Annotated in this window: 53 protein-coding genes, 3 pseudogenes and 1 riboswitch (1 of these 57 cut by a window edge); of the genes and pseudogenes, 26 read left to right on the forward strand and 30 right to left on the reverse strand. The window is 70.5% G+C overall.

The genetic code is table 11. From position 1 onward, the window contains the following. The first annotated feature begins 668 nt into the window (after nt 1-668). The 5 genes from A5700_RS22385 (at nt 669) to A5700_RS22405 (ending at nt 5921) form a co-directional block, all read left to right on the forward strand. On the forward strand, nt 669-923 hold the full coding sequence (locus A5700_RS22385) for a CD225/dispanin family protein (protein WP_082966242.1): 255 nt from the start codon (nt 669-671) through the stop codon (nt 921-923). A 14-nt stretch (nt 924-937) separates the two neighbouring features. Beyond that, a complete protein-coding gene (locus A5700_RS22390) occupies nt 938-1363 on the forward strand; it encodes a DUF2752 domain-containing protein (RefSeq protein ID WP_068070988.1) in 426 nt (141 codons plus the stop codon). Nucleotides 1364-1417: 54 nt separating this feature from the next. Continuing rightward, a complete protein-coding gene (locus A5700_RS22395) occupies nt 1418-2917 on the forward strand; it encodes a M28 family metallopeptidase (protein ID WP_068070990.1) in 1500 nt (499 codons plus the stop codon). Continuing rightward, nucleotides 2914-4383, forward strand: a complete 1470-nt coding sequence (locus A5700_RS22400; RefSeq protein ID WP_068070992.1) for a M28 family peptidase — start codon at nt 2914-2916, stop codon at nt 4381-4383. The genes A5700_RS22395 and A5700_RS22400 overlap by 4 nt, the downstream gene beginning before the upstream one ends. A 92-nt stretch (nt 4384-4475) precedes the next feature. Next, nucleotides 4476-5921, forward strand: coding sequence for a peptidase (locus A5700_RS22405; RefSeq protein ID WP_068070994.1), 1446 nt, complete (start codon nt 4476-4478; stop codon nt 5919-5921). A gap of 22 nt (nt 5922-5943) precedes the next feature. Here the strand turns inward: A5700_RS22405 and A5700_RS22410 are convergent, their stop codons facing one another. From A5700_RS22410 to thiC, 5 genes are all read right to left on the reverse strand, one after another. Beyond that, a complete protein-coding gene (locus A5700_RS22410; protein WP_068070996.1) occupies nt 5944-6813 on the reverse strand; it encodes an LLM class F420-dependent oxidoreductase in 870 nt (289 codons plus the stop codon). Nucleotides 6814-6837: 24 nt separating this feature from the next. Beyond that, the gene (locus tag A5700_RS22415) at nt 6838-7272 is read right to left on the reverse strand and encodes a MarR family winged helix-turn-helix transcriptional regulator (protein WP_068070998.1); all 435 of its coding nucleotides are present in this window, start codon (nt 7270-7272) and stop codon (nt 6838-6840) included. Nucleotides 7273-7318: 46 nt separating this feature from the next. Next, on the reverse strand, nt 7319-7954 hold the full coding sequence (locus A5700_RS22420; RefSeq protein ID WP_068071000.1) for an alpha/beta family hydrolase: 636 nt from the start codon (nt 7952-7954) through the stop codon (nt 7319-7321). After that, nucleotides 7951-8778 (reverse strand): bifunctional hydroxymethylpyrimidine kinase/phosphomethylpyrimidine kinase, encoded by an 828-nt coding sequence (gene thiD, locus A5700_RS22425; protein ID WP_068071002.1) that lies wholly within the window; start codon nt 8776-8778, stop codon nt 7951-7953. Before thiD ends, A5700_RS22420 begins: the two co-directional genes overlap by 4 nt. After that, nucleotides 8775-10424 carry a phosphomethylpyrimidine synthase ThiC gene (thiC, locus tag A5700_RS22430; protein ID WP_068071004.1) on the reverse strand — a complete coding sequence of 550 codons (1650 nt, stop codon included), beginning with the start codon at nt 10422-10424 and terminating at the stop codon, nt 8775-8777. Before thiC ends, thiD begins: the two co-directional genes overlap by 4 nt. Then, nucleotides 10417-10527: riboswitch (TPP riboswitch) on the reverse strand. (Overlaps the previous gene by 8 nt.) 163 nt (nt 10528-10690) lie before the next feature. Here thiC and A5700_RS22435 point away from each other — a divergent pair. From A5700_RS22435 to A5700_RS22445, 3 genes are all read left to right on the forward strand, one after another. Beyond that, nucleotides 10691-11332: a PAS and ANTAR domain-containing protein gene (locus A5700_RS22435; RefSeq protein WP_068071008.1), complete on the forward strand. Its 642-nt coding sequence runs from the start codon at nt 10691-10693 to the stop codon at nt 11330-11332. A 141-nt stretch (nt 11333-11473) separates the two neighbouring features. Continuing rightward, nucleotides 11474-11833, forward strand: coding sequence for an STAS domain-containing protein (locus A5700_RS22440; protein ID WP_068071010.1), 360 nt, complete (start codon nt 11474-11476; stop codon nt 11831-11833). Continuing rightward, entirely contained in the window at nt 11830-15687 is a 3858-nt protein-coding gene (locus A5700_RS22445) for a SpoIIE family protein phosphatase (protein ID WP_068071012.1), read from the forward strand. Before A5700_RS22440 ends, A5700_RS22445 begins: the two co-directional genes overlap by 4 nt. A 20-nt stretch (nt 15688-15707) precedes the next feature. Here A5700_RS22445 and A5700_RS22450 read toward each other — a convergent pair whose 3' ends face one another. After that, entirely contained in the window at nt 15708-15983 is a 276-nt protein-coding gene (locus A5700_RS22450; RefSeq protein ID WP_156671386.1) for a hypothetical protein, read from the reverse strand. Nucleotides 15984-16055: 72 nt separating this feature from the next. On the opposite strand from A5700_RS22450, the gene A5700_RS27250 reads away from it, so the two are divergent. After that, a complete protein-coding gene (locus tag A5700_RS27250; RefSeq protein ID WP_255377978.1) occupies nt 16056-16349 on the forward strand; it encodes an Rv1535 domain-containing protein in 294 nt (97 codons plus the stop codon). Here the strand turns inward: A5700_RS27250 and A5700_RS27480 are convergent. From A5700_RS27480 to A5700_RS22475, 5 genes and pseudogenes are all read right to left on the reverse strand, one after another. Next, nucleotides 16324-20025 (reverse strand): annotated as a pseudogene (locus A5700_RS27480) (HAD-IC family P-type ATPase); the annotation flags it as partial. The gene A5700_RS27250 and the pseudogene A5700_RS27480 overlap by 26 nt on opposite strands. A 557-nt stretch (nt 20026-20582) precedes the next feature. Next, nucleotides 20583-21059: a hypothetical protein gene (locus A5700_RS22460; protein ID WP_068071018.1), complete on the reverse strand. Its 477-nt coding sequence runs from the start codon at nt 21057-21059 to the stop codon at nt 20583-20585. Nucleotides 21060-21267: 208 nt separating this feature from the next. Next, on the reverse strand, nt 21268-22074 hold the full coding sequence (locus A5700_RS22465; protein ID WP_068071053.1) for an exodeoxyribonuclease III: 807 nt from the start codon (nt 22072-22074) through the stop codon (nt 21268-21270). Nucleotides 22075-22121: 47 nt separating this feature from the next. Next, entirely contained in the window at nt 22122-23021 is a 900-nt protein-coding gene (locus tag A5700_RS22470) for a GCN5 family acetyltransferase (protein ID WP_068205032.1), read from the reverse strand. Beyond that, entirely contained in the window at nt 23021-23614 is a 594-nt protein-coding gene (locus A5700_RS22475; RefSeq protein WP_068071022.1) for a peptide deformylase, read from the reverse strand. The genes A5700_RS22470 and A5700_RS22475 overlap by 1 nt, the downstream gene beginning before the upstream one ends. A gap of 202 nt (nt 23615-23816) precedes the next feature. Here A5700_RS22475 and A5700_RS22480 point away from each other — a divergent pair, with 202 nt between their 5' ends. From A5700_RS22480 to A5700_RS22505, 6 genes are all read left to right on the forward strand, one after another. Beyond that, nucleotides 23817-24125 carry a DUF3263 domain-containing protein gene (locus tag A5700_RS22480; RefSeq protein ID WP_003873790.1) on the forward strand — a complete coding sequence of 103 codons (309 nt, stop codon included), beginning with the start codon at nt 23817-23819 and terminating at the stop codon, nt 24123-24125. A 19-nt stretch (nt 24126-24144) separates the two neighbouring features. Next, nucleotides 24145-24624, forward strand: coding sequence for a LytR C-terminal domain-containing protein (locus A5700_RS22485; protein ID WP_068071024.1), 480 nt, complete (start codon nt 24145-24147; stop codon nt 24622-24624). Nucleotides 24625-24751: 127 nt separating this feature from the next. Continuing rightward, on the forward strand, nt 24752-25465 hold the full coding sequence (locus A5700_RS22490) for a superoxide dismutase family protein (protein WP_068071026.1): 714 nt from the start codon (nt 24752-24754) through the stop codon (nt 25463-25465). Beyond that, complete coding sequence (locus A5700_RS22495) at nt 25446-26609, forward strand: glutamate--cysteine ligase (protein WP_068071028.1); 1164 nt, start codon at nt 25446-25448, stop codon at nt 26607-26609. Before A5700_RS22490 ends, A5700_RS22495 begins: the two co-directional genes overlap by 20 nt. Beyond that, complete coding sequence (locus A5700_RS22500) at nt 26609-27253, forward strand: LON peptidase substrate-binding domain-containing protein (RefSeq protein ID WP_068071030.1); 645 nt, start codon at nt 26609-26611, stop codon at nt 27251-27253. The genes A5700_RS22495 and A5700_RS22500 overlap by 1 nt, the downstream gene beginning before the upstream one ends. A gap of 27 nt (nt 27254-27280) precedes the next feature. Beyond that, the gene (locus A5700_RS22505; RefSeq protein ID WP_068071031.1) at nt 27281-28321 is read left to right on the forward strand and encodes a TIGR03617 family F420-dependent LLM class oxidoreductase; all 1041 of its coding nucleotides are present in this window, start codon (nt 27281-27283) and stop codon (nt 28319-28321) included. 6 nt (nt 28322-28327) lie between these two features. On the opposite strand, the gene A5700_RS22510 is transcribed toward A5700_RS22505, so the two are convergent. The 5 genes from A5700_RS22510 to A5700_RS22530 form a co-directional block, all read right to left on the reverse strand. Further along, the gene (locus A5700_RS22510; RefSeq protein WP_068071033.1) at nt 28328-28906 is read right to left on the reverse strand and encodes a hypothetical protein; all 579 of its coding nucleotides are present in this window, start codon (nt 28904-28906) and stop codon (nt 28328-28330) included. Nucleotide 28907: 1 nt separating this feature from the next. After that, a complete protein-coding gene (locus A5700_RS22515; protein WP_082960530.1) occupies nt 28908-30227 on the reverse strand; it encodes a molybdopterin-dependent oxidoreductase in 1320 nt (439 codons plus the stop codon). A gap of 105 nt (nt 30228-30332) precedes the next feature. Then, nucleotides 30333-32513, reverse strand: a complete 2181-nt coding sequence (locus A5700_RS22520) for an AAA family ATPase (RefSeq protein WP_068071037.1) — start codon at nt 32511-32513, stop codon at nt 30333-30335. Further along, nucleotides 32510-33376, reverse strand: coding sequence for a CDP-diacylglycerol--serine O-phosphatidyltransferase (gene pssA / locus A5700_RS22525; protein ID WP_068071039.1), 867 nt, complete (start codon nt 33374-33376; stop codon nt 32510-32512). Before pssA ends, A5700_RS22520 begins: the two co-directional genes overlap by 4 nt. Next, nucleotides 33373-34095, reverse strand: coding sequence for a phosphatidylserine decarboxylase (locus tag A5700_RS22530; RefSeq protein WP_082960531.1), 723 nt, complete (start codon nt 34093-34095; stop codon nt 33373-33375). The genes pssA and A5700_RS22530 overlap by 4 nt, the downstream gene beginning before the upstream one ends. Before the next feature lie 66 nt (nt 34096-34161). Between A5700_RS22530 and A5700_RS26330 the strand changes: the two genes are divergently transcribed. Further along, complete coding sequence (locus A5700_RS26330; protein WP_068205035.1) at nt 34162-34368, forward strand: hypothetical protein; 207 nt, start codon at nt 34162-34164, stop codon at nt 34366-34368. 24 nt (nt 34369-34392) lie between these two features. Here the strand turns inward: A5700_RS26330 and A5700_RS27115 are convergent. After that, nucleotides 34393-34644, reverse strand: a pseudogene (locus tag A5700_RS27115) (hypothetical protein); the annotation flags it as partial. On the opposite strand from A5700_RS27115, the gene A5700_RS22540 reads away from it, so the two are divergent. Continuing rightward, on the forward strand, nt 34594-35337 hold the full coding sequence (locus A5700_RS22540; protein ID WP_082966243.1) for an MFS transporter: 744 nt from the start codon (nt 34594-34596) through the stop codon (nt 35335-35337). The pseudogene A5700_RS27115 and the gene A5700_RS22540 sit on opposite strands and share 51 nt — an antisense overlap. Nucleotides 35338-35343: 6 nt before the next feature. Here the strand turns inward: A5700_RS22540 and glp are convergent, their stop codons facing one another. From glp to A5700_RS22555, 3 genes are read right to left on the reverse strand one after another with little or no spacing between them, the layout of a single operon-like run. Next, entirely contained in the window at nt 35344-36549 is a 1206-nt protein-coding gene (gene glp, locus A5700_RS22545; RefSeq protein ID WP_068073515.1) for a gephyrin-like molybdotransferase Glp, read from the reverse strand. Nucleotides 36550-36567: 18 nt separating this feature from the next. After that, nucleotides 36568-37503, reverse strand: coding sequence for an SDR family NAD(P)-dependent oxidoreductase (locus tag A5700_RS22550; RefSeq protein ID WP_068073690.1), 936 nt, complete (start codon nt 37501-37503; stop codon nt 36568-36570). Nucleotides 37504-37563: 60 nt separating this feature from the next. Beyond that, complete coding sequence (locus A5700_RS22555; protein WP_068073519.1) at nt 37564-38067, reverse strand: cupin domain-containing protein; 504 nt, start codon at nt 38065-38067, stop codon at nt 37564-37566. Between the two features lie 30 nt (nt 38068-38097). Here A5700_RS22555 and A5700_RS22560 point away from each other — a divergent pair, with 30 nt between their 5' ends. Then, nucleotides 38098-38790 (forward strand): M24 family metallopeptidase, encoded by a 693-nt coding sequence (locus tag A5700_RS22560; protein ID WP_068073521.1) that lies wholly within the window; start codon nt 38098-38100, stop codon nt 38788-38790. Here A5700_RS22560 and A5700_RS22565 read toward each other — a convergent pair. Then, nucleotides 38787-39701 carry an SDR family NAD(P)-dependent oxidoreductase gene (locus A5700_RS22565; RefSeq protein WP_068073526.1) on the reverse strand — a complete coding sequence of 305 codons (915 nt, stop codon included), beginning with the start codon at nt 39699-39701 and terminating at the stop codon, nt 38787-38789. The two genes, A5700_RS22560 and A5700_RS22565, sit on opposite strands and share 4 nt — an antisense overlap. 105 nt (nt 39702-39806) lie before the next feature. Here A5700_RS22565 and A5700_RS22570 point away from each other — a divergent pair, with 105 nt between their 5' ends. The 3 genes from A5700_RS22570 (at nt 39807) to A5700_RS22580 (ending at nt 43167) form a co-directional block, all read left to right on the forward strand. Next, a complete protein-coding gene (locus A5700_RS22570; protein ID WP_068073528.1) occupies nt 39807-40370 on the forward strand; it encodes a TetR/AcrR family transcriptional regulator in 564 nt (187 codons plus the stop codon). A gap of 176 nt (nt 40371-40546) precedes the next feature. Next, nucleotides 40547-42172 (forward strand): chaperonin GroEL, encoded by a 1626-nt coding sequence (gene groL / locus A5700_RS22575; RefSeq protein WP_068073530.1) that lies wholly within the window; start codon nt 40547-40549, stop codon nt 42170-42172. 170 nt (nt 42173-42342) lie between these two features. Continuing rightward, nucleotides 42343-43167, forward strand: coding sequence for an SDR family oxidoreductase (locus A5700_RS22580; RefSeq protein WP_068073532.1), 825 nt, complete (start codon nt 42343-42345; stop codon nt 43165-43167). On the opposite strand, the gene A5700_RS22585 is transcribed toward A5700_RS22580, so the two are convergent. From A5700_RS22585 to A5700_RS22600, 4 genes and pseudogenes are all read right to left on the reverse strand, one after another. Next, complete coding sequence (locus A5700_RS22585) at nt 43156-43716, reverse strand: carboxymuconolactone decarboxylase family protein (protein WP_068073534.1); 561 nt, start codon at nt 43714-43716, stop codon at nt 43156-43158. The genes A5700_RS22580 and A5700_RS22585 overlap by 12 nt on opposite strands. A gap of 48 nt (nt 43717-43764) precedes the next feature. Further along, nucleotides 43765-44160, reverse strand: coding sequence for a hypothetical protein (locus A5700_RS22590; RefSeq protein ID WP_068073537.1), 396 nt, complete (start codon nt 44158-44160; stop codon nt 43765-43767). Between the two features lie 127 nt (nt 44161-44287). Continuing rightward, nucleotides 44288-44824 (reverse strand): annotated as a pseudogene (locus A5700_RS22595) (PPE family protein); the annotation flags it as partial. A gap of 39 nt (nt 44825-44863) precedes the next feature. Continuing rightward, complete coding sequence (locus tag A5700_RS22600) at nt 44864-46594, reverse strand: amidohydrolase family protein (RefSeq protein ID WP_068073539.1); 1731 nt, start codon at nt 46592-46594, stop codon at nt 44864-44866. 47 nt (nt 46595-46641) lie between these two features. Here A5700_RS22600 and A5700_RS22605 point away from each other — a divergent pair, with 47 nt between their 5' ends. Together A5700_RS22605 and A5700_RS22610 are read left to right on the forward strand one after the other, a co-directional pair. Further along, a complete protein-coding gene (locus A5700_RS22605) occupies nt 46642-47154 on the forward strand; it encodes a mycothiol transferase (protein WP_068073541.1) in 513 nt (170 codons plus the stop codon). A gap of 9 nt (nt 47155-47163) precedes the next feature. Further along, on the forward strand, nt 47164-48024 hold the full coding sequence (locus tag A5700_RS22610) for a hypothetical protein (RefSeq protein WP_068073542.1): 861 nt from the start codon (nt 47164-47166) through the stop codon (nt 48022-48024). Here A5700_RS22610 and A5700_RS22615 read toward each other — a convergent pair. Beyond that, entirely contained in the window at nt 48021-49754 is a 1734-nt protein-coding gene (locus tag A5700_RS22615; RefSeq protein ID WP_068073544.1) for a cytochrome c biogenesis protein DipZ, read from the reverse strand. The genes A5700_RS22610 and A5700_RS22615 overlap by 4 nt on opposite strands. Before the next feature lie 107 nt (nt 49755-49861). Between A5700_RS22615 and A5700_RS22620 the strand changes: the two genes are divergently transcribed. The 3 genes from A5700_RS22620 to A5700_RS22630 are packed head-to-tail and all read left to right on the forward strand — an operon-like array spanning nt 49862 to nt 54058. Beyond that, the gene (locus A5700_RS22620; protein WP_156671382.1) at nt 49862-50548 is read left to right on the forward strand and encodes a TetR family transcriptional regulator; all 687 of its coding nucleotides are present in this window, start codon (nt 49862-49864) and stop codon (nt 50546-50548) included. Between the two features lie 34 nt (nt 50549-50582). Next, the gene (locus A5700_RS22625; RefSeq protein WP_068073547.1) at nt 50583-51131 is read left to right on the forward strand and encodes an MmpS family transport accessory protein; all 549 of its coding nucleotides are present in this window, start codon (nt 50583-50585) and stop codon (nt 51129-51131) included. Continuing rightward, a complete protein-coding gene (locus tag A5700_RS22630; RefSeq protein WP_068073548.1) occupies nt 51128-54058 on the forward strand; it encodes an RND family transporter in 2931 nt (976 codons plus the stop codon). The genes A5700_RS22625 and A5700_RS22630 overlap by 4 nt, the downstream gene beginning before the upstream one ends. A 146-nt stretch (nt 54059-54204) precedes the next feature. Here A5700_RS22630 and A5700_RS22635 read toward each other — a convergent pair whose 3' ends face one another. The 4 genes in view from A5700_RS22635 to A5700_RS22650 are tightly spaced (at most 57 nt apart) and all read right to left on the reverse strand, a layout consistent with a single transcriptional unit that may run on beyond the window. After that, the gene (locus tag A5700_RS22635; protein WP_068073550.1) at nt 54205-54651 is read right to left on the reverse strand and encodes a DUF5078 domain-containing protein; all 447 of its coding nucleotides are present in this window, start codon (nt 54649-54651) and stop codon (nt 54205-54207) included. Nucleotides 54652-54708: 57 nt separating this feature from the next. Further along, complete coding sequence (locus A5700_RS22640; protein WP_068073552.1) at nt 54709-55632, reverse strand: crotonase/enoyl-CoA hydratase family protein; 924 nt, start codon at nt 55630-55632, stop codon at nt 54709-54711. Between the two features lie 41 nt (nt 55633-55673). Continuing rightward, nucleotides 55674-55985, reverse strand: coding sequence for a hypothetical protein (locus A5700_RS22645; RefSeq protein WP_068073553.1), 312 nt, complete (start codon nt 55983-55985; stop codon nt 55674-55676). Between the two features lie 9 nt (nt 55986-55994). Then, nucleotides 55995-56479 carry the end of a prolyl oligopeptidase family protein gene (locus A5700_RS22650; RefSeq protein ID WP_068073555.1) on the reverse strand. The gene runs 1621 nt beyond the window's last position, so 485 of the gene's 2106 nt are visible here — the last part of the coding sequence; its start codon lies off the right edge, out of view; it ends in the stop codon at nt 55995-55997.

Below are 56479 nucleotides of genomic sequence, written 5' to 3' on the forward strand. Positions count from 1 at the left end.
CGGCGGTGCCGGGCGCAGGCCGCCGCCGACCGTCACGCCGGCCAGCAGCGCGGCAACCACCCAGCCACGTGACGCGTTGGTCATCGATTCTCCAGTCAAGAGAGTTAGCTGGCGTCAAGCGGTGCTAACCATACCCGAGCGGAGTCGTCACGGCACTAGCAATGTGAAATCGGTTTGGGCGGCGCCCGCGGCCGTGCGCGGCTGGCCGGCCCGCTTCGGCTGCGAGCCGTTGTCGCGGCCGCCCCGAGGCGGGGTCGGCGCGCCGGCAAAATCGCAGGACGAGCGCCTGCGGTAAATCGGCGACGACGGGCCTGCCCGCACCGCGGCACCGACGCGGGGTGCGCCGCGACGAGTGGCCCGGCACGGCGGTCGGGCTCCGGTGCCGCCGCTGCGGGCGGTGCCATCGGCACGCCCCGCCAAGGGTCGGAATGCCGCCGTGCGGCGTTTGCCGAGGCGCCCACCGGCCGCGGGCGAGCGCGTCGGGGCCCCACCGGGCTGGCCGGCGGCGCGGCAGCTGAGCGAGTATGGGTCGGTGATGACCAACGCGTCACGTGGCTGGGTGGTTGCCGCGCTGCTGGCCGGCGTGACGGTCGGCCCCGGCCTCGCGCCCGGCACCGCCGCCCGGATACCCCCCGCAGCAACCCGCCGGGCAGGCGCCGAACAACTACCTGGTGTGGTCCATCCTGGCGACGATCTTCTGCTGCTTGCCCTTCGGCATCGTGGCCATCGTCAAGTCCAGCCAGGTCAACGGTCTGTGGGCACAGGGCAATTACCCCGGGGCGCAGGCCGCCGCCGACAGCGCCAAGAAGTGGGTGATCTGGTCGGTCGTCGCGGGCGTCATCGTGGCCATCATCTACGGCGTCCTGATCGCGGCGGGCGCACTCAACACGGACACCAACGCGGCGCTCGCCGCCATGGTCTGAGCCCGGTCGCAATCATGGTGACCCACCCAGGGTCGGCGCGGCTGCGGTGGGGCGCCCCACTGGTGGTGGCCGCGTCGTCGACGGCGGTCTGCGCCGCCATCTGGGTGGGTGACCCGACCACTCCGCACGGCCCGCTGCCGGTGTGCCCCACCAAGGCGCTTCTGGGCATCGACTGTCCCGGCTGCGGCAGCCTGCGCATGCTGTATTCGCTCATGCACGGCGACGTGGCGGCGGCCGCCAGATTCAATGCGCTGGGTCTGGTGGCCGTCGTGCTGCTGGTGTGGGCCTACTTCGCGTGGACCTACGCCCGCGTGGGCGGGCGACGGTTGCGCAGTTGGCAGCACCAGCGCTGGGCCCCGCTGATCACCATGGCCCTGGTGCTGGCCTGGTTCGTCGTGCGCAACATCCCCGTCGCGCCGTTCACCGCCCTGTACGTCTGATTCGGGGAGTGTTGTCCCCGCATCACTTGCGGCCGCGGTCTAACCTGGGGCGCGATGGTCGAGACAGTCAAGGTGATCCCCGCGTTGCTCGCCGTCCTCGCCGTGGGGGCAGCCGCCGCCGGGTGTTCCGATCGGTCGAACGACGCCCAGGAGTCGAGCGGTGATCCCGCCGCCGGCCGGTTCGCCGCCGCCCTGCACGACAAGGTCACCACGGACGCGATGATGCGCCACCTGTCCAAGCTGCAAGACATCGCCGACGCCAACAACGGGACTCGTGCCGTCGGGACACCCGGCTTCGACGCCACCGTCGACTACGTAGCAACGACGTTGCGCGACAACGGGTTCGACGTGCAAACACCGGAATTCTCGGCGCGGGTCTTCCACGGCGACAAGCCGGTGGTGACCGTCGGCGGCAGACCGGTCGAGTCGCATGCGCTGGACTTCAGCCTCGGCACGCCGCCGGACGGTGTCAGCGGCCCCCTGGTCGTCGGACCGGGCGGTGACCACCCGGGCTGCGCGCCGTCGGACTACGGCGACCTGCCGGTGCGGGGCGCCGTCGTGCTGCTCGACCGCGGCAACTGCCCGTTCGCGCAGAAAGAGGACGCCGCGGCCACGCGCGGCGCCGTCGCCCTGATCATCGCCGACAACGTCGACGAACAGCAGATGGGCGGCACGCTCGGCGCCAACACCGAGGTCAAGATCCCGGTCGTCAGCGTCACCAAATCCGCCGGCGTCCAGTTGCGCGGCCAGCCGGGACCCACCACGATCAAGCTGAACGCCAGCGTGCAGAACTTCAAGGCCCGCAACGTGATCGCGCAGACCAAGACGGGTTCGCCCGACGATGTCGTGATGGCGGGCGCGCACCTGGACAGCGTCCCCGACGGCCCGGGCATCAACGACGACGGATCCGGGGTGGCCGCGGTGCTGGAAACCGCCGTGCAGCTGGGCAGTTCACCGCAGGTGCACAACGCGGTCCGGTTCGGCTTCTGGGGCGCCGAGGAACTCGGCCTGATCGGTTCGCGTGACTACGTGCAATCCCTGGACCTAAACGCGCTGAAAAGCCTTGCGCTGTATCTGAATTTCGACATGCTGGCCTCGCCGAATCCGGGCTACTTCACCTACGACGGCGACCAATCGCTACCGCCGGAGACCCGCGGGCAACCGGTGGTGCCCGAGGGCTCGGCCGGCATCGAACGCACGCTGGTGAACTACCTGAAGTCGGCCGGCAAGGCCGCGCGCGACACCTCGTTCGACGGTCGCTCGGATTACGACGGCTTCACGCTGGCGGGTGTGCCCGCCGGTGGCCTGTTCTCCGGAGCGGAGGGCAAGATGTCCGGCGTGGAAGCCAAGATGTGGGGCGGTAGCGCCGATCAACCCTTCGACCCCAACTATCACCAGAAGACCGACACCCTCGACCACATCAACCGCGTCGCGCTGGGCATCAACGGGGGCGGTGTCGCCTACGCCATCGGGTTGTATGCGCAGGATCTGGGCGGGCACAACGGAGTCCCCGCCGCGGCGGACCGCACGCGCCACGTGCTCGCCAAGCCATGACCCGCAGAACCGGCTTTGCACTGATCGTCGTCGTCGCGCTGCTGGCGGCCTGTTCGTCGCCCAAGCCGCCGCCCGCGGCCGCACCGGATCTCGGGCACGGCCTGGCGAAAAGGATCACCGCCGACCGGATGCTGGTCCACCTGCGCGCCTTGCAAGACATCGCGAACGCCAACAGGGGCACCCGGGCGGACGGCACCCCAGGCTATGACGCCAGCGTCGACTACGTCGCGAAAGCCCTGCGCGCCAGGGGGTTCGACGTCGCGACGCCGCAATTCGACCGGCTGTTCAACGTCGCGCTGGGTAAGCCGACGCTGACCGTGGCAGGCCAGAATTACACCGTCGACCAGGCCTCGCTGCTGGTGCAGACCCCACCCGGCGGCCTGACGGGCCAGCCGGTCCGGCCGCTGCGACCCTCCGGGTGTGCGGCCGCGGACTACCCGGCGACGGTGCCCGCGGGGTCGATCGCGATCGTCGACGACTCGCACTGCTCGGTGGTCGACAAGCAAAACAGCGCGGTGGCCAAGGGCGCGGCCGCCCTGATCGTGCTCAGCGCGCCCGACGGGCGCGGCGCCCCGCCGACGTTGTTCAACCCCGGCTACTTCAAACAGCTCACCGTGCCGGTAGCCGTCGTCGGCGCCTACGGGGCGGCCGCGCTGGCCTACGCCAGCGGGCCGATGCGCCTGGTGCTGGATGCCCGCAATGTCATGATCAGTTCGCGAAACGTGTTGGCGCAGACCAAGACCGGCTCGCCGCATGACGTGATCGTGGTCGGCGCCCACCTCGACGGGCCGCGAGTGGGCCCGGGCGTCAACGACAACGGGTCCGGGGTGGCCGCGGTGCTGGAGACGGCGCTGCAGCTGGGCCCCTTGGCGCCGGTAAGCAACGCGGTGCGGTTCGTCTTCTGGGGCGCCGACGAGGACGGCATCAACGGCGCTATGGATTACGTGTTCGGCATGACCCGTGAGCAACTCAACGACATCGCGATGTACCTCGACTTCACCATGCTGGCGTCGCCGAACGCGGGATTCTTCACCGACGACGGCGATCAATCGGGCCCGCCCGCACCGGGAATCACGCCGGGCGACGTGCCGGACGGCTCGGCCGGCATCGAGCGCACCCTGACCGGTTATTTGAGCCTGGCCGGCAAGCGGGCCGCGGACATGCCGCTGAACACCAGAACCGATTACCACCCCTTCATGGTCGCGGGCGTGCCGGTCGGGGGCATGACCACGGGCGCGGCGCAGCCGAAAACCGCGGTGCAGGCCCGCCTTTGGGGTGGCCAGGCGGGCGTCCCGTTCGACCCGAATTTCCAGACGCCACGCGACACCGTCGACAACGTCAACGCCGACGCGCTGGCCATCATGGGTGCCGGCGTCGGGTTCGCGGTGGGCACGTACGCCGAGTCCATCGGCGGTGTCAACGGTGTAGCGCCGCACGACAAGCGGCACCGGAGCCGGGTGCCCTAGCGCGGTTTGCTGGTTCTCAAGGGGTTCGCCCCCTCGCGGGCGCCCGCCCCTTTAGAATGAGTCCCTTGCTGCCCGGTCGGACGAGGACGGTCATGAACAGCCATGCGCTCAGGGCGACATTCGGTTGGTTGGCGACGGTCCTGTTGGTGGCGGGCTGCACCACTTTCGCCGACGGCCGCGCACTGTCGATGCTCAACGACCCCTTCATGGTCGCCGGCCTGCCCGCGGCCAACGGGCCCAGCGGGATCCGCCCCAACGGGCCCGCCCCGAACGGTCAGGTGCTCAACACCGACAACGGCGCGATCGACAAGCTCTCGCTGCTGTCGATCAACGACATCGAGGACTACTGGCAGTCGGTGTACGGCCAATCGCTGAAGGGCACCTTCCACCCGGTCAGAAAGTTCGTGTCGTACGACGCGACCAACCCCGACAGCCCGATCGTCTGCCATGCCCAGACCTACGACCTGGTCAACGCCTTCTTCACCGGCCGCTGCAATCTGATCGCCTGGGACCGCGGCGTGTTCATGCCCATCGCGCAGCAGTACTTCGGCGACATGGCCGTCACCGGGGTGCTGGCCCACGAATTCGGGCACGCCCTGCAGCAGATGGCGAAGCTGGTGACCAGACGGGACCCGACGTTGGTTCGCGAGCAGCAGGCCGACTGCTTCGCCGGCGTGTACCTGTTCTGGGTCGCCGATGGAAAATCGCCGCGCTTCACGTTGAGCACCGCCGACGGGCTCGACCATGTGCTGGCGGGACTCATCACGCTGCGTGACCCGGTCATGGACAGCGATACCGAAAGCGACGACGCGCACGGGTCGGCGATGGACCGGATCAGCGCCTTCCAGCAGGGCTTCATCAGCGGCGCGCCGGCCTGCGTCGCGATCAACAAACAAGAGATCGAGCAGCGGCGCGGCGACCTGCCGACCACGCTGCGCACCGACACCCGTGGGGCGCATGAAAGCGGTGAGGTCCCGATCAACAAGGACACCTTGTCGACCCTGATGGAACTGCTGGGCGTCATCTTCGCGCCGAAGAACCCGCCGACGTTGTCCTATCAGGGCGCCGCGTGCCCCGACGCCAAGCCCAGCCCGCCGGCGTCGTACTGCCCGGGCACCAACACCATCGCCGTCGACCTGCCCGCCCTCGCCGTCCTGGGCAAGGTGTCCGCCGAGAAGCAGCACACCCTGCCGCAGGGCGACGACACGGCCCTGTCGGTGGTGATGTCGCGGTACGCGTTGGCGGTGCAGCACGAGCGCGACCTGCCCATGCAAAGCCCGTGGACCGCGTTGCGGACGGCGTGCCTGACCGGTGTGGTGCACCGCAAGATGGCCGAACCGATCAGCCTGCCCTCCCACAATCAGCTGCAGCTGACCGCCGGTGACTTGGACAAGGCGGTCGCCGGGCTGCTGATCAATCATCTGGTGGCCAGCGACGCCGACGGCACCAGCGTGCCCGCCGGATTCACCCGGATCGCCGCGTTTCGGGGAGGCGTGACCGGCAACATGGACGCCTGTTACTCGCGCTATCCCGGCTGAGTGTCGGCAATACCTAACTCCCTCAACCGATTTCGGCGAGCCGGGGGATGAGCTCGTCGCCGATGCGGCGGATGAAGCCGACCGGGTCCGGGTTGCCCGGGAACGGGCCGGCGTTGACCATGTCGAAGCCCAGTTCCGCGAACCGTGCCACGGTCGCGAGGTAGCCGTCGAGATCCTCGAACGGGTCGACGAAATGCCCGACGGTCTTGCGGATCTCGGCGGGATCGCGGCCAACGGACTCGCAGTGCCGGTGCAACACCTCGACCTTGTGCTTGAGCTGGTCGACGTCGCCGACGGTGCTGTTCCAGACGTCGGCGTACTGCGCGACGAGGCGCAGCGTCTTCTTCTCGCCATCACCGCCAATCAGGATCGGCGGGCGCCGGATCGGTTGGGGTTCGCAGATCGTCTCGGCCAACGCGTAGTGCTTGCCGTCGTAGGGGCCGTTGTCGTCGCTCCACATCTGCCGGCAGATCTGCAGCGTTTCCTCGAGCAGCTCGAAACGCTGGCTCACCGGCGGATACGGGAAACCCAGCGCGTGGTGTTCGCGTTCATACCAGGCCGCCCCGATGCCGAAAATGGCACGCCCAGTGGACAATACGTCCAGGGTGGTGAGCGCCTTGGCCAGCAGGCCCGGCTGGCGATAGGTCACGCCGGTCACCAGCAGCCCGAGCTCGATCGTGCTCGTCCGGCCGGCCAGGAAACCCAACGAGGTGTAACCCTCGAGGAAGGGGTCCTCCGCGCGTCCCATGCCCTCCATCTGGAAGAAGTGGTCGGCCAGCGTGAACAGCGTCGCACCGCCCTGCTCGGCCGCAATTGCGGCATCGGCCAGCGTCGGACCCAATGTGGCCGGATCGCCGGGTAGAAAGTCGATGAAGTGCAATCCGAGTTCCATTGTCCGTGAGTACCTTTCGTATCGCTACTGATCGGTCAGGCGCTCCAGCAGCGCGAGCGCCTCCAGGATGGTGCGGCGCTCGGACTCGGTGTAGCCGTCCTGCAACGTCCGTGCCAACCATTCCTCGCGCGCACGGCGGTCGCTCTCCGCGCGCTTGCGGCCGGCCTCGGTCAACGAGACCACCTGCCGCCGGCGGTCATCAGGGTCCGGCGTGCGTTCGATGAGCCCACGCTGCCTCAGTGCGGCCAGAATGGTCGCCATCGACTGCGGACGCACCTGCTCGGCCCCGGCCAACGCGCTGGCCGACGACGGACCGTCCTTCCACAGCCGTGTCAACACCGCCGTCTGCGACGGCGACAAGCCCTCGACCGCAACATCTTTCAAGCGGCGCCGCAACCGGCTGAACACCACCCGGATCTCGCGGGCCGCGGCCGCGGCGGAGTCCCCAATACCCTCCACGCCACCACCCTAAAGTAGACAGCTAAAACTGTCCAGTTTTAGCTGTCTAAATTCGGCCGAGCAGCCCCAGAGCCGCGTCGACCGCCAGCGCCGCCACATTCAGCGTGCGCGACCGCAGGTCATGGCGGGCGCCGGTGATCTCGACCAGCGCGGTCGACGCGGGGATCCGCGCCGCCGCGTCGGCGACCTCGGCCGGCGTGCCGAAGGGATCGGAGGTGCCGTGCGTGAACACCGTGGGCACCGCGATGTCGGGAAGATGCTCGACGCGCAGACGCTCCGGCTTGCCGGGCGGGTGCACCGGGTAGGAGAACAGCGTCAGCACGTCGACGGTCGGGGCCGCGCCGTCCTGTTGCTCGGCCACCACCATCGACGTTTGGCGGCCCCCATAGGAATGTCCGCCCGCGATCAGCGGGCCGTCGGCGAGGCCGCGACACAGTGTGACCGCTTCGACGATGCCGGCGCGGTCGGCGGCGGCGGAGCCCGACGGCGGCCCGGTGGGGCGGCGGCGACGATACGGCAGGTTGTAGCGCACCGCCAGCCAGCCCCGCCGGGCCCACTCGTCGCAAACCTGTTGCAGCAGCGGCGCGTCGCGATTGCCGCCCGCGCCATGGGTCAGGACCACGACGCCCTGAGGCGACCCGTCGGGCTCGTGCGCGACCCCCGCGATCGGCTCGAGGTTCATGACAGCCGGAACAGCGGGGAGACGGGACCGTGGCCGTGGCCCAACGGGTAAGAGGCGCGCAGACACTCGGTGACCCAGCGTTTCGCGAACCCGACCGCGTCCGGGACGGACGCGCCGTGGGCCAGCGCCGCCGCCGCGGCGGCCGCCAGCGTGTCACCGCCACCGTGGTCGTTGCCCGTGGACAGGCGCTCGGAATCGAACTCGACGAAGTTAGCGCCGTCGTAGAGCAGGTCGCAGCTGCGGTCGGACGAACGCAGGTGGCCGCCCTTGACCAGCACCCAGCGCGGCCCCAACGCGTGCAGCGCCTCGGCCGCAGCCCGCTGCGAGGCCGCGTCGACGACGTCGATGTCGACCAGCAGTCGCACCTCGTCGAGGTTCGGCGTCACCAACGTGGCCAACGGAAACAGCTGACGCCGAAAGGAATCGAGGGCTGACGAGGCGAGCAGCGGATCCCCGTGCATCGACGCGCAGACCGGATCCACCACCAGGGGCGCCGACAGCCCGAGCCCGCGCCACGCCGCGGCGACCGCGTCGATGATGTCCGACGACGCAAGCATCCCGGTCTTGGCGGCGTGGATGCCGATGTCGTCGACCACCGCGTCGATCTGGCCGGCCACCACCTCGGCGGGCACCTCGTGAAAGCCCCGCACCCCCACCGTGTTCTGCACCGTGACGGCGGACACCGCGACGCACGCGTGCACACCCAACAGGGCGAGCGTGCGCAGGTCGGCCTGGATGCCCGCGCCGCCCCCGGAATCCGATCCGGCGATCGTCAGCACCCGCAGCGGGGTGGTGCCCGGCGGCGGCAGGGGCAGATAATTCACCGGGGCGACAGCGGCAGATACACCCGATTGCCCTGCTCGGCGAATTCCTTTGACTTCTCGGCCATTCCGGAGGCCAGCATGGCCTCGATGTCGTCCTCGGTTTCCAGGCCGTGCTTGGCGGCGTAGTCCCGGACATCCTGGGTGATGCGCATCGAGCAGAACTTGGGCCCGCACATCGAGCAGAAGTGCGCCGTCTTGGCGGGCTCGGCCGGCAGCGTCTCGTCGTGGTATTCCCGCGCGGTGTCGGGATCCAGCGACAGCGCGAACTGGTCGTTCCAGCGGAACTCGAAACGCGCCTGGCTCAGCGCGTTGTCCCGTTCCTGTGCGTGCGGGTGCCCCTTCGCCAGGTCACCCGCGTGTGCCGCGATCTTGTAGGCGATCACGCCGTCCTTGACGTCCTTGCGGTCGGGCAGCCCCAGGTGCTCCTTGGGGGTCACGTAGCAGAGCATCGCGGTGCCGGCCTGGGCGATGATGGCGGCGCCGATCGCGGAGGTGATGTGGTCGTACGCCGGCGCGATGTCGGTCGCCAGCGGCCCCAAAGTGTAGAACGGGGCCTCCTCGCACCACTCCTCTTCCAGCCGCACGTTCTCGACGATCTTGTGCATCGGCACGTGGCCGGGGCCCTCGATCATGACCTGCACACCATGGGATTTCGCGATCTTGGTCAGCTCGCCCAGGGTGCGCAGCTCCGCGAACTGCGCGGCGTCGTTGGCGTCGGCGATCGATCCCGGCCGCAGCCCGTCGCCGAGCGAGAACGTGACGTCGTAGCGGGCGAAGATCTCGCAGAGCTCGTCAAAGTTGGTGTACAGGAACGATTCCCGGTGATGCGCCAGGCACCAGGCGGCCATGATCGAGCCGCCGCGGGACACGATGCCGGTGACCCGCTTGGCGGTCAGCGGCACGTAGCGCAGCAGCACGCCGGCGTGCACGGTCATGTAGTCGACGCCCTGCTCGCACTGCTCGATCACCGTGTCGCGGTAGATCTCCCAGGTGAGTTCGGTCGGGTCACCCTTGACCTTCTCCAGCGCCTGGTAGATCGGCACCGTGCCGACGGGCACCGGCGAATTCCGCAGGATCCACTCACGGGTCTCGTGGATGTTCTTGCCGGTGGACAAGTCCATGATGGTGTCCGCGCCCCACCGGGTGGCCCACACCATCTTGTCGACCTCCTCGGCGATCGACGACGTCACGGCCGAGTTGCCGATGTTCGCGTTGACCTTGGTCGCGAAGGCCTTGCCGATGATCATCGGCTCGATCTCGGGGTGGTTGTGGTTGGCCGGGATGACCGCGCGGCCACGGGCGACCTCGTCGCGCACCAGCTCGGCGGGCATGCCCTCGCGGACCGCGATGTAGGCCATCTCGGCGGTGATCTCGCCGGCACGCGCCCGCTGCAACTGGGTGCCGCGGTCGCGCACCACGCCCGGCCGCGCCGGCAGTCCCTTCGTCAGGTCGACGCGAGCGGCGGCATCGGTGTAGGGGCCGGAGGTGTCGTAGAGGTCGAAGTGGTCGCCCGTCGACAGATGCACCCGCCGGAACGGAACCTGGGCGCCCGGCACCCCCGGCACGTCGCGGTAGGTCTTGCTGCTGCCCGCGATCGGCCCGGTGGTCACCGACGCGTCGACGGTCTCGGAAAGGACGTCAGTCATGATTTCTGCTCCCTACGCCGGCATTACCCGGTCAGGTTCGTACGGTCGACGGCCCTCAGCCGTCCTCTCAGCGCACTGGGCGTGCGCTCCCGCGTGTGATGGATGGGTCCGCACGCGACGTTACCCCCACCCCGGGCCGCACGGCATTCCGATCGGCGTTTCCGCCCAGGCGGTGGCCCGACGTGTCGGGTGGATGGAAAAATGCAACCGTGCAACAGCGCGGGGAGCGGAGCGCAGACGGCTCCGCCACTAGCAGCGGCCAAGAAGTGAGCCTGACCGACGGCGTGGCGCCCTACCTGAACGTGGGGTCGATCCGCTTCTGGTTCGTCGGCCAGCGGTGGGAATGGTCCGACGAGGTCGCCCGGATGCACGGCTACGAACCCGGCGAGGTGCAGCCCACCACCAAACTGCTGCTTTCCCACAAACACCCCGACGACCGGGCGCACGTCCAGGAGATCTTGGACTACGCCCTGCAATCGGCCGGCTCGTTTTCCAGCCGACACCGCTTCGTCGACACCACGGGCAGGGTGCACGACGCGATCGTGGTGGCCGACCGGATGCTCGACGATTCCGGCGTGGTGGTGGGCTCGGCCGGTTACTACATCGACCTGACCACAACCTTCGACGAAACCCGCCAGGAGGTGCTCGACTCCGCGCTGCCCGACTTATTCGACAACCGGGCCGCGATCGAGCAGGCCAAAGGCGTGCTGATGTACGTCTACCGGGTCAGCGCCGAGCAGGCCTTCCGGGTGCTGCAGTGGCGGTCGCAGGAGACCAACGTGAAGCTGCGGGCGCTGGCACGGCAGTTGCTGGTGGAGGTGACCAGCCTGCCGTCTCCGACGGCTCTGCAACAGAGCGAATTCGACCATTTGCTGCTGACGGTGCACGAACGGATTGGCGAGCAGTGAGCCGGGTAACCGCTGATTCGTGAAATGGCCAGTTCGCCAGGCGCTAGGCTCGGATGATCTGCAATGCGCGCCCGCGCATGCTCGCCGCCACATCGGGCTTAGCGGCGGCAGTATGGAAGATTGGCGGCGGCGAAAGGCAAGATGTTGTTGGCGGTCGAACACGAAGCCCACGAGGACGCCGTAATCGTGCGCGTCAAAGGCGATGTCGACTCCAGTACCGTTGACCAGCTCGTCGATCACCTGACCGGCGCGCTCAAGCTGGCCGCGACGCACCCCGCCAGGCTGGTCGTCGTCGACCTGCAAGCGGTGGACTTCTTCGGCAGCGCGGCGCTGAACGCGGTGCTCGACTGCCACGAGGACGGCAAGGCCGCCGGGACGGCGGTGCGGTTGGTGGCCAGCCACGACCAGGTCCTGCGTCCCATCCAGGTCACCGAGCTGGACCGGATCTTCGACATCTCCCCGAGTTTGCCCGACGCGCTGCAGCGAAAACGACAACCGTGACCGCCCGCCTGCCGGCCGACCTTGCCGCAGCGGTGTCGCTAGGCGGCGAGATGGGCCGGCGGTTCGCCGAGTTCGACTGGGACTCGCACCCTTTAGGGTCTCCGCAGAGTTGGCCGAGCGAGGTCCGCGCGGCCGTCGCCACGACGCTGGCGTCGCGGTTCCCGCTGGCGCTGTGGCTGGGGCCTGAGGATCTGTTCGTCGTCTACAACGAGGCCTACATCGAGATCCTCGGCGACAAACATCCCGCCGCGCTGGGCCGGCCCGGCCGCGACGTGTGGTGGGACATCTGGGACTCGATCAATCCGATGCTCTCCGGGGTCGTCGCCACCGGGGAGGCGACCTGGTCGCGTGACCTGATGCTGGCGATGGTGACCGCCGGGCGGCGCGAGGAGCGCTACTTCACGTTCACCTACAGCCCGCTGATGGGCGCCGACGGTCGGCCGTTCGGCATCTTCTGCCCGTCCTACGAAACCACCGAACGGGTGCTCAGCGAACGCCGCCTGCACCTGCTCAACACGGTGGCCGCTGCCATGTTGGAAACCCGCAGCGTCGACGACGCCGTCGGCGTCGCCGTCACCGTTTGCGCCGGGCAACCCGCCGACCTGCCGTTCGTCGCCGTCTACGTCGAGGACGAGGCGGCGGGGGCCGTGACCCTGCGCGGCGCCACCACATCGGTGCTGCCGCTGCTGCCGCGGGAACTGGCGCAGCTCGCCGGCGGGGACGCGGCGACGCTGTCGCGCGCGGAGACGCGCCTCATCGACGACGTGGCGTCCGCGATCCCGGGCATCGCGGAGGTCCTGGGCCCCCACTGTCCCGAGCAGGCCCTGGTACTGCCGTTGGGGGAGGCCACCGTCGGCGGGGCGTTGGTGGTGGGCATCAGCCCGCGCCGTCCCCTCGACACCCAATACAGCGGCTTTTGTCAACTGCTCGCCGACCAGCTGTCGTCGACCTTCGCGTCGATTGTGTCCTACGAGCAGCAACGCCAGCGGGCCGACGCGCTGGTCGAACTGGACCGGGCCAAGACCGCGTTTCTGACCAACGTCAGCCACGAGTTTCGCACGCCCCTGACGCTGCTGCTGGGACCGCTGGACGACGCGTTGTCCGGTGCCGAGCCGGAAAGCGTTCTGGCCGAACGTCTTAGCACCGCGGGTCGCAACGCCAGGCGGTTGCAGCGCCTGGTTGACTCGCTGCTCGACTTCTCCCGCATCGAGGCCGGCCGCGCCAACGCGAAACTGGTGTGCACCGACGTCGGCGCGCTCACCGAGCAGATCGCCTCGTCCTTCGCCGAGCTGTGCCACCGCGCGGGGCTCGAGCTCGAACTGGACTGCGAGGCAGCGCTGGCCGACGTCGACGCGGCCATGTGGGAGACCATCGTGCTGAACCTGCTGTCGAACGCGGTCAAGTACACGCTGCGCGGCTCGATCGCGGTGCGGGTGCGCGCCGAGGCCGGGCGATGCTCGATCGCCGTGCGCGACACGGGAGTCGGCATCGACGCCGACGACGTCAACCGGTTGTTCGAGCGGTTCTACCGGGCCGACAACGCGCGTGGCCGCAGTGTCGAGGGCACCGGCATCGGGTTGTCGCTGGTGCGCGGGCTGGTCGAACTGCACCGCGGAACGGTGCACATCGACAGCGCGGTCGACCATGGCACCACCGTGACAATCTCACTGCCACAATCGAATTCGAGTGCCGTGTCCGACCAGGTGGCCGCCGGCGCGCCGGACGCCACCAACCCGTACGTCGCCGAGGCGAGCCAGTGGGTGACCCCACTCGCCGAGCCCAATGCCGCACAGGATGCTCCCCACCCGGCGCGGCAGCTGGTGTTGATCGCCGACGACAACGCCGACATGCGCGCGCACATCGACCGGGTGTTGTCGCCCCGCTACGACACCGTGCTGGTCGCCGACGGTGACTCGGCGTTGGCCACCGCGCGCAAGGTGCATCCCGACGCGATCGTGACCGACGTGATGATGCCCGGACTGGACGGCTTCGGGTTTGTCGCGGCCGTGCGCGCGGACCCGACACTGGCCGCGACGCCGATCCTGATGTTGTCCGCGCGCGCCGGGGTCGAAGCCATCGACGAGGGCTTCGCCGGCGGGGCCGACGATTACCTGCTCAAGCCGTTCCGCTCCCAAGAGCTGATCGACCGGGTCGCCTCCCGGCTGTCCGCGGTCGACCGGGAACGCGAACGCCAGCGCCGCGAGGCGCAGTCGCGCCTGGCGTCCGACCTGGTGCACCTGGACTCGGCGCTGCAGGGCACCGACTCGATCGCCGGGATCATGGACGCGCTGCTGGGTTCGCCGTTCGGCTCGGGTGATGCCGCCGCGGTCGCCATCGGCGTGCTGGAAGGCGAACACCACGTCCGGTTCGAATACGCGGGCAAGCTGCCGACGGAATTGCGCGACCGCTACCACGTGGTGGTCCTCGACGCCCCGTTGATCGGGGCCGACGTGGTCCGCACCGGCGAGGCGATGATCGTCTGCGACACCCTGCAGTTGCCGTCCCGCTACGCCCAAGCCGCCGAGGATTCCGCGGCGGCCGTACGCGCCTGCGTGGCACAACCGTTGCGCGACAACGCCGGTCGGGTCATCGGAACGCTGGCGCTGCTGTGGCCCGCGCCGCGCCAGTTCGACGCGGCCGACCTGGAGACCTTCGGCCGGACGGCCGAGCTCACCTCGGCGGCGCTGGACCGGGTCCGCGTCGCGGCGCGCGAACACCGCATCGCGGTGGACTTCCAGGAACACCTGCTCGACCTGGACCGCGGCTCGACCGCCGCCGTCGTCGCGGCCGTGTACCAGCCGGCCGGCGAGGCGATGCGCGTCGGGGGGGACTGGTATTCGGTCACCCCGCTGAATCGTCCCGGCACGCTGGCGTTCTCGGTCGGGGACGTGGTGGGGCACGGCCTGCCCGCGGCGATCGTGATGAGCCGGCTCCGCGCCGCGGTGGCCGCCACCGCGCTCACCACCGCCGAGCCCGACGCCGTGCTGGGCGGCCTCGACAGGTACGCCCGCAGCGTCTCGGGTGCCCGTTGCGCGACCCTGGCGTACGGCGTCATCGAGGCCGGCACGCACGGCGAGGGGTCTACCGTGAGCTACAGCTGCGCGGGCCACCCGTACCCGCTGTTGGTGGAGCCCGACGTCCGGACCCGCTTCCTGGATGGGGGCCGCCGGCCGCCGGTGGCCGTCGCGGAAATGGACACCGAGAACCGTCCCGACGACACCACGGCGACGGCGACGTTGCCGCCGGGCAGCCTGCTGCTGCTCTACACCGACGGCCTCATGGAGCGGCTCGGCGAGACCCTCGACGAGGGGTTCGCCCGCCTGAAAACCGTTGCGGCCCAATGCGCCAACCTCCCGGTCGAGGCGGTGTGCGCCGAGCTGCTGGCCCAGATGGCGCCCCCGACCGGTTACCGCGACGACGTCGTGGTGCTCGCGCTGCGCCCGAGCCACTGCGCCGCCACCAGCTTCGCCTCCGTGCTGCCGGCCGTGCCGGGGCAGATCCCGATCGCGCGGGAAAAGCTGCGGGACTGGCTGGCCCTGATCGGCGTCACACCGCGAAGCGAGACGGACATCCTGCTGGCGACCGGCGAAGCCGTCACCAACGCGATCGAACACGGCAACCGCCGTGAGCCGCGCGGCACGGTGTCGGTCGAAGGTTTCCTGCGCGCAGGCACCGTGACGATCACGGTGAGTGACACGGGGCGGTGGGTCGGCGACTCCTCGGCGAGCCTGTTCAGCAAGCGGCGCGGGCGCGGCCTCACCCTGATGAGCGGGCTGGCCAACCACGTCGACACCCGCCGCACTCCGGGCGGCACGCGGGTCACCTTGCGGTTCGACAACACCCAGGAAGACTGACCGGCTCCGCTAGGCCTGTGCTAGGCCTCCTCCATGGCCTCGCCGAGCTCCTCCAACAGCCTGTTGCGGTGGTTGCTGGCCAGGAAGTGCCCGGCGGCGATGACGACAGCGACCGGCCAGTCGATCAACTCGAACGCCGCGAGGGCCGCCAGGCCACCGAAGTAGGCCAGCTGTTCGGGCCGGGGAATCTCCACCTGGCCCACGACCGGCAGGTTGACCGCGAACGTTTCGCCCTCGCGGATCTTCTGCACCGCCTCGCGCTGAGAGGTGCCCTTTCGCGACTTCTTTTCCGCCATCATTTGCCTTTCGGTAACGAAGGGTTTGCCGCCTCGCCGGGTACTCCGACCACCGTCGGTCTTATGTCGACGATGACCGACTCTGGGGGCGATCCACTTGTTTCGTCGGTTGCTTCGGTGCTGCGGGTTCCGCTAGTGGAACTCTATGCGCTGTTGTGGCGGGCGGGGGTTGTCGAGATTCACCGTCGGGAACGGGCGCCGCTTCGCTCGGCACGGCCGGCGTCCCGCGCGGCGCGGGGCCCGCTGTGCCCCGACCCGTCAGCGCACGATTCGCAACGCCAATCGCGACCGTCGCCGCAGCAGCGGATCCCAGCCCTTGCGCCCAGCCGACGGGACCCAGCGGAGTACAGCCAAGCAACTGGCTGACCCCGGGGATGCTGATCAGCGTTCCCATGGCGGCCAGTGACCCCACCGCGGTGAACACCACGAGCGGCGCGCGGGAATCCAGCAGCGTCTGACCCAGTTCGGCGCCGACCAGCGCCACCAGGGCCACCGTGGACGCGCGTTGCGGGCGTCCGGTCGCGCTTCCCAGCGCCCACGCCGCCGTGGTGGCGGCGGCCGTGGTGACGCCGCGGATCGCGACCGCGCGCCACAGCGCGGGCTGGTCGGGACCCCGCACCGCGGGGTCGAGCGAGCTGGTCGGCTTGCTGACCGCCAGGGCGGCGGCCGGCAGCGCGTCGGTCATCATGTTGACCAGCAGCAGCTGGCGGGTGTTCAGCGGCGACGTCCCGGTGAGCGCGCTGCCCACCACCGCGAACAGCACCTCCCCGGCGTTGCCGCCCAGCAGCACCGACACGGCCGACTGCACCCGGTGCCAAAGCTGTCGACCCTCCTGGATCGCCTCGGTCAGCCCCTCGATACGCGCGTCGACCAGCACCACGTCGGCCGCCAGGTGCGCCGGGTCGCTGCCGCCCGCGACGACGCCGATGCCCACCGTGGCGGCGCGGATGGCGGCCGCGTCGTTGGCGCCGTCGCCGACCATGGCCGTCCGCACCCCGGCCGACTCCAGGGTCTGCACCACCTGGACCTTGTTCTCGGGTGTCATCCGGGCGAAGATCACCCGCTCGCCGACCACCCGCTCCTGGTCTTTGCGGGACAGCGAGTCCCACTGCGCGCCGCTGATGACCTGCTCGGGAGTCACCGACAGGCCCAACTCGGCCGCGATCGCCGTCGCGGTGATGGGATGGTCACCGGTGATCAGCTTGACGCCCACGCCCTGACGGCCCAGGTCGGCGAGCAGCCCGGCCGCCGCCGGGCGGGGGGTGTCGGACAACCCGAGGAAGCCCGTCAGCGTCAGGCCGTCGCGGGTGTGCTCGGCCAGAACGTCGGGATTCTGCCGGATGGCCCGCGCCTGGGCGGCGGTGAGCTGCCGGCGCGCCACGGCGATCACCCGCAGGCCCCCGGTGGCCATGCCCGCCACCGCCTCCTCGGCTGCGGCGCCGGTGTCGCCGCACGCGGCCAGCACCACCTCGGGCGCGCCCTTGACGGTCAATTCGCGGCCGGTGAGCGAGGCGGAGAACGATCTGCCCGACCGGAACGGCAGGTGCGCGTCGGGCGCAGTGGTGCTGGCGGACTCGCCGGCCGCCTCGACGATCGCGACGTCGGTGGCGTGGATCTGCGGACCACCGTTGGACGGCGGGGCGGCGTGCGCGGCGCAGCGCAGCACCTCCTCGCGCGACGTGCCCGGTGCCGGTTGCACCTGCGCCACCCGGAGGCGGTTCTCGCTGAGCGTTCCGGTCTTGTCGAAGCAGACCACGTCGATGCGCCCGAGCGCCTCCACCGACCGCGGCACGCGCACCAGGGCGCCGAACTTCGTCAACCGCCGCGCCGAGGCCGCCTGGGCCAGGGTCGCGACCAGCGGCATGCCTTCGGGCACCGCGGCGACGGCGATCGCGATCCCGCTGGCCACCGCCTCGCGCAGCACCGTGCCCCGCAGCAGACCCAGCGCGCCCACCAGCGCCCCGCCCGTCACGCTGACCGGGAACGCCTGGTTGGTGAGCTGGCTGAGCTGGTGCTGCAAGCCGATGTCCGACGAGTTGTCCCCGGAGACCAGATCGGCGGCGCGGCGTTCCTGGGTGTCGGCGCCGACGGCGGTCACCACCGCGACCGCGGTGCCCGCCACCACCGTGGTGCCGGCGTAAAGCATGCAGCGCCGCTCGGCCAGATCGGCGCCGGGCGTGGCGTCGACCTGCTTTTCCACCGACAGCGACTCACCGGTCAGCGGCGACTCGTCGACCTCGACGTCGACCTCCTCGATGATGCGCGCATCGGCGGGCACCACCTCGTGGGTGCGCACCTCGATGACGTCGCCGGGCTGCAGCTGCGCCGCGATGGCGTCGCGGTAGAGCCGCTCGCCGTCCGGCCCGTCGAGCACCTTGCGGGCCGGCGGAACCTGTTGCGCCAGCAAGTGATTCAGCCGGTTCTCGGCGCGCAGTCGCTGGCTGGCCGCGAGAATCGAGTTCCCGGTCAGAACCGAGAAGACCAGGACCGCGTCCACCGGCGAGCCGAGCACCGCACTGGCTGCGGACCCCAGCGCCAGCACCGGCGTCAGGGGATCGCTCAGCTCGGCGCGCACGGCGTTGAGGAACTGTACGACGGCGCGCCCGCGCGTCGCGGGCGGCTCGGCGCCGACGGCGGCCAGGGCGAGCGCGTCCCGCTCGCCCGCCGGTTCGTCCTGCGGCGGCGGCAACGCCCGACGGACCTGCTCGACGGACATCGCGTGCCACTCCTGCCCGGGCGCCGGGCGCGGCGGATCCTCGTTGAGGACGCCACGGGCCAGCAGGTATCCGGACAGCACACCGGCGGCCGCGCCGGTGGCCACCGGTCCGCGCCCGATCCCCGGGACGCCGGGAATCATCAGCAACGACCCCATGGCGGTGCCCCCGGCCGCGAGGCCGACCCCGCGTTGGGCGGCGGCCCGGGCCGCGGGCAGTGCGCGCAGCACCCGCCATGCGGCCGCCAGGTCGGGCAACAGCAGGTCGGCATACCACGGCGGGGGCCCGGCCCCGGGGCGCGGCATGACGGCGAGCGCCACGTCAGCCGCCCAAATCCGCTGTGCAACAGGCGAACTCAGAATCGCTACGGTCTGGCCCGCGTCTTGCAGGTCGGCGATGAGGCCGGCGAGCGCGGCGTCGACGGTGTCACCCGCCAACGGCCGGACCTCGTCGAAGGCGGGTCGCAACTCGCCCAGCGATTCGTCGTCGACGGTGAGCAAGTCCAACCCGGTCCGGCGGGCCTCGGCGATGACGGCGGGCGCCAGCGGGTCGTGGGACAGCGCGAACAGGGCCTCGGCGGCGGAATCGGGTGCGGCGGCGGCGATGCCGGGCAGGGGACGCCAGCCGGGCCGCAACCCCGCGTTCTCCAGCATCAGCTGCGCGCGGGACCACGCGGCGGTGAGCTCGGAGTCCTGGGCGCCCCGGACCCGCGACACCCGCAGCGCATCGGTGCACAGGATGCGGGGATCGACCACCACAGCGTCGACGCGGTCCAGGCGGCGCAGCGCCTCGGGCCGCAACGCCAGCACGTCGTGCCGGTCGGCCAGACCACGCCCGAGCGCCGCGGCGAACGCCTCGGGCGTGGTGCGGTTCGCCGACGGCGCGCTCACCAGGACGGACAGCGCGGCCGCGTTGACATTGCGGGTGGTCGCTCCGACGACGGCGGCGCTGAGCGCCTGGACCAGCGCGAAGCGGCCGGCGTGGTGGTCCGTGGGCCGCCCGCGCGGCGGCTTGTGCTGCGCCGAGGCATCGGTGTCCGGGTGGTCGGCGTGCTGAGCCAGCACCGGTTCGTGGTGCCGCCACGCTCGCGCCTCGGCCCGGCTCTCGGCGGCCTTCAGCGACTGCAGCAGCACGCCCACCGACAGCGACGCGCGAGACAGCGTCGCGGTTTCGGCGGCCGTCGCCGCCAACGCGATCACCGTGTCAGTGGCCGGCCGGCCGATGCGGTCCTCGACCACCCGGCGCAGCCAGGGCTGATAGTCGACGGCCACCACCGCCGCCAGGACGCCCAGCGGCGCGCGCGGCCAGCGCAGCGCGCGGCCGGTCATCGCGATGCCCAAGCCGGCCGCGCTCGCCGCGACCGTCGCCGCCCTGGTCGCCAGCACCGCGCCGTCCCCAGGCAGGCTGGTCGGGCGTCCCGTCGGCTTGACGAATTCCGTTTTCGCATAACGCTTTTCGGCGTGCTCGACGATCCGGCACAGATCGCGCAGCGACGCGTCTTCGCCGCCGAAGGAGACGACCACCCGGGACAGCGGGTAGTTGAGCTCGGCCGCGGCGACGCCGGGGTGGGCCCGGACGGCCTCGAGGACGCGGCCGCCCAGCTCGGCGTCGGCGGCGGCGCCGAGTCCGCGCACCTCGATCCAGGCGCGGTCGCCGCCGCGCCAGCAGCGGCGGCTCAGCGGCCCCTGCGGCAGGTCGCCCGTCAGGACGCGGGCGCCCTCGCGCAGCGGAATCGCCGCAACGGTGAGGCTCGTCCCGACCAGGGCGGTCGTCGCCTGCACGCCGGCGGCGAGCGCCCGCACCGGGCCGGCTCGTTGTATTGACGTTGCGATGCTCAAAGCGGGGGTACGGGGTTCCTCTTAGTCAGCTGTCGCCGGACCGCGCGTCAGTTGGTGCTGCGGAGCGGGGGCGTTCCCGCGCGGCGACCGGCGGCCTTCTTGGCCGGCGCCTTGCGGGCCGCCTTCTGCGGCGCGGCGTCGCCCGCCGGGGCGGGTCGCGGGGTCTGGGCCTTGGGCTCGGGCTCGGGCTCGGCGGGCACGGCCTTGAGGCTGGCCTTGGGTGCGGGCGCGTCGTGTTTGCGGCCCAACCGTTGCAGCAGCAGGGCGCCGCCGCCGACGGCCAGGAGCACCGGCCACTCGATCAGGCCGGCCACCCCCAGCGCGCCGAACGCCACCGCCGCGGCGGGCGCCGAGTGGCTGCCGCTGCTCATGCCGCGCTTGACGCCTTCGGCGGCGCCGGTGACGCCACCGATGACTCCGTTGACTGCGGCGCCGCCAACGGCACCCGCGGCGGCCGTCGTCGTGGTCGCCGCGCGGTTCACCGCCTGGCCGATGCCCCGGACCGCTCCGCCGATGACACTCATGGTTGACTCCCTGGCCTTCTCGCTCGGTGCCGCGAACTCGCGTCGTTGGCATTGGGTACCCGTTGAACGCAGCGTTAACGGTAATGCAACACCGTTTCTGCTTGTCGCCTTCAAAGCCTGCCACTCGGGCTACGCGCAGACAACGCGTAGCGCCGCCCAATTTCGAGCACCGGGCCGCCCGGCGGGTGGGCGGGCGCCCCCGACGCCCCTAGTCGCGGCGCAGGTCGACGAGCACCGGCGCGTGATCGCTGGGCGCCTTGCCCTTGCGTTCCTCGCGGACGATCTGCGCATCGGTCACGCGGGCAGCCAATTCCGGCGAGGCCAGGATGAAGTCGATGCGCATTCCCTGCCGCTTCGGAAACCGCAGCTGCGTGTAGTCCCAGTAGGTGTAGGTCCCCGGCCCGGGCGCGAACGGGCGCACCACGTCGCTGAACTGCGCGTCGACGATCGCGTCGAACGCCCGGCGCTCCGGCGCGGAGACGTGCGTGGCCCCGGCGAACACCTCCATGCTCCACACGTCTTCGTCCTTGGGGGCGATGTTCCAGTCACCCGTCAACGCGATCTGCGCCCGCGGATCGTCGCGCAACCAACCGGACGCCGAATCGCGCAGTGCGGCAAGCCATTCCAACTTATAGGTGTAGTGCGGATCGGCCAGTGTCCGGCCGTTGGGCACGTACAGGCTCCATACCCGCACGCCGGCGCAGGTGGCGGCCAACGCGCGCGCTTCGGCGGTGGCGGCGACGTCGGGTTTGCTGCTCCACGTGGGCTGCCCGTCGAAGCCGATCTGGACGTCGTCGAGGCCGACGCGCGACGCGATAGCCACGCCGTTCCACTGGTTGAAGCCGACGTGAGCGACCTCGTAACCCATCTCGAAGAACGGCAGCGTGGGGAACTGGCTGTCGGAGCACTTGGTCTCCTGCATGGCCAGCACGTCGACGTCGGCGCGGGCCAGCCAGTCGATGACCCGCGGCAGCCGGGTGCGGATCGAGTTGACGTTCCAGGTGGCCAGCCGCAGCCGCCGTGGCGTCTCGCCGCCACCGTCAATCACGTTGTCGGACACGGCTATACGATATCCCAGCCGCCGGGTTCGCCCCGAATGTAGCGGCGGGCATGATGTGGCCGGAAGCCCAACGTCCGCAGCAGGGCAGACGCCCCCGTGTTCGGCGTCCGCGCGTGGGCGCGCGTCACGCCGCGCGCGGCGCCCCAGCTCAGCAGCGCGTCGCACAGCGCCGCCGCCGACCGGTCGTCGGCGGCCGACAGCGCCGACAATCCGAGCCACCGGCTACCGTCGGGGGCGGCGGTGACCGCCGCGCGGGCGACGGCCGCGCCGTGCCGTGCGAACGCCAACTCGCCGTCGAGGACGGCGGTCAACACCTCGACGGGCAGGCCGCGCCGAAACGCCGCCAACCACGCGTCGTCGGGGCGCGCCGACACGGTGACGGACGCGGGCCCCTCGACGGCGTGCGCGTCCGGCACGTCGCGCACCAGCACGCGTTCCGCACGCCCCTCGGTCAGCCCCGGCGGCAGCCGCAACAGGCGATCGGCGACGGCCAGCACCGGCGGCTGTCCGCGGTCCCGATACCACCGGGCGATGGCCGGCAACGAGCCGGCGTGTGCCGATAGGTCAAGAGCGACAGCGGAATTCGCGGCAACCCCGCCGCCCGGTCCGGCGCGCAGCAGCCAGCCGTCCAACCAGTCGCGCTCGGCGCCCGGCCAGGCCGCCGCTGCGGCGTGCTCGACGGCGCGGATCTGCGAGGTGCGGACCGGCGCGTCGGTGAGCACCCGCACCGCCACCACGTCGTCGGGCGCGCACTCGACGACGGCGCCGGTCTTGATCCGCACCCGCACCACCGGGTCGGCGGCCAGCAGGCGGCCCACCGCGTCGGTCAGCGGCGGGACGGAACCCGGCGCGCGACGGTAACGGACCGTCACCCGGGTTCCCACGCAGGGCCACGAGATCATCAGTGGCCGAACGGGTCCGGTCCTTCGCCCGGCAGCCACGACAGGCCGGGCACCCCCCAACCGTGCGATTTCACGGCCCGCTTCGCGCCGCGGGCGTGCCGCCCGATCAGGCGGTCCAGGTAGAGAAAGCCGTCGAGGTGCCCGGTCTCGTGCTGCAGCATCCGCGCGAACAGCCCGGTGCCCTCCAGCGTGATCGCGCTGCCGTCGGCGTCGAGCCCGGTCACCCGGGCCCACTGCGCGCGACCGGTGGGGAAGGATTCGCCGGGGACCGATAGGCAACCCTCGTCGTCGTTGTCCGGATCCGGCATGGTTTCCGGGATTTCGGAGGTCTCCAGCACCGGGTTGATCACCACGCCCCGGCGCCGCTGGGTCTGGCCGCGGTCGTCGGCGCAGTCGTAGACGAACACCCGCAACGCAACCCCGATTTGGTTGGCCGCCAGGCCGACGCCGTGCGCGGCGTCCATGGTGTCGTACAGGTCGGTGATCAGACCGGGCAGCTCGGGCGGCAACGCACCGTCGGCGCCGACGGCTACCGGCGTCGTCGGGGTGTGCAACACGGGGTCTCCCACGATGCGGATCGGTACCACTGCCATGGTCGGCTAAAGTACCGCACGCCTTGCGCCCGGAGGCCGGGCGATCCGGCGCGGGCAATCTCTCGCCAATCGGCCGACTCGCGGGTCTGGATGACGGCTTGAGGGTTTGGGCCGTGTTTCAATGATCGCCGAAACACGCGCTTAGCTAAGTCAAGTCATTCGAGCAGTTCGCAATTCGCCGAAAGGGTCCAGGGGTAGCGATATGGACAGCGCCATGGCGCGGGCAAATCGATCGGGGGACGATGCCGAGATCGCAGATGGCCTCACACGCCGCGAACACGACATCCTCGCCTTCGAACGACAGTGGTGGAAATTCGCGGGCGTGAAGGAAGACGCCATCAAGGAACTGTTCTCGATGTCGGCGACGCGGTACTACCAAGTACTCAACGCGCTCGTCGATCGGCCCGAGGCGCTGGCCGCCGACCCGATGCTGGTGAAACGGCTGCGCCGGCTGCGCGCCAGCCGTCAGAAGGCGCGGGCGGCGCGGCGCCTCGGCTTCGAGGTGACCTGACTCGTTACAGTAGGGCTCGATGAAAGAGCGCGTACCCGACTCCACGGGATTGCCCCTGCGGGCCATGGTGATGGTGCTGTTGTTCCTGGGCGTCATCTTCCTGCTTCTCGGCTGGCAGGCCGTGGGCTCCTCCGGGAACGCCGACGACGACACGGCGTCGCCCGCGTCCAGCGCCACGAGCAGTGTGAGCGCGTCGCCCACCTCGCCGAGCAACAAGCCGGCGGGCAACCAGGCCGACGTGCAGGTCTACAACATCTCCTCGAAAGAGGGCGTTGCCGCCAAGACCAAGGACCAGCTGACGTCGGCCGGGTTCAAGGTGACCAAGGTGGACAACCTGACCGTGCCCGACGTGTCGGCGACGACGGTGTACTACACCGACACCGGCGACGAGCACGCCACCGCGGACGCCGTCGGCAAGAACCTCGGCGCCCCCGTCGAGCCGCGGATTCCCGCGCTCAACAGCGAACCGCCGGGCGTCATCGTCCTCGTCGCGGGCTAGCCGCAGGGCGTGCGGCGCGGCTCCTCCGCGCGCCATGCCGGCGCGCATCGTCGCCAGCTAGGTCCGATGGCGCGGCTCCTGCGCGCGCCATGCCGGCGCGCATCGTCGCCACGCTAGGCTTTTGGGCATGCCTCAGCTCGCCGGTCTCCGCTACGCCGTCGCCCGCCCGTCCGCGCTGCCCCCGCTGATCCTGGCCGGCGCCGCCCTGCTCGGCGCGTGCTCGTCTCCCCAGCACGCGTCGTCCGTGCCGGGCACCACGCCCGCGGTGTGGACGGGGTCGCCCGAGCCGTCGTCGGCAAAGTCCGCCGAGAACCCGGCGGCCGCAGCCCCATCGTCGGCGCCCAACATCACCACTCACCTCAAGGGTCCCGACGGCACCGAGATCGCGACCGCGACGTTCGTGTTCAACAACGGCTACGCCACCGTCACCATCGAGACGACGGCCAACGGCGTGCTGGCCCCCGGCTTCCACGACGTGCACATCCACCGGGTGGGCAAGTGCGAACCCAACTCGGTGGCGCCGACGGGCGGCGCCCCGGGCGACTTCCTCTCGGCCGGTGACCACCTGCAGGTCGGCGGGCGCACCGGCGAGCCGGCCAGCGGGGACCTGTCGGTGCTGCAGGTGCGCAAAGACGGGTCGGGGACGCTGGTCACCACCACCGACGCCTTCACCGAGCAGGACCTGCTCAGCGGCGAGAAGACGGCGATCGTGATCCACGCCGGAGCGAAAGACCAGCCCAGCATGCCGCCCAGCAGCGGGACGCCGACGTCGGACCAGATGGCGATGAGCGCCGGTGACGCCGGCAAGCGGGTGGCGTGCGGTGTCATCGGTGCCGGCTAGCCAAGCCCCTTCCAGTGCCGCCACCCGCGGCGAGGCGCGCATCGACTTCGCCCGCTCGCCGCGGCCGACCATCGGCGTCGAGTGGGAGTTCGCACTCGTGGACGCGCAGACCCGCGACCTGAGCAACGAAGCCACGGCGGTGATCGACGAGATCGGTGAAAACCCGCGCGTACACAAGGAATTGCTACGCAACACCGTCGAGGTGGTCACCGGCATCTGTGACAGCGCGCCGCAGGCGATCGAGGACCTGCGCGGCACGCTCGGGCCGGCCCGCCGGATCGTCCGCGACCGCGGCATGGAGCTGTTCTGCGCCGGCACCCACCCGTTCGCCCGCTGGTCGGCGCAGGAACTCACCGACGGCGCCCGCTACGCCGAACTCATCAAACGCACCCAGTGGTGGGGCCGGCAGATGCTGATCTGGGGCGTGCACGTGCACGTGGGAATCTCCTCCCCGCACAAGGTGATGCCGATCATGACGTCGCTGCTCAACTACTACCCGCACCTGCTGGCGCTGTCCGCCTCGTCGCCGTGGTGGGGCGGCGAGGACACCGGGTACGCCAGCAACCGGGCCATGATGTTCCAGCAGCTGCCCACCGCCGGGCTGCCGTTCCACTTCCAGACCTGGAAAGAATTCGAAGGCTTCGTCTACGACCAGAAGAAGACCGGCATCATCGACCACGTCGACGAGGTGCGCTGGGACATCCGACCGTCGCCGCACCTGGGGACGCTCGAGGTGCGAATCTTCGACGGGGTGTCCAACCTGCGCGAGCTGGGCGCCTTGGTCGCGTTAACCCATTGCCTCATCGTCGATCTGGACCGCAGGCTGGAGGCCGACGAGTCGCTGCCGACCATGCCGCCCTGGCACGCCCAGGAGAACAAATGGCGCGCCGCCCGCTACGGCCTGGACGCCATCATCATCCTGGACGCGGAGAGCAACGAGCGGTTGGTGACCGAGGACCTCGACGACGTGCTGACCCGGCTCGAGCCGGTGGCCAAGAGCCTGCACTGCGTCGACGAGCTGGCCGCCGTCGCCGACATCCCCCGGCGCGGCGCGTCATATCAGCGGCAGCGCCGCGTCGCCGAGGAGCACGACGGTGACCTGCGCGCGGTGGTCGACGTCCTGGTCGGTGAGCTGGACGTCTGATGACCGCCCCGGAATTCGTTGCGCTGGCCATGTTTCCGCTGGAGTCGGTGTTCCTGCCGGGCCAGCACCTCCCGCTGCGAATCTTCGAGCCGCGCTACGGCGCCCTGGTGCGGCACTGCCTGGAGGCGGGTGAGCCCTTCGGTGTGGTGCTCATCTCGCGCGGCCGCGAGGTCGGCGGCGGTGACGCCCGCTGCGACGTCGGGGTGCTGGCCAGCATCGTCGAGTGCGTCGACGAGGGCGCTGGGCGCTATACGCTCAGCTGCCGCACGGGAGCGCGAATCCTGTTGTCGCAGTGGCTACCCGACGATCCCTACCCGCGGGCGCACGCGACGGTGTGGCCCGACCAGCCCAGCGAACCCGTGTCCCGCGCCCAGGTGCTCGAGGTGGAAGACAAGGCGATGGCGCTGTTCGAGCGGATCGCGGACGCGCGGGGGGTGACGCTGCCCAGCCGTGAGGTGCTGTTGGGAGGCGACACGTCCGGTGACGCCGGGGACCGCCTGCTCACCCTGGCCGCCCGCATTCCGATCGGCACCGCGGATCGCTACTCGGTGCTGGCGGCGCCGTCGGCCGCCGAGCGCCTGGCCGCGCTGAGCGAGGCCGTGGACGCCGTCGCCGAGGTGGTTCAGTTCCAGCTCTCCGAATAGCCGACCGGTGACGGCTAGGGTGAGCCCATGAAGGTGCATTTGCAGGTCAACGGTTCCCCGGTGCGGGCGGCCGCCAGCGCCGCCGACATCGCCGCGACGGGCGCCGACGGCCTGTTCACCTTCGAGGGCCAGCACGACGTGTTCTTCCCGCTGCTGGTTGCGGCGGGCGCCACCAGTCTGGACCTGATGACCAACGTGGCCATCGCCCCGCCGCGCAGCCCGTTGCACCTGGCGCACGCCGCCTACGACCTGCAACTGGTCAGCGAGGGCCGGTTCCGGCTGGGCCTGGGCTCCCAGGTGCGGGCCCACATCGAAAAGCGTTACGGCAGTAAGTGGGAGCGGCCCGCGGCGCGGATGGCCGAGACCGTCGCGGCCATCAAGGCGATCTTCGCGGCGTGGGAGGGTCAGTCCCGCTTGAACTTTCGCGGCGAGTTCTTCACGCACACCATCATGGCGCCGAACTTCAGCCCGGGGCCGAATCCGTTCGGCCCGCCGCCGGTGCTGCTGGGTGCGCTGGGCCCGGTGATGACGCGCACCGCCGCGGAAGTGGCCGACGGCCTGCTCGTGATGCCGTTCAACAGCGCGCGCCACTTCGAGGAACGCACGCTGCCGGCCGTCGCCGAGGGCCTGCGGCGGACGGGCCGCGCGCGAGAGGACCTGCAGATCATCGTCGCGGCCATGGTCGCGGTCGGCCGCGACGAGGCCGACCTGGCCGCCGCGATCGACGGTGTGGCGTCGCTGATTTCGTTCTACGGGTCCACGCCCGCCTACCTGCCCGTCCTCGAGGTCGAGGGCTGGGCCGACGTCCAGCCCGAGCTCAACGCGCTGTCCAAGCAGGGCCGCTTCGCCGAGATGCGCCGACTCGTCGGCGACGAGCTGGTGTCGCGGATCGGGATCGTCGGCACCCCCGAGGAATGCGCGCAGCAGATCGTGGCGCGATTCGGCGAACACGCCGCCGAGGTGTGTTGCTACTTCCCGGGATACACGCCGCGCCCCGCGGACGTGGCGGACCTGATCGGTGCCCTGCGTCGCGCCCCGGCCCGCACCGCGCGGCTCTCCCGCGAGTAGGCGCCGCTACCCGAACCGTGAGCGCTCCGACGTCGATGGATCAAGGTCCGCCGCCGGCGGATGCGGGGACCGGCCGAGGCTTCGGTTTGCCTCGGCGCCGCTGCGGTACGCCAGGGCGAGCCGGACGGCGTAACTGCCGGCGCTGAAGGCGAACATGAGCGCGGTGAGCATGAGCCACCGGCCGAGAAATGGCTCCTGGGTCAATCCCGTGTCGTCGGAATATTTTTCCGCGCCCTGCCTGATGATGCCGGGCAAGAAGACGAGCAGCAGCAATCCGGAACCCAACGCGGGTGCCCGCAGATAATTGCGCGCCGGCACCGGGGATCGGCGGTGGCGGCCGACCGGTGGGTTCACGAGCCGATCCGCCAGCGAGTAGACGGGAAACAGCACGAGGTCGTGGAAGATGATCGCCGCGGCGAACCACAGGGTCATCGATTTCCACCAGGTGCCTTCGGGTTTCCACAGGGTCGTCGGTCCGGCCGTGACGATCAAGTAGCCGGCCAGTCCGAACCCGGCCACCATGGTCAACAGGTGCACCGGGCTGGAGCCGTAGACGGACCGGAAGAGCGTGGACCGGTGCGGCATCTCAGCGGCCGTTGAAGTCGATGGACGATACCCATTTGGTGTTGTGCACACCCGGGATCGCGGGGACCATGATGCGCGCCGGATATCCGTGGTCGAGCGAGATGTTCGCACCGTTGACCCGCAGCGCGAGTAGCGCATCGGGGTGGGCTATCTGGTTGGCCTGTAAGGTGGCGCTGTTGAAATAGCCCTCCTTGCCCAGTGATTGGACCAGCGCGGAACGCGGTGTCCGAACCCCGGCCAGTGCGGCAAGCTCCGCGAGCCGAACACCGCTCCAGCTCTGCACCGTGGACCAGCCCTGCACGCATGCGATCGGCAGCCGAGCGCTGTGTTGAGTCATCGCCTCGAGGTCCTTGCGGGTCAACACAATCGGCGCTGCACCGCCGCGCAGGGTGAGCCGCCACCTCTCGCCCGTGGTCGCGGGGTCGATGCCGACGCCCTTGGCGGTCTTGTTGATCCGGAAGTCGTTGGGCCCCTTGCCCGTCGTATCCCCGGTGGGAAGCATCAGCGGCAGGTGACGCGCGAACCCGCCGATCGTCTGTCCCGCGGTGGTCAGGGCGGTCAACAGCACGCCTGCGCCGACGAGACCGAGGGCGCCGCGTCGGCTCATCGTCGGCGCTGCCGGCTCAGCGGCCACCAATTCGTCGGGGTCGAAGTTCTCGGGGTGGGTGTCGGCGCGGTTTGTGCGCAACACTTCTCGCAACGACACCGACCGTAGACCGGTCACCATCCGCGGGATCTTCAAGGTGATGTGCATCAAGAAGCCGGCGATGAACACCCACGCGCCGTAATAGTGCGCCGGAAAGAAACTGAACCCGAAGATGTAGTCGTATTGGATGTAGAGCACGCCGGTGGCCATCTCGAACAGAATCCCGCCGACCAGCATCGCGATGGAAACGCGTTCCAGCACTTGGGCGATGGACCGGCTCGGCGGCCATGCGAACAGCCGCGGGATGACCGACCACAGCTTGGCCAACACCACCGGGATCAGCACCAATCCCAGCCCGACGTGCAGGCCCTGGCTGAGTCGGTAAAGCCACACGGGGCGGGTGGGCCAGTCGAACGTCGGCAGCTTCAGCCACCCGACGTGAACCGGTAGGGCCTGACCGAACTGCGGCCCGTAGGCGATGTAGGACAGCAACCCGGTCAGGATGACGATCGGCAGGCCCACCAAGAGCACCAGACCGAACACCGATGTCAGCCATGGCCCACGCAACGGGCTGCGCCACCGGTGCAAGCGCTCGGTTCCTGGTGGGGGATGCCGGTCGAGGAGCCGCCATAGTCCTGCGGGAAACTTGTCGCCGGTTTCAGGTGATTCGGTCATGGCGCTACCGCGCCGTCACCCAACTGCCGCAACACCGGGCCCCCCGTCGCCGATTCGGTCGTGGTGAATCCATACCCGCAAACCGCGGGTCTACACGTCGGGACGCTACAAAGCTTTGCCGAAGGCCCGCAGCGACTGCACCTGCGCGGCCTCCAGCGAGGGACGCACGGCTTGGCGCGCCGCCGCGATATCGGCGGCCGTCACGTCGGTGGCGTCGATGGAGCGGCGCATCGCGGTCAGGGCGGCCTCGCGCAGCAAGGCGACGCAGTCCGCGGCGCTGTAGCCGTCGAGCCCGGCGGCCACCTCGTCGAGGTCGACGTCGTCGCTCAACGGAACGGATTTGCCCGCGGTGCGCAAGATGTCGCGGCGCGCCGCGGCGTCCGGCGGCTCGACGAACACCAGCCGTTCCAGGCGTCCCGGGCGCAGCAGCGCGGGGTCGATCAATTCGGGCCGGTTGGTGGCGCCCAGCACGACGACGTCGCGCAGCGGGTTGACGCCGTCGAGCTCGGTCAGCAGCGCGGCCACCACCCGGTCGGTCACCCCCGAGTCGAAGCTCTGTCCGCGCCGCGGCGCCAGCGCGTCGATCTCGTCGAGGAAGACCAACGACGGCGCGGAATCGCGCGCGCGCCGAAACAGTTCCCGCACCGCCCGTTCCGAGCTGCCGACCCACTTGTCCATCAGCTCGGAGCCCTTCACGGCGTGCACCGACAGCTGCCCGGTGCTGGCCAGGGCGCGCACGACGAAGGTCTTGCCGCACCCGGGCGGGCCGTACAGGAGCACCCCGCGCGGCGGGTCGACGCCCAACCGGGCGAAGGTGTCGGGATGCTGCAGCGGCCACAACACCGCCTCGGTGAGCGCCTGCCGCGCCTCGGCCATGTCGCCGACGTCGTCGAGGGTGACGTTGCCGACGGTCACCTCCTCGCTCGCCGAGCGGGACAGCGGCCGGATGACGGTCAGCGCGCCGAGCAGGTCGTCCTGGTCGAGTCGGGGCGGCTCGCCGTCGGCGCTGGCCCGCGACGCCGCGCGCAACGCCGCCTCGCGCACCAGCGCGGCCAGGTCCGCGACGACGAACCCGGGTGTGCGGCCAGCGATTTCGTCGAAGTCGAGGTCGCCGGTCGGCACCGATTTCAGCAGCGCTTCCAGCAGCGATCGGCGGGTCCCGGCGTCGGGCAGGGGCAGGCTGAGCTCCCGGTCGCACAGGTCGGGCGCCCGCAGCCGGGCGTCGAGCTGGTCGGGGCGGGCCGACGTGGCGACGAGCGCGACACCCTCGGTGGCGACGGCGGTGCGCAGCTCGCCGAGGATCAGCGCGGCGACCGGCTCCGCAGTCGCCGGCAGCAGGGCGTCCACATCGGTGATCAGCAGGACGCCGCCGCCGTCGCGCACCGCGCGTGACGCGCCGGCCACGGCCTTGAGCCGGTCCTCGGCGGTCAGCGCGCCGATCTCCGGGCCGTCCAGAGTCACCATCCGGCGGCCGGCGCACACCGCCCGCACCAGCGTCACCTTCCCGACGCCGGCCGGGCCGGACACCAGCACGCCGAGGTTCGCGCCCGCACCCAACGCCCTGAGCAGGTGCGGCTCGTCGAGGGCCAGCTTGAGCCATTCGGTGAGCTTGGCGGCCTGCGGCTGCGAGCCCTTGAGTTCCTCCACGACCGTGTCGGGACTCGACACCTCCACCGCCGCCCGGGGCGTCGCCTGACCGCCGGCCGGCACGCCCGCGCCCCAGGACACCAGCGAGTTCGGTTGCACGCTGACCGGCCCGCCCGGATCGACCCCGGTGACCGTCAGCAGCTCCGAGGTCCAGCTGATGCCGACCGCGGCGGCCAACGCGCGGGTGGCGGCGGACGTCGACGTGCCCGGCCCCAGATCGCGGGGCAGCAGGGACACCGCGTCGCCGACCGTGAGGACCTTGCCCAGCAGGGCCTGGCGCAGCGTGACCGGCGAGATCGACTGCGTCGCCAGCCCCGAGCCGGACAGGGTCACCGACCGGGCGCCGTAGACGGTGACCGCGCCGACGATCACCGCGGTGCCCTCGCGCAGGCCGGCGTTGGACAGCGTCACGTCGTCGAGCAGCGCCGTGCCGACCGGGGTGTCCGGCCCGGCCAACCCCACCACCGCCGCCGTGGTGCGCGACCCGATCAGCGCTACCGCGTCCCATTCGCGGATGCCGAGCGCGGCGACGGCGCTCGGGTGCAACCGGACGACGCCGCGGCGCGAGTCGACGGCCGAGGTGTTCAGCCGAGCGGTGAGCGTGAGCTGACGGGCCGCGTCCTCGCCCGGGCGGGTCATGGCAGGCGGCCGCCCGGCTTGCGCAGCCCCAGGCGGGCGACCGACCGGCGGTGCGGCTGGGCCCGCCGGGTCGCGCGCCGGGCGGCGCGGCGCTGCTTGGGCTTGTCGGCGAGCGCTTCGGGGTGCGCGGCGAGCCAGCGCTGGTTGCGGATCGCGAACGGCACGTGGCACAGGTAGGCGACGATGATCACCCAGATCAACACGTAGGGGGCCAGCACGGCGGCGGCCGCGCAGATCGCCAACGCCGCCAGCAGCGGGGCGGCCCAGCTCGGCGGCACCGCGACCGCGTGCATCTTGCGCATCGGGATCTTGCTGACCAGCAGCACCGACGTGCCGGCGATCCACACGCACAGGAACACCGGCGACGTCCACCATCCGTCGCCGAACTGCAGCTTCAGCCCGATCAGCCCAATCAGCGACACCGCGCCCGCCGGCGCCGGCATGCCGACGAAGAATTCGTGCGTGTAGGCGGGCTGGGTGCCGTCGTCGAGCAGCGCGTTGTACCGGGCCAGGCGCAGCACCACGCACACCGCGTAGAGCAGCACCACGATCCACCCGGACGGGGACTGCGCGAACAGCGTCAGGTACACGACGATGGCCGGCGTCACCCCGAAGTTCACCGCGTCGGCCAGCGAGTCGATCTCCTCGCCCATCCGCGACTGCGCGTCCAGGATGCGGGCGACCCGGCCGTCGAGCCCGTCGAGGATGGCGGCGGCGGCGATCAGCGCCATCGCGGCCTTCGGCTGGTGCTCGAGCGCGAACTTGATGGCGGTCAGGCCGGCGCAGATGGACAGCACCGTCATGGCGCTGGGCAGGATCTGCAGGTTCACCGGGGGGCGCCGGGCGCGCGGCTTGCTGATCACGGCAGCTCGGCCAGCAAGGTCTCGCCGGCGATGGCGCGCTGGCCCACCCGCACCAGCGGCTGCGTGCCCGCCGGCAGGTAGGTATCCAGCCGGGAACCGAACCGGATGAGGCCGTAGGTGTCACCGATCGACAGCCGTTCGCCGACGCGGGCGTCGCAGATGATGCGCCGCGCCAGCAGGCCGGCGACCTGCACCGCGACGACGTCGGCGCCGCCGTCGGTGCGGATCCGCAGGCTGGTGCGCTCGTTTTCGGTGCTGGCGGCGGCCAGGTCCGCGGACCCGAAGCGGCCCGGCCGGTGGTGCACCGCGACGACCTGGCCACCGACCGGCGCCCGCTGGACGTGGGCGTCGAGCAGCGACAGGAAGATGCTGACCCGCGGCAGCGGCGCGTCGTCCATGCCGAGCTCGGCGGGCGGGGCGGCCGAGTCGATGACGCAGACCTCGCCGTCGGCGGGGGCGACGATCGCGCCGGGCCGGGTCGGCGGCACCCGCGGGGGGTGGCGGAAGAAGCCCGCGCACGCGCCCGCCGCGAGCAGGCCGGCCCGCCGCACCCACCGGTGGTTGCGGCCGGTGACGGCCAGGGCGAGGCCCGCCGCGACGAACGGTCGCCCGGCCGGGTGCAGGGGTGGGATCGCCGATCGCACCAGTTCCAGCGCGTGCGCGGGGCTGAAGGTCGGTTCCTCGGCGGTGGGGCCGACCGTGCGGGGGCGTTTTGCCACGCGGCCATCTTACGGAGACCGGAACCCGGTTGGTGTGCGCCCGCAACGGGAACGCTGCCCAGCACCATGCATCCGACCGAAGCCGCGAGCCTGCGCCGCGCGAAGATCGGCGGCACCGTCACTTTCCTCGCTCACGCCATGGTGGCCTCGTCGTGGGTCGCCCACATTCCGCAGATCAAGGGCCACCTGGGCCTCTCCGACGCCGCGCTGGGAACGGCGTTGTTCGGCGCGCCGCTCGACCGTCGCGGCCTGGGTGTTCATCGCCACGTCTAGTCCACCCTGAAACAGGCCCCACCCGACCAGCGCAGCGAACAGCGACGCCCAGGACTCGGCCAGCCCGATGGTGACCGACGCCGCGGCGTAAGCGATCACCGTGAGCCGGACCAGACGGCGGCTGCCCCATCGCGGCAGCGCCCAGTGGCTCGCCACGGTGGCCGCGACGGCGCCCAGCGGCGCGCCGAACAACGCCGTTCCCAGCGCGGCGTCGGAGAGGCCCAGGTGGCCCTTGATCTGCGGAATGTGGGGGCGGGGGTTCCGCTGGCGGCGCAACTGCTGGTGCTCGCCGTCGTCGTCGCGGGCGGGGTGGAGGGGTGCACCGGCGCCCTGCTACCCGACCGCGAGCCCGAGCGGGCCCGGGACCGCCCGAAGCGCGGCTGGTTGAGCCCCACGGTCGCGATCCTGGCGGGCGTGTCGTTCGCGTCGTTCATCTGCGAGGGCGCGGCCGGGGACTGGTCGGGGGACTACCTGCGCAACGTGGTGGGCGCCGGGCCGGGACTGTCCGCGCTGAGCTACGCGGCCTACACCCTGACGATGGTGATCACCCGGTTCGCCGCGCTACGGCTGCACTCCCGCATCCCCAGCCGGCGGCTGCTGCCGGCGCTGGCCCTGCTCGCCGCGCTGGGCATGGGCGTGACGCTGGCGGTGGCCGACCCGGTCGTCAGCGTCGCGGGGTTCGCGCTGCTGGGCGCCGGGGTGGCGCTGCTGGTGCCGACCGCGTTCAGCGCCGCCTACCCCGCCGGCCGCGGCGGTTCGGCCATCGCGATCGTCGCCGCGACCGGCTGGGTCGGCTATCTGCTCGGGCCGCCGCTGATCGGCCAGCTCTCGGGCCTGTTCGGCCTGTCGGCGGCGCTGCTGGTGATCCCGGTGATGCTGTGCGTCGCGGGCATCGCGATCCGCGGCAGCAGGGCCTTTGACGCGGCCGACGAGTTTCACCGCGAGGCCGCGGCCTCGACGGTCGGCTGAGGCGGCTCAGCCCAGGTCCCAGACCTGCACCTGCGCCCCCGCCGGCACCTCCACGACGTCCTCGGGGATGTCCAGCAGCGCGTTGGCCGTGGCCAGCCACCGCAAGTGGTGCGAGGCGGGCGGCCCGTAGCTGAGCACCCGGCCCGCCTCGGCGTCGAAGATCGCCCGCCGGAACTGGCGCTTGCCGCGCGGCGAGGTCAACGACTCGGTGAGGACGGCGGGCCGCTGCGGCCGCTCGGGATCCGGCAGGCCCATGGCCCGGCGCAGCGCGGGCCGGAGGAACACCTCGAAGGACACCAGCGAGCTCACTGGGTTGCCGGGCAGCGTCACGATGGGCGTGCCGGCGACGCGCCCCACGCCCTGCGGCATCCCGGGCTGCATGGCCACCTTGACGAAGTCGACGCCCTGGTCGCCGTCGCGGCCGAACGCGTCCTTGACCACCTCGTAGGCCCCGGCGCTGACGCCGCCGCTGGTGATGATCAGGTCGGCTGCGACGGCGTGGCGGTCGAGGATCTCGCTGAACTGCGCGACGTCGTCCTCGGCGGTCGCGATCGCGACCACGTCGGCGCCCGCGTCGCGCACCGCTCCGGCCAGCATGATCGAGTTCGACTCGTAGATCTGGCCCGGCCGCAGCGGGACACCCGGGGCCACCAGCTCGGAGCCGGTGGACACCACCAGGACCCGCTGCCGCGGGATCACCGCCAGCTCGGCGATCCCCAGCGCGGCGGCGAGCCCGAGGACGGCGGCGGAGACCAGCTGCCCCTTGCGCAACACGACGGTGCCGGGCTCGACGTCCTCGCCGGCCCGCCGGATGTGCTTGCCCGGTTCGCGGGCCGCCCGGATCGCCACCACGTCCGCGCCGGCGTCGGTGTCCTCGACCGGCACGATGGTGGTCGCGCCCGCCGGGACGGGCGCGCCGGTCATGATGCGGTGGGCGGTCCCCGGCCGCAGGGACAGGGCGTCGGTGCGCCCGGCGGGGATGTCCTCCGCGACGGGCAACAGCACCGGCCGGTCGGCCGTGGCGGCCGCGACGTCCTCGGCCCGCACCGCGTAGCCGTCCATCGCGGAGTTGTCGAAGAGGGGCAGCGCCAGCGGCGCGACGACGTCGTCGGCCAGGGCCAGGCCCTGCGCCTCGGCCAGCGGCAGGGGCCGGGCGGGCCGGGCGCGGACGAGGTCGGCGACGACGCGCTGGTGCTCTGCTACGGACCGCACCCGGCCATTATCGGCCCGTCAGATTCCGAAGCTGACGCCGGTGAGCTCTTCGGAGACCGACCACAGCCGGCGCTGCAGCTGTTCGTCGTGGGATTGCGCGCTGGAGGCGACCAGCTTCGGGTGGCCGCGCTGCTCCAGGAAGCCGTCGGGCCCGAAGTACTGCCCACCTTGGACGTCGGGGTCGGTGGCGGCCCGCAGCGTCGGCAGCGCGCCCTGGGCCGGGCTCTGGAAGAGCACCGGCCCCAGCACCGCCTTGAGCGGCTGAAAGATGCCCGGCAGGTTGCGGGCCAGCTCGGTGTTGGACCCGCCCGGGTGGGCCGCGACGGCGATGGTCTTGGCCTCCGGGTGAGCCGCCAGGCGGCGCTGCAGCTCGTAGGTGAACAGCAGGTTGGCCAGTTTCGACTGCCCGTAGGCGGCGACCCGGTCGTAGCCGCGTTCCCACTGCAGGTCGTCGAAGTGGATCGCGGCCCGCAGCCGGTGCCCGAGGCTGCTCACCGTCACCACCCGGGACTCGCGGACCTTGCGCAGGTGGTCGAGCAGCAGCCCGGTCAGCGCGAAGTGCCCCAGGTGATTGGTGCCGAACTGCAGCTCGAAACCGTCCTTGGTGGTGGCCTTGGGGGTCCACATGACGCCGGCGTTGTTGATCAGCAGGTCGATGCGGGGGTAGGCGGCGCGCAACGCGTCGGCGGCCGCGCGCACCGAATCCAGCGAGGTCAGGTCGAGCGCCTGCAGGGTCACGTCGGCGCGGGGGCTGGCGGCGTGGATGCGGGACAGGGCGGTGTTGCCCTTCTCCAGATCGCGGACGGCGAGCACCACGTGGGCGCCGCGGTAGGCCAGCGCGGCGGCCGTGTGATAACCGATGCCGGTGTTGGCGCCGGTGACGACGGCGACGCGGCCGCTCTGGTCCGGGATGTCGCTCTCCGACCACTTCCGTCCGGGGTCGTTTGCAGGCATGGCCCAGAACTTACTCACCGCGACGCGAGTCCGCCGGTCGGCGCGGGCCGCCGCGGCGGCTCAGACCCAATGGTTGTCGTGCCGGGCGAACCATTCGCGGCGCTCGTCGTCGGTCATGTCGGCCAGCGCGCCGAAGTTCTCGAAGTAGGCCTCTCGCGGCGCGCCGGGCGCGAACAGCATCAGGATTGACGCGGGTTCGTCGGCCTCGTTGCGGAAGCCGTGGATTCCTCCCGGCGGGACGTAGAGGAAGTCGCCCTGGTGGCCGTCGACCCAGTCGGTGCCGTCGTAGAGCCGCATGGCCCCGGACAGCACGAAGAAGGCCTCCGACATGGCGCGGTGAAAGTGCGGGCCGGGACCACCGCCCTGCGGGCCGATGTCGACCCGGTAGAGCCCGTAGTCACCGGCGGTGTCGCGCTGGCTCGCCAAATAGCGGTAGGCGACCCCGGGCGTCTGGTAGTCGGGCGGCTCCCCGCCGTTTTCAGGGGCCCGCTTGAGCCAGGCGCTCACCTCCGGCTCGTCACGGGTGTAGCGGGGCGGCGGATACGGCGGCACGACCAGGGACACCCGTCCAGCCTGCCAGTTAGCATCGCGTAAGTGGAGTCCGGCGAAGACGTTCGCGTGCGGCGGCTGCTCGACGCCCAGGACAAGGCCGCGCGGCTGTTCGACGAGATGGAGCGGCGCGGCATGATCCGGCCCGGGGTGGGCGAGAAGGCGCTATCCGACGAGATCCGCGACCTCGCCGCCGAGCTGTTCGGGGTGACGCGGCACTGGCACCGGCGCATCGTGCGCGCGGGCGCGAACACCCTGCTGCCGTTCAAGGAGCATCCGCCGGACCGGGTGCTCGCCGACGACGACATCGCCTTCGTCGATCTGGGCCCCATCTTCGAAGACTGGGAGGCGGATTTCGGGCGCACCTTCGTGCTGGGCGACGACCCCGCGAAGGTCGCGGTGCGCGAAGCGCTTCCGCGGGTGTGGCAGGCGGGGCGCGACTACTTCGCCGCCCATGCCGACGTCACGGGCGCGCAGTTGTACGACTACGTCGTCGGTGTGGCCGAAGCGCAGGGCTTCGGCTGGGGCAGCCCGATCGCCGGCCACCTGGTCGGTGAGTTCCCGCACAAGAAGATCGTCGGCGACGGCGTGCAGTGGTACATCACGCCCGGCTCGACCAAACCCATGCGCCGCGCGGGCGGCGACGGGCGGCCGTGCCATTGGATCCTCGAGGTCCACCTGGTCGACCGCCCGCGCGGCTTCGGAGGGTTCTACGAGCAGTTGCTCGACCTGGGTTAGTCGACGGGGTAGACGACACCGGTGAGCTCTTCGGACACCGCCCACAACCGGCGCTGCCGCTCGGCGTCGTGCGACTTGGCGCTCGACGCCACCACCTTCGGGTGGCCCTGCATCTCCCCGAAGCCGTCCGGCCCGAAGTACTGACCACCCAGCACGCCCGGGTCGGTGGCGGCGCGCAGCGTCGGAAGGGCGCCGGTGGCCGCGTCCTGCGAGATCAGCCCGAACAGCGGCGTCACGATCCGCTCGACCGGCGCCGGGATGTTGCGCGTCAGTTCGGTGCGCGACCCGCCGGGGTGCGCGGCGACGGCGACCGTCGTCCCGCGCGGGGCCAGCCGGCGCTGCAGCTCGTAGGTGAACAGCAGGTTGGCGAGCTTGGCCTGCCCGTAGGCGGCGACCCGGTTGTAGCTGCGTTCCCACTGCAGGTCGTCGAAGTGGATGTCGGCCAGCAGGCGGTGGCCGAGGCTGCTGACCGTCACCACCCGCGAGCCGGCGACCGGCAGCAAGCGGTCCAGCAGCAGGCCGGTCAGGGCGAAGTGGCCGAGGTGGTTGGTGCCGAACTGCAGCTCGAAGCCGTCCTTGGTGGTGCCCTTGGGGGTCCACATGACGCCGGCGTTGTTGATGAGCAGGTCGATGCGGTCGTGGGCGGAGCGCAGCTGGTCGGCGGCGGCCCGGATCGATTCCAGGGAGGTCAGGTCGAGTTCCTGCAGCGCGACGTCGGCGTCGGCGCTCTGGGCGGTGATGCGCGCGACGGCGTCCTTGCCCTTGTCCAGGTTGCGCACCGCGAGCACCACGTGGGCGCCGCGGGCGGCCAACGCCAGGGCGGTCTCGTAGCCGAGGCCCGTGTTGGCCCCGGTGATGACGGCGACCCGGCCGGACTGGTCGGGGATGTCCGCGGTGGTCCATTTGGCCATGGCGGCCTCCTTGAACTAGTAGAGTAAACGGGGCGGGCGCTCCGGTTGCCCCCCCCACTATATGGAACGCACGCCCCGTTTTGTCAACAGCGAGGTGATGAACAGATGGCGCAACCCAGGCCGTTGCGCGCCGACGCGGCCCGCAATCGGGCGCGCGTGCTGGACGTCGCCTACGAAACCTTCGCGGCCGAGGGCCTGTCGGTCCCGATCGACGAGATCGCTCGGCGCGCCGGGGTGGGCGCCGGCACGGTGTACCGGCACTTCCCGACTAAGGAGGCGTTGTTCGCCGCCGTCGTCGACGATCGGCTGCGCCAGCTGGTCCGCAGCGGCTACGCGTTGCTGGAGTCGGGTGCGCCCGGCGAGGCCCTGTTCGAGTATCTGCGGACGCTGGTGCTGCAGTGGGGGTCCGCCGATCGGGGCCTGGTGGACGCGCTGGCCGGGCTGGGCATCGAACTCGACAGCGCCGCCCCGGACGCCGAGGACGCGTTCCTGGAGATGCTCGGCACCCTGCTCGAGGCGGCGCAGCGGTCGGGCACCGCGCGGCCGGACCTCGGCGTGCGCGAAGTGAAGGCCATCCTGGTCGGGTGCCAGGCGATGGAGGCCTACAACTCCGAGCTCGCCGAGCGGGTGACCGACGTCGTCATCGACGGTCTGCGCGCTGGGCGATAACCACCGCCACTTCTTGCACTCGACATGGGCGAGTGCTAAGAATGACGTTGGCACTCGCGACTGGTGAGTGCTAGGTCGGGACGGTGAGACCAGGCCCAACGACAGCCCGGTCGTCCGTCGCGGGCACTGCACCCGGCCAGAACGTGTCATCCCCAATCCGGAGGAATCACTTCGCAATGGCCAAGACAATTGCGTACGACGAAGAGGCCCGTCGCGGCCTCGAGCGCGGGCTCAACGCCCTCGCCGACGCGGTAAAGGTGACGTTGGGCCCCAAGGGTCGCAACGTCGTCCTGGAGAAGAAGTGGGGCGCCCCCACGATCACCAACGATGGTGTGTCCATCGCCAAGGAGATCGAGCTGGAGGACCCCTACGAGAAGATCGGCGCCGAGCTGGTCAAGGAAGTCGCCAAGAAGACCGACGACGTCGCCGGTGACGGCACCACGACCGCCACGGTGCTGGCGCAGGCGCTGGTCCGTGAGGGCCTGCGCAACGTCGCCGCCGGTGCCAACCCGCTGGGCCTGAAGCGCGGCATCGAGAAGGCCGTCGAGAAGGTCACCGAGACCCTGCTCAAGTCGGCCAAGGAGGTCGAGACCAAGGACCAGATCGCCGCCACCGCCGCGATCTCCGCGGGCGACCAGTCGATCGGCGACCTGATCGCCGAGGCGATGGACAAGGTCGGCAACGAGGGCGTCATCACCGTCGAGGAGTCCAACACCTTCGGCCTGCAGCTCGAGCTCACCGAGGGCATGCGGTTCGACAAGGGCTACATCTCGGGCTACTTCGTCACCGACGCCGAGCGGCAGGAAGCGGTCCTGGAGGACCCCTTCATCCTGCTGGTCAGCTCCAAGGTGTCGACGGTCAAGGACCTGCTCCCGCTGCTCGAGAAGGTCATCCAGGCCGGCAAGCCGCTGCTGATCATTGCCGAGGACGTCGAGGGTGAGGCCCTGAGCACCCTGGTCGTGAACAAGATCCGCGGCACCTTCAAGTCCGTCGCCGTCAAGGCTCCGGGCTTCGGCGACCGCCGCAAGGCGATGCTGCAGGACATGGCGATCCTCACCGGTGGTCAGGTGATCAGCGAAGAGGTCGGCCTGTCGCTGGAGAGCGCCGACGTGGCCCTGCTCGGCAAGGCCCGCAAGGTCGTCGTCACCAAGGACGAGACCACCATCGTCGAGGGCGCCGGTGACTCCGACGCCATCGCCGGGCGCGTGGCCCAGATCCGCGGCGAGATCGAGAACAGCGACTCCGACTACGACCGTGAGAAGCTGCAGGAGCGCCTGGCCAAGCTGGCCGGCGGTGTTGCGGTGATCAAGGCCGGCGCCGCCACCGAGGTGGAGCTCAAGGAGCGCAAGCACCGCATTGAGGACGCGGTGCGCAACGCCAAGGCCGCCGTCGAGGAGGGCATCGTCGCCGGTGGTGGCGTGGCCCTGCTGCACGCGGCGCCGTCGCTGGACGAGCTGAAGCTCTCCGGTGACGAGGCCACGGGCGCCAACATCGTCCGCGTGGCGCTGTCGGCTCCGCTCAAGCAGATCGCCTTCAACGGTGGTCTGGAGCCCGGCGTGGTCGCCGAGAAGGTCAGCAACTCGCCCGCCGGCACCGGCCTGAACGCCGCTACCGGTGAGTACGAGGACCTGCTCAAGGCCGGCGTGGCCGACCCGGTCAAGGTGACGCGTTCGGCGTTGCAGAACGCCGCGTCGATCGCCGCGCTGTTCCTGACGACCGAGGCCGTCGTCGCCGACAAGCCGGAGAAGGCGGCCGCACCCGCGGGCGACCCGACCGGTGGCATGGGCGGCATGGACTTCTAAGTCCCCAGCACGAGAAGGCCCGGCTTCCCTCGAGGAAGCCGGGCTTTTTCGTGTCTCGAGCGCCGAGCGTGAAGCTAGCCGCACGTTCGACGCCGAGCGTGAAGCTAGTTGCACGTTCGGCGCACTGTCCCACGAGGGCCCCCGCCCGACGCACCCGTACGCTGAGGCGCGTGGCCCTTCCGGAACCCTCGCCCACCAGCACCGCCGTCGTGACCGGCGCCTCGTCGGGCATCGGCGCCGACATCGCCCGCGAACTGGCCGACCGCGGCCACGGCCTCACCCTGGTCGCCCGCCGCGAAGACCGGCTACGCGAGCTCGCCGACGAACTGCGCACACGCGTCCGCGTCGAGGTGATCGCCTGCGACGTCGCCGATGCCGGCGCGCGGGCCGGCCTGTTCGACGAGGTCGGCCGCCGCGGGCTGACCGCCGACATCCTGGTCAACAACGCCGGCATCGGCACCATCGGCTCGGTCACCAAGACGCCCGTCGACGCCGAGGTCGCCCAGGTGCGGGTCAACGTCGAGGCCGTCGTCGACCTGACCACCCGCGCAGTGCAGCAGATGGTGCCGCGCGGCCGCGGCGCGATCCTCAACGTCGGCTCCACGGCGGGCTACCACCCCTTCCCGGGCCAGGCCTGTTACGCCGCCAGCAAGGCATTCGTGAGGACCTACACCGAAGGCCTGCGCGGCGAGCTCGCCGGCACCGGCGTCACCGTCGCCGTGCTCAACCCGGGGCCGGTGCGCACCGAGTTCCTGACCAGCGCGGGCATGGACGAGCGGGCCTTCGCCGACGCGTTCCCCAAAATCCTCTGGAAGCCGTCGCGGGAGGTGGCCCGCGCCGGGGTCGACGCCCTGGACCGCGACCGCGGCACGGTGATCGCGGGCCTGCCCAGCCAGCTCAGCACCCGGCTGTTTCAGTTCATGCCGCGCCGCGTGCTGCTGCCGCTGCTGAAGAACCAGCATCCGGCGTTGCGCAGGGACCGGTCAGCGAGCTGACGGCCACGGCCGCATCCAGCCCTCCACGGGCAGGGCCAACGCGTTGCACAGTGTGCAGATCGTGCGGTACCAGCCGACGGCCGTGAGCAGCTCGATGCGTTGCTCGTCGTCGAGGTCGCGGCCCAGCGCCGCCCACGTCGCCTCGGCCCACGACCCGGTGCGCTCGAGCTCGTCGACCGCCTCGATCAGCGTCCGCTCGGCGGGGCTCCAGTGCGGGTCGTCGGCGCCGCCGGTCACCAGCGCATCGCATTCGTCGTCGCTGACGCCGGCGATCGGCCCCCAGAACGCCGCCTGGCCGCCCCACTCGTAGGCGCAGCCCACCAGCGCGCAGGTGCGCAGGATCGCGATGGTCCGCGTCCGCGCGGGCAGCAGCGCCGCGACGTAGAGGGATTCGCCGAGCTTGCGCAGCCGGGATGCCAGCGCCGGATGGCGTTGCAGGCAGCGCACCAGCAGCAGCGGCTCGTAGGTGCGGTCCGGGTGGCCCCAGCTGTGGATGCTGGCGGCGTCTTCCTCGCTCCATGGCGGGGCGAGCGGCGCGATGCGACTCACGGATCAGACTGTACGGCCCGGTAAAGCCGGCTCCGGGGGCGTCGTCGTCTACTCGGGCACGGCGAACACGACGCAGTCGTGCAGGCAGCCCTTCGCGGCGTCGGGGGAGTCGGCGTCGCGGTGCAGCAGCGCGCGCGTCGGCGTCACCTCGAGGCGCACGGTGTCGCCGTCGGCCTCGGCCGTCTCGGCCCGGCCGTCCACGATCAGCGAGTAGCCGCCCGGGTCGGTCGGCGGCCACAGCAGGGTGACGTCGGCGCGACGCGCCAGGTTCGCCCGGGTGCGCCCTCCGATGCGCCCCACGTCGAGCGTCGCCTCCCGCAGCGCGGGCCGCACGGTCACGGTGTGGACGCGGCCGCCGTCGTCAACGGTGATCAGGTATGCGTACGGGTAGTCGGGAAGCGCCGCGGCCAGCGCTTTGAGGTCGACCTTCTTTTTCGCGCGCATGGTGGTCAGGATAGGCGCGCTACTCCGGGCCCGGGGGCGTCAGCAGCCCCGCGATCCGCGAGGTGAAGCTGCGGGCGACGGCGGCCGAACTGGCCTGCCGGGTCGCCGAGGTGCTGGTCGACTGGAAGCCCAGCGTCTGCAGCACCTCCTTCCACGGCGGCAGCTTCGCCACGGCCGCCGAGGCGTCGGCGTGGTAGCCGAACATCGCCGCCACGTCGGCGGCCCACATCTGCTCGTACGCCGCCTCGATGTCGGCGATCGCGGGGGTGTTCTGCCCGAGGTGATTGTTGGCCGCCAATGCCGACACCAACGCCCGGTTGGCGGCCACCACCGCCGGCTGCACCGTGGCGGCCAGCGCGTTTTCGAACGCGGTCGCGATGGCCGAGGCCTGGGTGGACACCTGCTCGGCCTGCGCGGCGGCGGTGCTCAACCAGCTGACGTACCGGCTGGCCACCGCCAGCATCGCCGACGACGACGCGCCCTGCCACGCACCGCTGGCGAGGTCGGAGGTGACCGAAGAAAATGACGATGCCGACGATGCCAGCTCACCGGCCAGCCCGTCCCACGCCGCCGCGGCAGCAAGCAGCGGCCCGGGGCCAGGACCGGAGAAAATAAGTGCCGAGTTGACTTCTGGCGGCAACCACGCAAAATGCGGGTTCGTCACGGACCTTAACTTAACTGGGATCAGGCGTTTTTCGTGGCGTTATCGCGAGTGTGTGGGGATGGGTTGGCGGCCGCGCACCAATTTGCCGGGGCGGGCGTCGGTGGGCACCCCGTTTTCGGCGATGATTTCCCCCGATACGACGGTCGCGACGTACCCGTCGGCGGTCTGGTCCAGGCGGCGCCCGCCCGCCGGAAGGTCGTAGGCGATCACCGGCTTGTGCAACCGCAGCCCCGCGTGATCGATCACGTTGAGGTCGGCCTTGAAGCCGACGGCGATGCGGCCGCGGTCGCCGAGCCCGGCCACCCGTGCCGGCACGGAGGTCAGCTCCCGCACGGCCTCGGCCACCGAGAACCGCCCGGCCCTGCGGTCGCGCGCCCAGTGGGTCAGGAAGAACGTGGAATAGCTGGCGTCGCAGATCATTCCGTAATGCGCCCCGCCGTCGCCCAGGCCCAGCACCACGTCGTCGCGGTGCAGCAATTCGCCGACGGTGTCCAGCGAGTTGCCCTGCAGGTTGCTCGTCGCGACCAGCAGCATGGCGCGGCCGTCGTCGTCGAGCAACCGGTCGTAGGCCTCCTCCATCGGATTCACCCCGCGCGCCCGGGCGCGCGCGCCGATGCTGTCCGCCGGGTCGGGCTCGTAATTGGGGTTGTCCCCCAACGGGTAGATCCAGTCCCACATCTGCGCGACGTAGAGGATCGGGTGCCCCTCGCCGGGCTTGTCGGCCAGGATCCGGGCGCGCACCTCGGGCTTGCGCATCTCGGCCACCCGCTCGGCGAGCGGCAGGTGCGCGATCTCGCGGTAGCTGGGGTAGAGCACGAACGGGTTCGCGGTCAGCTGCAACCCGATGATCAGCCCGATCGGGCGGGGCAACAGCTGGGCGGTGATGTCGCCGCCGGCGGCGTTCGCCTTCTCGATCATGGTGACGGCGTCCGGCCAGGTCGGGTCGCCGGAGTTGGCGACCACCAGGGTGAAGGTGAGCGGCAGGCCGACGTCCTCGGCGACGTCGAACACCGTCTGTAACACCGGCTGGTAGCCGCCGGCCGGGATGTCGGGCACGAACTGCAACAGGCCGCCGCCGCCGTCGACGACACCGCGGGCGATCTGCTCGATCTCCTCGCGGGCGGCGTCGTAGCTGGGGATCGGCGAGCCGCTCTCGGTCTTGTGGATGGTGAGCCGCGACGAGGCGAAACCGAGCGCCCCCACCTCGACGGCCTCCTTGGCGAGCGCGCGCATCTTGGCCAGGTCCTCGGCGGTGGCCGGCTCGCGGTTCGCGCCGCGCTGACCCATCACGTAGACCCGCAGCGGGGAGTGGGGCAGGTACGCCGCCACGTCGATGTCGCGCCGGCCGGAGTCGAGCGCATCCAGGTATTCGGGGAACGTCTCCCAGGTCCACGGCAGGCCGTCGGTCATCACGACGCCCGGGATGTCCTCCACGCCGGCCATCACGTCGACGAGGACGTCGTGATCCTCCTGCCGGCACGGCGCGAAACCGACCCCGCAGTTGCCCATCACCACCGTCGTCACGCCGTGGGCCGACGACGGCGTCAGGCGCTCCGACCAGATGGACTGGCCGTCGTAATGGGTGTGTAGGTCGACGAAGCCGGGCGTGACGAGCAGCCCGGTGGCGTCGATCTCGCGTTCGGCGGCCTCGCCGTTGACGTCGCCGACGGCGGCGATCACGCCATCGCGCACCCCGACGTCGCCGACGAACGGCTCACCGCCCAGCCCGTCGACGATGGTGCCATTGCGGATGACGAGGTCGTAAGCCATGGGAACAATCTACGACTGTGCCGGTCGCTCGTGCCAGGATCGCAAGTATGCCTACTACCGACGCGGCCACCCAGGAAATGTTGCGGGACTTGTTCACCCGGCTGATCGAGCATGTCGACGAAGTAACCGACGGTCTGACCGACGAGGTGTCGTACTACCGCCCGACTCCCACCGCCAACAGCATCGCCTGGCTGCTCTGGCACAGCGCGCGGGTGCAGGACCTGCAGCTGGCCGACGTGGCCGGTGTGGAACAGGTGTGGCTCCGCGACGGCTGGGTGGACCGCTTCGGCCTGGACCTGCCACGCAACGACACCGGGTACGGGCACGGCCCCGACGAGGTGGGCAAGGTGCGGGCGCCGGCGGAGTTGTTGAGCGGCTACTACCACGCGGTGCACAAGCTGACGCTGGAATACATCGCCAGCGTGACCGCCGAGGAGCTCGCGCGCGTCGTGGACACCAACTGGGACCCGCCGGTGACGGCCAGCGCCCGGCTGGTCAGCATCATCGACGACTGCGCGCAGCACCTCGGACAGGCCGCCTACGTGCGGGGCATTCAGTAGATTCGCAGCGTGCGATTCGCGGCCGCGTTGTCCAGGGCGGTGTTGTGGCTGGCCACCGCGCTGGCGTTGACGGTCGCGATACCCGCGGCCTGGCTTCAGCTCAACGTCGTCGACGCCGACGGTTACGCGGCACTGGCCCGACGCGCGGCAGCTGACCCGTCGCTGCAGTCCGCCATCGCGGCTGAACTCACCACGCGCGCAATGGGTCTCATCGCCGCGCACGGTGGATCGCAGTACCCGGTCGACGCCTCGCAGGTCCGCGACGCCGCCCGCGCCTTCACGGCGAGTCCGGCCTTCCCGCCGCTGTTCGCGCAGGCCAATCGCGAGGTGCACGGCTGGTTGTTCGGCGAGCCCGGGTCGGGCGGTGAGCAGTTGGCGATCGACGTCGCCCCGATGCTCAACGACAGCTCCATCCAACCGCTGCTGCGCCGCCACAACGTCGCCGTGCCGGCGAAATTGACCGTGCCGGTGACGGTTTCGTCGCCGTCGGTGCGGCAGGGGCGGCTCAGCCCGCTGGCCGACTGGGGACCGTGGCTGAGCGTGGGTGCGGTGGTGGTGGCCGGGGTCTGCGCGGCCCTGACGCTCCTTGCCGCGCGGCGCCGCGGCAAGGCGTTGAGCAGCCTGGGCGTGTGCGCGCTGCTGGTCGGCGCGGCCGGGTGGGCGGCCCTGGAGATCGTCGGGCGTCGCGTCGGCGCCGCGCTGAACCGCACGACCGGCGACGTGCGCCGCATCGCGGAGGTGATGGTCGGCACCGCCGAGGCCGGCGCGCATCACTGGCTGAACGTCACGCTGGTCGCGGGCGCGGCCCTGGCGGCGGCCGGTGTGCTGGTCGCGGTGCTCGCCGGCCTCGTCAGGAGTCCCGGCGGCTAGCCGAAGGTGAACGAGAACACCTGCAGACCCGGGCTGACCCGCATGTCGAGCTGGTCGCCGTGCGCTCCGGCGTCGGCGACGATGTGGTGCAGGGTGGGCGCCCCGCCGATCGGCGTCGTGGTGGTCTGCCCGTCTCGCGTCACGGTGAGGGTGCCGGTGCCCCCGACGACGGCGTAGACGTCCTTGGCGGTGTAGTTCAGCCGGATGGCGGCGTCGTCGCTGTCCGCGGTGGCGCCCTGGTCGTCGAGCTTCCAGCGGCCGTGCAGCGCGAACTTGTCGCCCGGCAGCGACGCCGGGTAGTCGAACGCCGCGGTGCCCGCCTTGTAGTCGCCGGTGCCGCCGTAGTTCGCGGCCCGCTCCACGCCCAGGTAGGTCTCCGGCGTCAGCCGGGTCTGTGGGGTGGTGTCAGGCGCGTGGGCCGGCGAGGGCAACTGGGTACCGGGATGGGCGTCGACCAGCAAATCGCGGATCAGTTTCTCGGTGCCGTCGTAGTCGCCTTCGCCGAACTTTGTGTGCCGCACTTGGCCGTTCGCGTCGATCAGGTACTCGGCCGGCCAGTACAGGTTGGAGAAGTTGTTCCATGTCGCATAGTCGTTGTCCAGCGCGACGGGATAGTCGATATGCAGCCCGGCGGCGCCGCTGTCCACGTTGGACAGGACTCGCTCGAACGCGTACTCGGGCGTGTGGACCCCGACGACGACGAAGCCGCTGTCGCGGTAGCGGTTGTACCAGTCGACCACGTGCGGGATGGCGCGCTGGCAATTGATGCACGAGTAGGCCCAGAAGTCGATCAGGACCACCTTGCCCCGCACCGCCGCCGGATCCAGCGGTTTGCCGTCCGGGGTGTTGAGCCATCCGGAGATGCCGGCGATAGCCGGTGCCGGTCCGCACTGCTGCAGCTGCGTGGCGCCGTCCATGCAATCGGTCAGCGCGCCGTTGACGCTGACCCCGCCCGCGCTCAGCTGCAGGCCGCTGGACCCGGGCGGCGGCGGCGTCGCCGGGCCGGAGTTCAGCGTGCGCTGGATGTCGTCGGCGCCGATCTTGTTTTGCATCGCCGTCGTGTAGTCGGGAACCGCGCGCTGCAGCATCGCCGGCAGGTTGAACACCAGCGCGACGGCCAGCAAGACCATCATGACGCCGCCGGCGATCTGGATCGCGCGTTGGCGGCGGCGGAACGCGGCGATGCGTTCCGCGACGCGCCGCCCCGCCAACGCGAACGCCAGCAGCGGCACCGCGTTGCCGAGCGCGAAGGTGCCAGTCAGCACCAGCGCGCCGGCCCCGATCGATTGCGTGCCGCCGGCGACCACGATCGCGGCGAGGACCGGGCCGGCGCAGGGCACATACAGCGCGCCCAGCGTCAGGCCCAGCCCGAAACCGTCTGTATTGGGCCCGATCTGACGCTGCGGCAGGTACGCGAACGGTCGTTCGATGAGGTGCTGCAGCGGCGGGAAGATCAACCCCAGGCCGATCAGCACCAGCACCACCAGGGCCGCCCACCTGATGGCGTCCTGCGGCAGGTGCAGCGCGGTCAGCAGCGCCGAGCCGATCAAGGTGGCCACCGAGAAGCTGCACACCAGACCCGCGATCACCAGGTACGGCCGGGCGGCCGAACTGATGCCGCGGGAGCTGCTCGCGCCGGATAACAGAATCACCGGCAGCACGGGCAGGATGCACGGCGAGATCCCGGTGATGAGGCCGCCGAGGAATCCGATCAACGCGATGGTCTGCATGGCTGCTTTCTGGATCGGCGGGTCATGCTCCTACCTTTACCCACTGGCGACGACCGCGCCGTCAGCCGTAACAAATCACGCGCTGTGCGTTATACAAATCACACAATGTGCGTTACGCTCGGCCGGTGGCGCAACTCACGTTCCAGCGCGCCCGCACCGAGGAGAAAAAGCGCCAACGTGCGGAGGCCCTCGTGGAGGCCGCGCGTTCGCTGGCGCTGGAAACGGGTGTCGCGTCGGTGACCCTGACCGCCGTCGCCAGCCGCGCCGGGATTCACTATTCGGCGGTGCGCCGTTACTTCACCTCGCACAAGGAAGTGCTGCTGCATCTGTCCGCCGAGGGGTGGGTGCGGTGGTCGAACACCGTGTCGGAGAGGCTCGCCGAGCCCGGCGCGAAGTCCCCGTCGCTGATCGCCCAGACGCTGGCCGACGCGCTGGCCGCGGACCCGCTGTTCTGTGACCTGTTGGCCAACCTGCACCTACACCTCGAACACGAGGTGGACGCCGAGCGGGTGGTCGAGGTGAAACGGATCAGCACCGCCGCCACGCTCTCGCTCGCCGACGCCATCGAGAGCGGGCTGCCGGAACTCGGCCGCTCGGGGGCGCTCGACATCCTGCTGGCCGCATACTCGTTGGCGGCCACGCTGTGGCAGGTCGCCAACCCGCCAGAACGCCTCACCGACGTTTACGCCGAGGAGCCGGAAGTGGTGCCGCCCGAGTGGAACTTGGATTTCGCCTCCGCTCTGACTCGCCTGCTGACCGCCACGTGCGTCGGCCTCATCACCGAGAAGCCATGAACACCACGACGTACCACAAGGACATGGAGCGCCCATGACGACCACTGAGCCAAGGACCGAGCCACTGCGCAGGCAGGGCTCCGCCGGCGGGGAGGGCGATGAGGCCGCCCCGCGGCGCGCCAGGAAGAAGGGGTTCTTCGCGCGCTTCTGGCTGGTGCTCACCATCGCCGCCGTCGTCGCGCTGTCGGGGTTCGTCGTCTACCGCTTGCACGGCGTCTTCGGCGTTCACCGCGGTTCCTTCGGGGGTGGCACCTCGGGCGAGGTCCTCGACCAGTTCAACGCCAAAACCATCACGCTCGAGGTCTGGGGCGCGCCGGGCAGCACGGCGACCATCAACTACCTCGACGAGAACTCCCACCCGCAGCAGGCGCTCAACGTGCCCTTGCCCTGGAGCAAAGTCTTGAGTTCAACGAAGCCCGGCATCCCGGCAAACCTGGTGGCCCAAGGCGACGGCAGCTGGATCGCCTGCCGATTCGTCGTCAACAACCACGACGGGCACGGTGACGTCATCAAGGCTCCGAATCAGTCGCCCCCCAACGAAACGGTGAACGCCTTCGTGTACTGCCTGGACAAGTCCGCATGAGCGAATCAGTCGAGGCTGCGCCGCGCGTCGAGCAGCCACTGATCCCGCCGTTCCTGCCGCGGATGATCCACCGGCTCGCGCTGCCGATCGTCCTGGTGTGGTTGGGCATCGTGTTCGTCACCAACACCGTGGCGCCGCAGCTGGAGGTCGTGTCCAAGAAGCATTCGGTGTCGCAGAGCCCCACGGACGCGGTGTCGTTCCAGTCGATGATGCGGGTTGGATCGACGTTCAAAGAGTTCAACTCCGACAGCTCCGCGATGATCCTGCTCGAGGGCGACAAGCCGCTGGGGGCCGACGCGCACCGCTACTACGACGAGATCGTCAAGCGACTCGAGCAGGACAAGAAGCACGTCCAGCACGTCCAGGACTTCTGGAGCGACCCGCTGACCGCCGCGGGTTCGCAAAGCCACGACCAGAAGGCCGCGTACGTCCAGGTGTACCTCGCCGGCAACATGGGCGGCGGGATGTCCGCCGAGTCCAGCGACGCCGTCCGCAAGATCGTGGACTCGGTGCCGGCGCCGCCGGGGATCAAGGCCTACGTCACCGGGGCGGCCCCGCTGTTCGCCGACCAGTCGCACGCGGGTGAGAAGGGCGTCGCGGTAGTCACCATGATCACCTTCCTGGTGATCGTGGTGATGCTGCTGTTCGTCTACCGCTCGATCGTCACCGTTTTGATCATGCTGTTGATGGTCTTCGTCGAGTTGGCCGCGGCCCGCGGTGTCGTCGCGACGCTCGGCAACTACGGCATCATGGGCCTGTCGACGTTCGCCAACAACATGCTCGTGCTGATGGCGATCGCGGCCGGAACGGACTACGCGATCTTCGTGGTCGGCCGCTACCACGAGGCCCGCGGTCTGGGCGAGACGCGCGAACAAGCGTTCTACACCATGTTCCACAGCACGGCCCACGTCGTGCTGGGGTCGGGGCTGACCATCGCCGGCGCGATGTACTGCCTGAGCTTCTGCCGGTTGCCCTACTTCTCGTCCCTGGGCGTCCCGTGCGCCGTCGGCATGCTGGTCGCGGTCCTCGCGGCCTTGACGCTGGCGCCGGCGGTCCTGACCGTGGCGTCGTTCTTCAAGCTGCTGGACCCGAAGCGCAAGCTGCAGACGCGGGGCTGGCGCCGCATCGGCACCGCCATCGTCCGGTGGCCCGCACCCGTTCTCGCGGTGACCATCGCCGCGGCCCTGGTCGGCCTGCTCGCGCTGCCCGGCTACAAGACGGACTACGACACCCGCCACTTCCTGCCGGCGGACACCCCGGCCAACATCGGCTATGCCGCCGCCGACCGGCACTTCGATCAGGCCCGGCTCAACCCCGAGCTGCTGATGATCGAGACCGACCACGACCTGCGCAACCCGGCCGACTTCATCGTCTTGGACAAGGTCGCCAAGGCGGTCTTCCACATCCCCGGCATCGGCCGGGTGCAGACCATCACCCGACCGTTGGGCACGCCGCTCGACCACAGCACCCTCGGGTTCCAGATGGGTGCGCAATCGGCCGGCCGGCTCCAGACCCAGCACTATCAGGAAGAGCAGGCGCAAAACCTGCTGAAGCAGGCGGACGAGCTCAAGAAGACGATGGCCACGCTGCACGAGCAGATGCAGGTCACCCAGGATCTGAGCAACACCACGCACGAGACCACCAGGCTCACCAAGGAAACCGTGCAGATCACCGAGGCGCTGCGCGACGACATCGCCAACTTCGACGACTTCTTCCGGCCGATCCGCAGCTTCTTCTACTGGGAGAAGCACTGTTACGACATCCCGGCGTGCTGGGCGCTGCGGTCGGTGTTCAACGCGCTCGACGGCATCGACCAGGTGGCGCAGAACATCGTGAACCTCAGCGCGAACCTGGACAAGCTGGATCAGATCCAGCCGAAGTTGGTGGCGCTGATCCCGCCGCAGATCGAGAGCCAGCAGCGCAACCTCGACACCGTGATGTCGAACTACGCGATCACCAACGGCCTCAACGACCAGGCGAAGGCGCAGGCCGACAACGCCACCGCCCAAGGCGACGCGTTCGACAAGGCCAAGAACGACGACACGTTCTACCTTCCGCCGGAGGCGTTCAAGAGCCCGGACTTCGCGCGGGGTCTCAAGCAGTTCATCTCGCCGGACGGGCACGCGGTCCGGTTGATCATCTCTCACGAGGGTGACCCGGCGACTCCGGAAGGCATCAGCCACATCGAACCGATCAAGCAGGCCGTGCACGAGGCGATCAAGGGCACGCCCTGGGAGGGCGCCAAGGTCTACCTCGGCGGCACCGCCGCGACGTACAAGGACATGCACGACGGTTCCGACATCGACCTGATCATCGCCGGCATCTCCGCAGCCACGCTGATCTTCATCATCATGTTGGTGATCACCCGAAGCGTCGTGGCGGCCTTCGTGATCGTCGGCACGGTGCTGTTGTCATTGGGCGCCTCGTTCGGCCTCTCGGTGCTGGTGTGGCAGTACATCCTGGGTATCAAGCTGCACTGGATGGTGCTGGCGATGGCGATCATCTTGCTGCTGGCGGTCGGCTCCGACTACAACCTGTTGTTGATCTCGCGGTTCAAGGAGGAAATCCACGCCGGGCTCAGAACCGGCACGATCCGCGCGATAGCCGGTTCCGGCTCGGTGGTGACGTCGGCCGGTTTGGTGTTCGCCGCCACCATGGCCACGTTCATGTTCAGCCCGCTGCTGGTGATGGCCCAGGTGGGCACGACGATCGCGCTGGGCCTGCTGTTCGACACCTTGATCGTGCGGTCGTTCATGACGCCGTCGCTGGCCGCCTTGCTCGGGCGCTGGTTCTGGTGGCCGCAGCACGTGCGTCCGCGGCCGGCCAGCACCATGCTGCGACCGTACGGGCCGCGACCCGCCGTGCGGGAGCTGCTGCTGAAGAACGTCGAGGAGCACCCGGCGGGCGGATTGGTGCAGCCGCGCTGATCGCCGCGGGCGGAGCTCTCGGCGCGTGCCCGGTGACGGCCGCCGGTCTGGCGGGCCGCCCGGCACGCCGCGCGACGGCTCAGGTGTAAAAAAATCGCCGGTAGCGGCGCCTTAGGCGCTGCTACCGGCGAGATAACTGTGGGGGCTCAGGCCCAGCTCCACACCGACATGTCGCCGGGCGGGTACTGGTTGCACACGTCGGTGGCCTTGGCCACCACGCCCTTGTTGTTGAAGAACAGCTTCATGTGGTTGACCCACGCGAAGGTCAGCGGGTCACCGTTGTAGAAGTTCTCCGAGTACTGCCTGCGGTCGGCCGGCGACATCGAGAAGAACCAGTGCACCTTGTCCTGGGTGGCCTGCTGCACGTTCGGGTGGTTGTTGTAGTCGATCATGTAGCGCTGGTAGTACACCGGGCTGGTGTCCCGCGCGGCCGCCATGTACTGCTCGGCGTCGCAGGTGGTGTTGATCATGCGACGGGGGACCGGGAAGTCCTCCGTGGAATCCGCTACCGCGGTCTTCGGGAACGTCACAGCGGCCACCCCGAGAGCGAGGAAAACCGCACCTGCACGCAAGCGAGAACTCAGCCGAGACATATTCAAACGGTAACACTTTTTGCACGGCGGTGAAGAAATTTGTAGCAGAGCTCATTATCACTTGCCATCAGGGACGATGACGTGCGACGGGTCCGGCCGCAGCTCCGGCGGGGCCTGGCTGTAATCGCCGAACGGCCCGTCGCGGCGCTCGATCGCCGCGCGCACGCCCTGGTCGCGCGCCGTGCGGATGAACTCGAGGGCGTCGGGGGTGTTGCGCATCAGCCCGTCGAGGATGCCGCCCAGCGTCTGCGTGGAGGCCAGGCCCATGTTCTCGTAGGCCTGGTTGACGATCAGCTTCTGCGCCCGCAACTGGGACAGCGGGATCTGCGCCAGCTCGGCCGCGATCTCGGCGACCCGGGCCTCCAGCCGCTCGAACGGCACCGCCTCGTTGATCAGCTCGATCTCGGCGGCCTGTACGCCGGTGAGCGGCCGGCCGGTCAGCGAGTGCCACTTTGCCTTGGCCAGGCTCAGCCGGTAGAGCCACATGCCGGTGAGATAGGCACCCCACATCCGCGCGTACGGGGTGCCGATCACGGCGTCCTCGCTCGCGATCACCAGGTCGGCGCACAGCGCGTAGTCGCTGGCCCCGCCGACGCACCAGCCGTGCACCTGAGCGATCACCGGCTTGGACGCCCGCCAGATCGCCATGAACTTGCTCGTGGGCGCAGTCTCGCGGGCGGTGACCATGGCGAAGTCCTTGCCGGGGTCCCACTGGCCGTCGGTCATCATGGCCTCGCCCCAGTGCTGAAATCCGCCGCCGAAGTCGTAACCACCGGAGAACGCCCGGCCGGCGCCGCGCAGCACGATGACCTTGATCGCCGGGTCCCGCTCCGCCAGGCCCACCGCCGCCTCGATCTCGTCGGGCATCGGCGGGACGATGGTGTTGAGCTGCTCCGGGCGGTTCAGCGTGATCGTGGCGACCGGTCCGGCCGTCGTGTACAGCAACGTCTGGAACTCGGGCGCGACGCCGGGCGATGTCATGGTCCCAGCGAAGCCGCTGGGCGCCGCGCTGTCCAGCAGCCTTACTCGTCGGGCTGCTGGTTTTCCGGCGACGAGGCGTAGATGCGGTCACCGATCTTGAGGTACGGCGTGGTCAGATAGGCCGAGACGGCGACGATCGCGGAGAAGATCACCGCCACGACCACCGCGTTGGGCCACAGCCTGCCGGTCCCGGCCGCGAAACTGACGATGCCGATCGCCGACGTCACCCAGTAGAACCGCCGGCCGGCGCGGCGGTGCTTGACGAAGCGGTACCGGGCCTGCGCCGCCCCGGCCAGGATGAAGATCAGCCCAGTGGCCAGCAGGGTCAGTTCGATGCGATCGGTCGCGGACACGTCGCGAGTCTATCGGCGCCGGTCGTCACTGCCAGGCGCGAGCATGCGCCACAGGAACGAGTAGGTCAGGGCGGACTTGAACGCGGCCTGTTCGTTGTCGGCCGCGCCGGCGTGGCCGCCCTCGATGTTCTCGTAGTAGTAGACCCGGTGGCCCGCCGCCTCGAGCGCCGCGGTCATCTTGCGGGCGTGCCCCGGGTGCACCCGGTCGTCGCGGGTGGAGGTCGTCATCAGCAGCGGCGGATAGCGTCGCGCCGATGAAATGTTCTGATAGGGCGAGTATTCGGAGATGAAGGCCCAGTCGTCCGGGTTGTCCGGATCGCCGTACTCGGCCATCCACGAGGCGCCGGCGAGCAACAGGTGGTAGCGCCTCATGTCCAGCAGCGGCACGCTGCACACCAGCGCGCCGAACAGCTCCGGGTACCGGGTCAGCATGATGCCCATCAGCAAGCCGCCGTTGCTGCCGCCCTGGGCGCCGAGTTGGTCGACGGTCGCGA

The organism is Mycobacterium sp. E1214, assembly GCF_001666755.1.
GTDB lineage: Bacteria > Actinomycetota > Actinomycetes > Mycobacteriales > Mycobacteriaceae > Mycobacterium.

Bases quoted from the DNA above. Each gene is read 5' to 3' on its own strand.
- A5700_RS22390 (WP_068070988.1), top strand. From the start codon at position 938: ATGGTGACCCACCCAGGGTCGGCGCGGCTGCGGTGGGGCGCCCCACTG.
- A5700_RS22395 (WP_068070990.1), top strand. From the start codon at position 1,418: ATGGTCGAGACAGTCAAGGTGATCCCCGCGTTGCTCGCCGTCCTCGCC.
- A5700_RS22400 (WP_068070992.1), top strand. From the start codon at position 2,914: ATGACCCGCAGAACCGGCTTTGCACTGATCGTCGTCGTCGCGCTGCTG.
- A5700_RS22405 (WP_068070994.1), top strand. From the start codon at position 4,476: ATGAACAGCCATGCGCTCAGGGCGACATTCGGTTGGTTGGCGACGGTC.
- A5700_RS22410 (WP_068070996.1), bottom strand. From the start codon at position 6,813: ATGGAACTCGGATTGCACTTCATCGACTTTCTACCCGGCGATCCGGCC.
- A5700_RS22420 (WP_068071000.1), bottom strand. From the start codon at position 7,954: ATGAACCTCGAGCCGATCGCGGGGGTCGCGCACGAGCCCGACGGGTCG.
- thiC (WP_068071004.1), bottom strand. From the start codon at position 10,424: ATGACTGACGTCCTTTCCGAGACCGTCGACGCGTCGGTGACCACCGGG.
- A5700_RS22440 (WP_068071010.1), top strand. From the start codon at position 11,474: ATGTTGTTGGCGGTCGAACACGAAGCCCACGAGGACGCCGTAATCGTG.
- A5700_RS22450 (WP_156671386.1), bottom strand. From the start codon at position 15,983: ATGGCGGAAAAGAAGTCGCGAAAGGGCACCTCTCAGCGCGAGGCGGTG.
- A5700_RS27250 (WP_255377978.1), top strand. From the start codon at position 16,056: ATGACCGACTCTGGGGGCGATCCACTTGTTTCGTCGGTTGCTTCGGTG.
- A5700_RS22460 (WP_068071018.1), bottom strand. From the start codon at position 21,059: ATGAGTGTCATCGGCGGAGCGGTCCGGGGCATCGGCCAGGCGGTGAAC.
- A5700_RS22470 (WP_068205032.1), bottom strand. From the start codon at position 23,021: ATGATCTCGTGGCCCTGCGTGGGAACCCGGGTGACGGTCCGTTACCGT.
- A5700_RS22475 (WP_068071022.1), bottom strand. From the start codon at position 23,614: ATGGCAGTGGTACCGATCCGCATCGTGGGAGACCCCGTGTTGCACACC.
- A5700_RS22480 (WP_003873790.1), top strand. From the start codon at position 23,817: ATGGACAGCGCCATGGCGCGGGCAAATCGATCGGGGGACGATGCCGAG.
- A5700_RS22485 (WP_068071024.1), top strand. From the start codon at position 24,145: ATGAAAGAGCGCGTACCCGACTCCACGGGATTGCCCCTGCGGGCCATG.
- A5700_RS22490 (WP_068071026.1), top strand. From the start codon at position 24,752: ATGCCTCAGCTCGCCGGTCTCCGCTACGCCGTCGCCCGCCCGTCCGCG.
- A5700_RS22500 (WP_068071030.1), top strand. From the start codon at position 26,609: ATGACCGCCCCGGAATTCGTTGCGCTGGCCATGTTTCCGCTGGAGTCG.
- A5700_RS22505 (WP_068071031.1), top strand. From the start codon at position 27,281: ATGAAGGTGCATTTGCAGGTCAACGGTTCCCCGGTGCGGGCGGCCGCC.
- A5700_RS22510 (WP_068071033.1), bottom strand. From the start codon at position 28,906: ATGCCGCACCGGTCCACGCTCTTCCGGTCCGTCTACGGCTCCAGCCCG.
- A5700_RS22515 (WP_082960530.1), bottom strand. From the start codon at position 30,227: ATGACCGAATCACCTGAAACCGGCGACAAGTTTCCCGCAGGACTATGG.
- A5700_RS22520 (WP_068071037.1), bottom strand. From the start codon at position 32,513: ATGACCCGCCCGGGCGAGGACGCGGCCCGTCAGCTCACGCTCACCGCT.
- A5700_RS26330 (WP_068205035.1), top strand. From the start codon at position 34,162: ATGCATCCGACCGAAGCCGCGAGCCTGCGCCGCGCGAAGATCGGCGGC.
- A5700_RS22550 (WP_068073690.1), bottom strand. From the start codon at position 37,503: ATGCCTGCAAACGACCCCGGACGGAAGTGGTCGGAGAGCGACATCCCG.
- A5700_RS22565 (WP_068073526.1), bottom strand. From the start codon at position 39,701: ATGGCCAAATGGACCACCGCGGACATCCCCGACCAGTCCGGCCGGGTC.
- A5700_RS22570 (WP_068073528.1), top strand. From the start codon at position 39,807: ATGGCGCAACCCAGGCCGTTGCGCGCCGACGCGGCCCGCAATCGGGCG.
- groL (WP_068073530.1), top strand. From the start codon at position 40,547: ATGGCCAAGACAATTGCGTACGACGAAGAGGCCCGTCGCGGCCTCGAG.
- A5700_RS22590 (WP_068073537.1), bottom strand. From the start codon at position 44,160: ATGCGCGCGAAAAAGAAGGTCGACCTCAAAGCGCTGGCCGCGGCGCTT.
- A5700_RS22600 (WP_068073539.1), bottom strand. From the start codon at position 46,594: ATGGCTTACGACCTCGTCATCCGCAATGGCACCATCGTCGACGGGCTG.
- A5700_RS22605 (WP_068073541.1), top strand. From the start codon at position 46,642: ATGCCTACTACCGACGCGGCCACCCAGGAAATGTTGCGGGACTTGTTC.
- A5700_RS22615 (WP_068073544.1), bottom strand. From the start codon at position 49,754: ATGCAGACCATCGCGTTGATCGGATTCCTCGGCGGCCTCATCACCGGG.
- A5700_RS22625 (WP_068073547.1), top strand. From the start codon at position 50,583: ATGACGACCACTGAGCCAAGGACCGAGCCACTGCGCAGGCAGGGCTCC.
- A5700_RS22630 (WP_068073548.1), top strand. From the start codon at position 51,128: ATGAGCGAATCAGTCGAGGCTGCGCCGCGCGTCGAGCAGCCACTGATC.
- A5700_RS22635 (WP_068073550.1), bottom strand. From the start codon at position 54,651: ATGTCTCGGCTGAGTTCTCGCTTGCGTGCAGGTGCGGTTTTCCTCGCT.
- A5700_RS22640 (WP_068073552.1), bottom strand. From the start codon at position 55,632: ATGACATCGCCCGGCGTCGCGCCCGAGTTCCAGACGTTGCTGTACACG.